Origin of the sequence: Niabella pedocola, assembly GCF_021044425.1 — a bacterium.
GTDB classification, from domain to species: domain Bacteria; phylum Bacteroidota; class Bacteroidia; order Chitinophagales; family Chitinophagaceae; genus Niabella; species Niabella pedocola.
Map to the genome: position 1 here is coordinate 2,652,520 of NZ_JAJNEC010000005.1, position 57,671 is coordinate 2,710,190.

The 57,671-nt window shown below is 47.2% G+C and carries 36 protein-coding genes and 1 tRNA gene (2 of these 37 only partly in view); 28 read left to right on the top strand and 9 right to left on the bottom strand.

Annotation, left to right across the window (positions count from 1 at the left end; translation table 11 throughout):
* The 4 genes from LQ567_RS18475 to LQ567_RS18490 all read left to right on the top strand — a co-directional run.
* A protein-coding gene (locus tag LQ567_RS18475) for a ferredoxin--NADP reductase (protein ID WP_231006984.1) crosses the window boundary here: on the top strand, positions 1 to 231 show its 3' end. The gene continues 483 nt to the left of window position 1, outside the view; only the last 231 of its 714 coding nucleotides appear in the window; its start codon lies beyond the left edge, outside the window; the stop codon is at positions 229 to 231.
* A 65-nt stretch (positions 232 to 296) separates the two neighbouring features.
* Positions 297 to 368 (top strand) — tRNA-Arg (locus LQ567_RS18480).
* Between the two features lie 494 nt (positions 369 to 862).
* Positions 863 to 1,537: a phytanoyl-CoA dioxygenase family protein gene (locus tag LQ567_RS18485; protein ID WP_231006985.1), complete on the top strand. Its 675-nt coding sequence runs from the start codon at positions 863 to 865 to the stop codon at positions 1,535 to 1,537.
* 439 nt (positions 1,538 to 1,976) lie between these two features.
* Positions 1,977 to 3,260, top strand: a complete 1,284-nt coding sequence (locus LQ567_RS18490; RefSeq protein WP_231006986.1) for a DUF285 domain-containing protein — start codon at positions 1,977 to 1,979, stop codon at positions 3,258 to 3,260.
* A 441-nt stretch (positions 3,261 to 3,701) separates the two neighbouring features.
* Here LQ567_RS18490 and LQ567_RS18495 read toward each other — a convergent pair whose 3' ends face one another.
* Positions 3,702 to 4,364, bottom strand: coding sequence for a hypothetical protein (locus LQ567_RS18495; protein ID WP_231006987.1), 663 nt, complete (start codon positions 4,362 to 4,364; stop codon positions 3,702 to 3,704).
* Between the two features lie 568 nt (positions 4,365 to 4,932).
* Here LQ567_RS18495 and LQ567_RS18500 point away from each other — a divergent pair.
* Positions 4,933 to 7,497: a hypothetical protein gene (locus LQ567_RS18500; RefSeq protein WP_231006988.1), complete on the top strand. Its 2,565-nt coding sequence runs from the start codon at positions 4,933 to 4,935 to the stop codon at positions 7,495 to 7,497.
* Between the two features lie 237 nt (positions 7,498 to 7,734).
* Here the strand turns inward: LQ567_RS18500 and LQ567_RS18505 are convergent, their stop codons facing one another.
* Positions 7,735 to 8,412: a response regulator transcription factor gene (locus LQ567_RS18505; RefSeq protein WP_231006989.1), complete on the bottom strand. Its 678-nt coding sequence runs from the start codon at positions 8,410 to 8,412 to the stop codon at positions 7,735 to 7,737.
* Between the two features lie 49 nt (positions 8,413 to 8,461).
* Positions 8,462 to 10,375 carry a sensor histidine kinase gene (locus LQ567_RS18510; protein ID WP_231006990.1) on the bottom strand — a complete coding sequence of 638 codons (1,914 nt, stop codon included), beginning with the start codon at positions 10,373 to 10,375 and terminating at the stop codon, positions 8,462 to 8,464.
* A 488-nt stretch (positions 10,376 to 10,863) separates the two neighbouring features.
* Here LQ567_RS18510 and LQ567_RS18515 point away from each other — a divergent pair, with 488 nt between their 5' ends.
* From LQ567_RS18515 to LQ567_RS18530, 4 genes are all read left to right on the top strand, one after another.
* Positions 10,864 to 11,415, top strand: coding sequence for an RNA polymerase sigma factor (locus tag LQ567_RS18515; protein ID WP_231006991.1), 552 nt, complete (start codon positions 10,864 to 10,866; stop codon positions 11,413 to 11,415).
* 1 nt (position 11,416) lies between these two features.
* Positions 11,417 to 12,253, top strand: a complete 837-nt coding sequence (locus LQ567_RS18520; protein ID WP_231006992.1) for a HEAT repeat domain-containing protein — start codon at positions 11,417 to 11,419, stop codon at positions 12,251 to 12,253.
* 18 nt (positions 12,254 to 12,271) lie between these two features.
* Positions 12,272 to 13,087, top strand: coding sequence for a DUF4097 family beta strand repeat-containing protein (locus LQ567_RS18525; RefSeq protein WP_231006993.1), 816 nt, complete (start codon positions 12,272 to 12,274; stop codon positions 13,085 to 13,087).
* Between the two features lie 67 nt (positions 13,088 to 13,154).
* Positions 13,155 to 13,880 (top strand): DUF4097 family beta strand repeat-containing protein, encoded by a 726-nt coding sequence (locus LQ567_RS18530; protein ID WP_231006994.1) that lies wholly within the window; start codon positions 13,155 to 13,157, stop codon positions 13,878 to 13,880.
* Between the two features lie 207 nt (positions 13,881 to 14,087).
* Here the strand turns inward: LQ567_RS18530 and LQ567_RS18535 are convergent, their stop codons facing one another.
* From LQ567_RS18535 to LQ567_RS18550, 4 genes are all read right to left on the bottom strand, one after another.
* A complete protein-coding gene (locus LQ567_RS18535) occupies positions 14,088 to 15,737 on the bottom strand; it encodes a DUF6377 domain-containing protein (protein ID WP_231006995.1) in 1,650 nt (549 codons plus the stop codon).
* 150 nt (positions 15,738 to 15,887) lie between these two features.
* On the bottom strand, positions 15,888 to 17,951 hold the full coding sequence (locus tag LQ567_RS18540; protein ID WP_231006996.1) for a RagB/SusD family nutrient uptake outer membrane protein: 2,064 nt from the start codon (positions 17,949 to 17,951) through the stop codon (positions 15,888 to 15,890).
* 62 nt (positions 17,952 to 18,013) lie between these two features.
* Complete coding sequence (locus LQ567_RS18545; protein WP_231006997.1) at positions 18,014 to 21,238, bottom strand: SusC/RagA family TonB-linked outer membrane protein; 3,225 nt, start codon at positions 21,236 to 21,238, stop codon at positions 18,014 to 18,016.
* A 22-nt stretch (positions 21,239 to 21,260) separates the two neighbouring features.
* Positions 21,261 to 22,682: a DUF5125 domain-containing protein gene (locus tag LQ567_RS18550; RefSeq protein ID WP_231006998.1), complete on the bottom strand. Its 1,422-nt coding sequence runs from the start codon at positions 22,680 to 22,682 to the stop codon at positions 21,261 to 21,263.
* 508 nt (positions 22,683 to 23,190) lie between these two features.
* Here LQ567_RS18550 and LQ567_RS18555 point away from each other — a divergent pair.
* The 8 genes from LQ567_RS18555 to LQ567_RS18590 all read left to right on the top strand — a co-directional run bounded on the left by LQ567_RS18555 (position 23,191) and on the right by LQ567_RS18590 (position 33,639).
* Positions 23,191 to 24,459 carry an alginate lyase family protein gene (locus LQ567_RS18555; protein WP_231006999.1) on the top strand — a complete coding sequence of 423 codons (1,269 nt, stop codon included), beginning with the start codon at positions 23,191 to 23,193 and terminating at the stop codon, positions 24,457 to 24,459.
* 127 nt (positions 24,460 to 24,586) lie between these two features.
* A complete protein-coding gene (locus tag LQ567_RS18560) occupies positions 24,587 to 25,729 on the top strand; it encodes an alginate lyase family protein (RefSeq protein WP_231007000.1) in 1,143 nt (380 codons plus the stop codon).
* Positions 25,730 to 25,911: 182 nt separating this feature from the next.
* Positions 25,912 to 27,654 (top strand): cellulase family glycosylhydrolase, encoded by a 1,743-nt coding sequence (locus LQ567_RS18565; protein WP_231007001.1) that lies wholly within the window; start codon positions 25,912 to 25,914, stop codon positions 27,652 to 27,654.
* Between the two features lie 52 nt (positions 27,655 to 27,706).
* Positions 27,707 to 29,158, top strand: a complete 1,452-nt coding sequence (locus tag LQ567_RS18570) for a glycoside hydrolase family 30 protein (protein ID WP_231007002.1) — start codon at positions 27,707 to 27,709, stop codon at positions 29,156 to 29,158.
* Entirely contained in the window at positions 29,158 to 30,936 is a 1,779-nt protein-coding gene (locus LQ567_RS18575; protein ID WP_231007003.1) for a glycoside hydrolase family 9 protein, read from the top strand. Before LQ567_RS18570 ends, LQ567_RS18575 begins: the two co-directional genes overlap by 1 nt.
* A gap of 36 nt (positions 30,937 to 30,972) precedes the next feature.
* Positions 30,973 to 31,743 carry a ThuA domain-containing protein gene (locus LQ567_RS18580; RefSeq protein WP_231007004.1) on the top strand — a complete coding sequence of 257 codons (771 nt, stop codon included), beginning with the start codon at positions 30,973 to 30,975 and terminating at the stop codon, positions 31,741 to 31,743.
* Between the two features lie 39 nt (positions 31,744 to 31,782).
* Positions 31,783 to 32,568, top strand: a complete 786-nt coding sequence (locus LQ567_RS18585; protein WP_231007005.1) for a ThuA domain-containing protein — start codon at positions 31,783 to 31,785, stop codon at positions 32,566 to 32,568.
* A gap of 51 nt (positions 32,569 to 32,619) precedes the next feature.
* Positions 32,620 to 33,639 carry a glycoside hydrolase family 18 protein gene (locus tag LQ567_RS18590; protein ID WP_231007006.1) on the top strand — a complete coding sequence of 340 codons (1,020 nt, stop codon included), beginning with the start codon at positions 32,620 to 32,622 and terminating at the stop codon, positions 33,637 to 33,639.
* Positions 33,640 to 33,698: 59 nt separating this feature from the next.
* On the opposite strand, the gene LQ567_RS18595 is transcribed toward LQ567_RS18590, so the two are convergent.
* The gene (locus tag LQ567_RS18595) at positions 33,699 to 34,700 is read right to left on the bottom strand and encodes an AraC family transcriptional regulator (protein ID WP_231007007.1); all 1,002 of its coding nucleotides are present in this window, start codon (positions 34,698 to 34,700) and stop codon (positions 33,699 to 33,701) included.
* An 85-nt stretch (positions 34,701 to 34,785) separates the two neighbouring features.
* On the opposite strand from LQ567_RS18595, the gene LQ567_RS18600 reads away from it, so the two are divergent.
* The 10 genes from LQ567_RS18600 to amaB all read left to right on the top strand — a co-directional run bounded on the left by LQ567_RS18600 (position 34,786) and on the right by amaB (position 53,591).
* The gene (locus tag LQ567_RS18600) at positions 34,786 to 35,436 is read left to right on the top strand and encodes a hypothetical protein (protein ID WP_231007008.1); all 651 of its coding nucleotides are present in this window, start codon (positions 34,786 to 34,788) and stop codon (positions 35,434 to 35,436) included.
* Between the two features lie 36 nt (positions 35,437 to 35,472).
* Positions 35,473 to 36,234 (top strand): hypothetical protein, encoded by a 762-nt coding sequence (locus tag LQ567_RS18605; protein ID WP_231007009.1) that lies wholly within the window; start codon positions 35,473 to 35,475, stop codon positions 36,232 to 36,234.
* 518 nt (positions 36,235 to 36,752) lie between these two features.
* Positions 36,753 to 38,390: a tetratricopeptide repeat protein gene (locus LQ567_RS18610; RefSeq protein ID WP_231007010.1), complete on the top strand. Its 1,638-nt coding sequence runs from the start codon at positions 36,753 to 36,755 to the stop codon at positions 38,388 to 38,390.
* 209 nt (positions 38,391 to 38,599) lie between these two features.
* Positions 38,600 to 41,716: a SusC/RagA family TonB-linked outer membrane protein gene (locus LQ567_RS18615; RefSeq protein ID WP_231007011.1), complete on the top strand. Its 3,117-nt coding sequence runs from the start codon at positions 38,600 to 38,602 to the stop codon at positions 41,714 to 41,716.
* Between the two features lie 45 nt (positions 41,717 to 41,761).
* Positions 41,762 to 43,291 carry a RagB/SusD family nutrient uptake outer membrane protein gene (locus tag LQ567_RS18620; protein ID WP_231007012.1) on the top strand — a complete coding sequence of 510 codons (1,530 nt, stop codon included), beginning with the start codon at positions 41,762 to 41,764 and terminating at the stop codon, positions 43,289 to 43,291.
* 118 nt (positions 43,292 to 43,409) lie between these two features.
* On the top strand, positions 43,410 to 46,526 hold the full coding sequence (locus LQ567_RS18625) for a glycoside hydrolase family 2 TIM barrel-domain containing protein (protein ID WP_231007331.1): 3,117 nt from the start codon (positions 43,410 to 43,412) through the stop codon (positions 46,524 to 46,526).
* Positions 46,526 to 48,568: an MGH1-like glycoside hydrolase domain-containing protein gene (locus tag LQ567_RS18630; RefSeq protein WP_231007013.1), complete on the top strand. Its 2,043-nt coding sequence runs from the start codon at positions 46,526 to 46,528 to the stop codon at positions 48,566 to 48,568. Before LQ567_RS18625 ends, LQ567_RS18630 begins: the two co-directional genes overlap by 1 nt.
* 2 nt (positions 48,569 to 48,570) lie before the next feature.
* On the top strand, positions 48,571 to 50,880 hold the full coding sequence (locus LQ567_RS18635; RefSeq protein WP_231007020.1) for an aminotransferase class III-fold pyridoxal phosphate-dependent enzyme: 2,310 nt from the start codon (positions 48,571 to 48,573) through the stop codon (positions 50,878 to 50,880).
* A gap of 74 nt (positions 50,881 to 50,954) precedes the next feature.
* Positions 50,955 to 51,842 carry a DUF1338 domain-containing protein gene (locus tag LQ567_RS18640; RefSeq protein ID WP_231007021.1) on the top strand — a complete coding sequence of 296 codons (888 nt, stop codon included), beginning with the start codon at positions 50,955 to 50,957 and terminating at the stop codon, positions 51,840 to 51,842.
* Positions 51,843 to 52,061: 219 nt separating this feature from the next.
* On the top strand, positions 52,062 to 53,591 hold the full coding sequence (gene amaB / locus LQ567_RS18645; protein WP_231007023.1) for an L-piperidine-6-carboxylate dehydrogenase: 1,530 nt from the start codon (positions 52,062 to 52,064) through the stop codon (positions 53,589 to 53,591).
* A 149-nt stretch (positions 53,592 to 53,740) separates the two neighbouring features.
* On the opposite strand, the gene LQ567_RS18650 is transcribed toward amaB, so the two are convergent.
* A complete protein-coding gene (locus LQ567_RS18650) occupies positions 53,741 to 54,466 on the bottom strand; it encodes a FadR/GntR family transcriptional regulator (RefSeq protein WP_231007030.1) in 726 nt (241 codons plus the stop codon).
* A 131-nt stretch (positions 54,467 to 54,597) separates the two neighbouring features.
* On the opposite strand from LQ567_RS18650, the gene LQ567_RS18655 reads away from it, so the two are divergent.
* A protein-coding gene (locus LQ567_RS18655; RefSeq protein ID WP_231007036.1) for a SusC/RagA family TonB-linked outer membrane protein crosses the window boundary here: on the top strand, positions 54,598 to 57,671 show its 5' portion. The gene runs 283 nt beyond the window's last position; only the first 3,074 of its 3,357 coding nucleotides appear in the window; it begins with the start codon at positions 54,598 to 54,600; its stop codon lies beyond the right edge, outside the window.

The window sequence follows — 57,671 nt, forward strand, 5'->3', positions numbered from 1 at the left end:
GAGATGAAAAACCTGGAGCTGGAAGATTTTCATTATATCCCTACCTTATCGCGTGCGGAGTGGGAAGGAAAAAAAGGATATGTGCATGCCATTTATGAAGAACATGCTGCAGGTAAAGCGGATGCGAACTTCTTCCTCTGCGGCTGGAAGAACATGATCGACGAGGCCCGCCAACGGATCGTGCAGATGGGATTTGATAAAAAAGCGGTGCATTTTGAGCTTTACGGTTAGCCCGGTACGGGAAAATGTTCGCCGGTGCTTGTTGCCCCGAATGTATTATATTTGCCACCCATTTTGGCCCGGTAGTTCAATGGATAGAATAGGAGTTTCCTAAACTCTAGATACAAGTTCGATTCTTGTCCGGGCTACATAACCGGAATTTTCAAAGATTTTTTGAAAATTCCGGTTTTTATATATCCTGAGATAACACAATTGGAATGGTATTCTAATAATGTGCCTACTGGTTAAGTTGCCGGCATCTCATAAAACACTGAGGTTTTCAAGCCTTTTAAAGGATAGCTTTTAGCAGAATTTCTAGCTCCAAATTTATTAGGAGGTTGTTCATCCCGTGCAGATGGCTGCTATTTCGCCTGTCTAATACCCGTAAAGTGACTTCGTAGGTTTCTTTATCACTTTACCCCCGCAATTTGCGATATTAACAATCGACCTATGTGAATAATTTCAAAGAGGCTACTTTTTCGCGCCCATAGACGCGCTGGTGTTCAGGGATATCCGGTCGCTTGAAGTAACGGCCGAGACCGTCGTGAAATGACACCGTTCGATCAGCAGATAAGGAGCTGCTTTTGCAGATTATCCGAATTTCCTTTAATGAATTAGGAAAGATTAGGACATTTTTGCAATTATGAACAGCATCACTAAAGAAGTGTTCGATATGGGATATACTGCAATAGATGCACTTTTCCCCAAGCGGCAAATTTCAAATCTGGAATGCGAACTATTTAACCTAAGTGTATTCGATTTTCAGTGCGCTTCGGCAAACCTCCTTTGTTATAGCAGTGTTGCCGGAATGGCTTCAGATCCTTTAGTTATGGACCTGGTAAAATCGCTATCCGGTACCGAGCTATTTCCGGTGAGAGCGCTTGTACTTGACAAAACAAAAGAGATGAACTGGCAGCTTCCCTGGCACCAGGATCTTAAAATTGCGGTGCAGCAGAAAACCAATGCCGCAGGTTATACGAATTGGTCGCTTGAAGCAGATGTATGGCATGTTCAGCCTCCGGTGCAGGTATTGGAAAGACTTATAACAATAAGAATTCATTTTGATTCCTGTACAGAAGAAAATGGCGCCATGCATATTATTCCCGGTTCGCATCGGAAAGGCATCTTATCTAGCGAACAGATATCTAAAATTACAGAAAGCGTTGAGCACAAAACCGTTTCCATGAAGTCAAATGGTATTATGTTGATGCGGCCATTATTATTGCATGATTCGCCGGCCAGTTGCAGCAACATTAGACGACGTATTCTTCAAATCGAATACGGTTTCGACCTGAATAACGGTATAAACTGGTTGTAAATAAACAGTTGTGTCTTGACGAACCGGAATATTTTATCATATCAAAATCACCTTAACGATAATTTCTAAGTAGTGCGCAGGGCTTGGGCTTGATGATTTATTTGTAGCCGGCCAGATTTAAAATGTAACTATTTTTTGCCATGTTTCTTTAAAACGGTTTGTTTAGACGCGCATCCGTGGCCTAAGTTCCAAAGCAGTGTTGGAGCTGGTGTTTCGTCGTATGCTTTTCATAGATCTGTTTGGTTGTTTGTCCTATCCTGTGGTCGTTTATCGATTAGTTAAAAGATGGCTGGTACGCTGCTCTATATTCGGTAAAGAATTACTGACTTTATTGGTAAGGTTTTGTGGAGCGTCATATTTTGTGGTCTTTTCCTGCTGATCGTAACAAAGCCAATAAAATCGAAGAAAAAAATCTATAATAAATAATAGAATCCTGACGATGAAATTTTATTTTTTGATCCTGGGTATGCTACTACCCCTGGCTTCACATACGCAGAACTTTATTACGAGGTGGGTGTTTCAGCAGCCCTCCAGCACTTTGACCTTTAATGGAGTAACCGAGGGCGAAGTAGTTTGTAGATGGACTACCTCTTCCAATCCTACGGGTGGCATCCACAGATTTAGCAACACTAATGAGAATATACCTATAATATTAGCTATACCAATACCTGCAGGAGATACCGTAACGCTAAGTATGGAACCAACCAATCTGCGGCGCTTTTTTATAAATGGAGGTTATAATAATGCAAATAGGAATGAACTCAGAGAAGTACGGCAATGGGGCAATGTTCCCTGGCAAAGCATGGAGGCTGCATTTAGCGGTTGTCCAAATTTTAATTTGATAGCTACGGATGTGCCTGACCTTTCGAGGGTTAAAAGCATGAAGCAGATGTTTTGGTTTTGTAAGGCGTTTACGCCACCGTTCAATATAGACCTCTGGGATGTGAGTGGTGTGAACGATATGGAGTCCATGTTCTCAGAAATTGCATCCTTTAACCGTGATTTAAGTGCATGGGATCTGAAAGCGTTGATCAACGCACAGGGTATGTTTAGCAACAGTGAGATAAGTTGCGAAACCTACAGCCGTATCTTAAAAGCCTGGGCTGAGAATCCTAATACGGCGGACAATGTAAACTTTGCATTCCAAAGAGGAGCCGTATATGCCAATACTGCGGCGTCCTACCGCAATGCGCTTTTTACCAAAGGCTGGCGGATTAGTATGGATAATATAGCATGGCCGGGAAACCCCTGTTATAATATGGCATTACCAGTAACTTTTGGCAATATAAGGGCTGCATTTAGAAACGGCGCCCTACAGGTGAACTGGGCGACCCTTACAGAAACCAATAACGAACATTTTGAAATAGAAGCTTCAATTGATGGTATAAATTTCACTAAAATCGGTAGCGTTCTATCTAGGGCTGCTGCCGGCAATTCATCCGTGCAATTAAATTATGAGTTCAGCAATAATATCAGCAATACAATATTGGTAACTTGGATAGGCATATTGCTGCTGTGCAGCGCCGGTTTTGGGACCAGTCATCGTAAAAAGAGCCTCTTCCCACTACTGGCATTGATAGCGATGAGTTTGTCCATTGCGGGCTGTAAGAAAATCAGTCCCTCCCCGAAAGATAATAACAGGAGCTTTTATATACGCATTAAACAAGTGGATATGGATGGAAATTTTACGCATAGCAAAGTAGTAAAGGCCGAGATTGAGTAATTGCAAGTAAGTGAACTTTTACTCGAAATGGCCGCTGAATTGCTAGTTCGTTGGCCTTTTTTTACAGGCAAGATCCATCCTCTTTTTATTATTCGAATATTTCCCTAAACGACAATAATTTTTTGCCATCATCGTTTTCTTCGGAATTTTGAGATGGTGTTTGTTTGATTGGAAAGAACGTTTATCCAAATTGTTGTCCGGACCATTGTCATTCTGAAGGTTGACAACTACTAAACTTCAAAAAATCCTCAATAATTAAGTTTGAGGATTTTCCAGTTTGCTCTACATAACCGGAATTTTCAAAATCTTTGAAAATTCCGGTTATTATTTTGTTGTATTGAATTTATTAAAAACCATTCACTTTCTTAACCCGATATCCGCTTGTAGATTTCCTGAAAAGTCGGGAGCGGAGGGTGCAATTTTAAACTGAGCCGCCGATAGTTAAAAGTTTTTCGAAATGCCTATGCTGGCAGATTTGCCAAAGCTGACAGTCAAATACGAAGGTTTATTGTCTGCATCTTTTATACCGCTTTTTTGATACTCAATACCACCGATGGATAGGTTAAGCCCGAAATTGTTTTTAACATTGACAAAGACAGCAGGAAATAATCTTAACCGTATACCTGTGGTAGACACTTCTGAAGTGATTTGTTGAGGTTGCGTACCGGGATATCCGCTTTGTAGAGCTATGTTGTTTTTCCCATTCAGATACAAACCTTCCAGCTGGCCGAATACCGAAAAAATGTCCGATAGTTGCTCCGTGTACCTGATAAAAGGCCCTACGGCCAGACTCTTGCTTTTTGACACCGATTTGGAAGTAAGTACGTCAGCGCCACCGGTGTAGTGTTCCGTAGTATTTTCCTGACTGGTAGCTAGCGTGGAAAGTGTGACTCCGGCTGTTAGCTTTTCCCCGAATTGATAACCTAAATAGGGAGAAAGATTTGTTGAGCGACTTTTGCCGTTGGTTACGGAAGTGCCATTGATAAATTGAGTATGATCGTCTTTTCGAAACTCAATGTTTCCTCCAATCAGCACTGTACGTTTCTGGGCAAGACCGGGTATGCTCACAATGAGCCCTACGGTCAGCAATAAAATTTTTTTCATAAACTGTTAATTAAGATTTGCCGGGCAAGATAACGTATTTATACTTGTTGTTTGGCTTTCTGCATCATGTTCAAATAGCGTAACGATTGACAAGCATTTTTCAACAGTATTTTTCCGGGTGCCTTTTTATTATATAAATGTATCCATATTCATCCCCGGCAACACTTACTGTATACGAAGCGACCATCTTCATAAACCTGCTTGATGCGTACCAATTTTTAAGGTGAGTTTCTGCATCCGCCGGGTTGTTTTTATTACAAGCTATTCCTGCAAGGGGGTGAAATCATTTTCAGCCCTTACTAACGGCCGTTAAATGAATGATGACTTTTCAGGATGAGACGGGTGCTGTTTTAATAAACAATGCCCCTATTGTATTTTCACTAAAGACCCATTCAAATTCTACTACTGTTTTTTTACACGTTTTTAACAACCTGTAGATTGCATCAATAACATACTGTTCTAAAGAGGAACAATTCATAATAAGCCACTAACCATCATTCAAAAATGGTTAGTAATAAATGGCCAGATATTGAATTAAAAGCCTAGCAAAACTATCAAACTAAAAAATATGAAAATTTCATTATTCAAAGCTTATCCGCTTCTTATTATTAAGAAGCATGCTACATACCTGTTGCTCCTCAGTCTCCTGGTTTCTTCTTTGATCAGTCCTGGAATTGCGAAGGCCCAGTGCGGGGGTGGTGGATTGGGTTGCCCGGGCACGAACTATGCCAATTATGGCGTGAATGCTACAGGTGCTGCCACCATCGAGTACGATAACTTTGTATCCGGGTTTCACACCTCTACTGCACGTGAAACAACCGGAGAACTGAAGATATGGGGAGCACGTTCAAAATATGACGGTAGCGGCAATTTGCTGATCCCTACGGCTATTAACAGCATTAATTTTCCGGGACTCACGGGCACGCCCCTAAAAGTTACCCTGGGAGGCAATTATACCGGTGCACCCCAAACCATATTGCTGACAACGGATGGCCTGTGGGCCTGGGGTGCTGTTGCCCAGGTTGTAAATACCGGTGTAAAAAACACGGCCGCTTTTGGAAAAGTAGCCCTGGGTCTTCCCCCGGGTGTAACCCCGCTTGATGTCAAAATGCTTTTTGGAACTTATGGAAATCTGGCTGTTACTACCTGCAGCGGGGATGTATGGGTGCTAACCAACACAGACGCAAGTATGCGTGGAGACGCCGCCGTTAGCGGATATACGACCTGGGCGAGGGTAACCAAGTCCGATGGCAGTAACCTTACAGGCGTTATAGCCACCAGAGGGGCCTATGGTGCTTTTTTTGCACTTACCAATACCGGTGCACTTTATACCTGGGGTGAGCGAACCTATCTTGGTAATGGAACTGCGGAGGCCACCAGGAACCGTGCTACTTTAATGACACCGCCGTCTGTTTCTGAAGGACCCATAAAAATGATCGGCGTTACAGCGAATTATACCACATCGGTATCCTATTATGTGCTTTACGAAAACGGTAAGCTTTTTTCCATGGGCTACAACGCGCACCGGCAACTGGGCGATTTCACTACCACTACCCGTACCTCCTGGGTACGGCCAATGTACCCCTCAACAGCCAACCCGGCCGTGGCTGGCAACCCCATGAACGATATCCTGTGGATATCACCCAACGAACACGATCCCAATTATGCGGCCATAAACGTGATCAATGCGCAAGGCCACCGGATATTTTCCTGGGGAGAGCAGAATGGTGGTATGCTCGGAAGAACGGATGGGGATCTGAACCCCGGTCAGCCCGCAGATCTGGCCACCAGCGATATCGAGGGGGTTGAAACCGGCGGGCATACCACCCTGGTGGTTAATGCCTGTCGCTCCAGCTTTGGTTACGCAGGACACAAGATAAATGGAAGCATGGGTGACGGAACTGCAGATAGTTATTATACCAATAACTACTCTTTTGAATCTAATCTTTTAAGTCTTTGCGGCCTGGCTACGCAAGCTCCTAAAATCAATATTGCCGGTTCCCCTTCCATAAATGATAATGGCGAAATTTGCGTGGGCACTTCCGTGGTCCTTAGCCCAACGCCTGCCGGGGGAACGCTTTCCATTACCAGTGGCGGCACATCTGCAACGCTTACAGATAATGTGCTTCATTTTACAGCGGCCACCCCGGCCAATACACCTGTGGTAGTAAGCTACACGGTATCAACACCCTCCTGCGGAACGGTTACGGAAAGCCGGCGCTTCCTGTCGGCTGTGTGTACCCCCACTGTTACCATACCCGGAAGCCTATGGAATGATGCAAACGGCAACGCCGTACAGGGATCCGGAGAAACGAGCCTGTCCAATGGGATGTGGGCTAACCTGGTAGGGCCGGATGGCAAGGTAATCACGTCCGTAAAAATAAACAGCGACGGTACGTTTAACTTTGTTGTCAGCAAATCGTTGTTAACGGCATCGGGTAATTATTCCTTAATTCTCACCAATACGCCCCAAACTCAGGGAACCAGTCTTACAAGCGCTGAAGCTCCGGCTAACGGGTATGGATATACCGGGGTGAACCGCGGTTCCGGTGCAACAGCCGACCCGTCTAACCGTACCGGTATTGTAAAACTGGGTGATTTAAGCGCTGCCCCAAACAATAGCACCACCAGTAGTGTTAATTTAGGAATTTCTAACGACCCTATCGTACTGCCTGTTGTATTTGGCAGCATCAGCGCAAAATGGAACGGAAATAACCTGAATGTAACCTGGACTACTGAAACGGAAAAGAATAATGACTATTTTGATATAGAAGCCTCAACAAACGGTGTTGATTTTATAAGTATAGGAACCGTTAAATCCCTGGCACCGGACGGCAACTCAGATAAAGCCATTCAGTATGAATTAACAAAGAGCCTGACCGGCAACACACTCGCGTCTATACTGGGCATTAGCCTGTTAGGGCTGGGCTCAATAGGGCTATACCGGAAACGGAGACTTCGTTTACCTTTTACGCTTGTTATTATGTGTGGGCTTACTGCCATCTTATTTGGGTGTAAAAAAGCAACATCTGATGAACTTGGCGGAGATGGCAAGGTATTTATCAGAGTAACACAGGTAGATAAAGACGGCAGCCGATCTTCTTCAAAAGTGGTTAAAGTAGTGCAGGAATAAGATTTTATAAAAAAAATCTAAAGGGCAGAGATCGATTCCAGGCTTTTTGAGGCCAGGGTTTCGGTCTCTCTTTTTTTTATTATCACGATCCGAACTTCAAGCCATTATTTCAACCGCATAGTTCATATGGCTAAGAACTGCCCAACAGCATTACCTGCGCGAAAATCAACAGTAGTTACAAAAGCGGGAACCGCGTGAAGCTGTATCTGGATGAAGAAGGCAAACTAAACCTTTCAACTAAAGTTCATCAACCATTATTACACCATTCTGAATTGCAAATTTAATAATGCCTGCCAGTGTTTTGGCATTTACTTTGCGCATAATATTGCTCCTGTATTGTTCTATGGTTCGTTCTGAAAGGTTTAAGTAGTGGCTGATTTCTTTGGTGGTTACCTGCTTACATAACAGCCGGATCAGCTCCAACTCTTTGCCGGAGAATTTAACATTCCCAATGATATGTTTAATCGCGAAGTCATCGGTGGCCGTGGAAAAACGGTTCACAATATGTGTTCTTGCCTCTTTACAGAAATAGTCGCGCCCCTGCATTAACAAATGAATGGCGTTTACAAACTCCTCGTCATCCTCCCGCTTGATTACATACCCATCTATTCCTGCTTTTAGCATTTTTATAATAATATCGGGGCTGTAAGAAAACGAATAGGCTAGTATTTTGGCTGAGGATAATTTTTCCTTTAACTGCCGTACAAGCAAATCGCCGGGCATATCGGGAAGATGAAAATCTACGATGATGAGGTCGGGAAAATTCCGGAGCGCCTGGCTCATACCCGATGCGCCGTCGTGCGCCATATAAAAAGTTTCAAACAAGCGGCCGGCTATTAGTTTTATACCATTGGCCACCATTTTGTGATCATCAATGACCAATATCGACTTATATGTTGGATTAACAGCGTTCATGAAATTTTTGCTAAGCGGGTTATCAATTTATTGGATCTTTTCTACAAAACTATCTTAATAATACAGATAGCTGTATCGAATAGCCTTTGGGGTGCTGATGCTGTATCTTATATGCTCCGTTAAGACCTTCGATTCTTTCTTCCATATTTTTCAACCCCATACCTGCGCTTTTTTTACTGCTATCCCAGCCTTTGCCGTTGTCTTTGTAGGTAAGGGCGAGCCGGTTATTATTTTGTTCAAAATCTATTTCAATTTTACTGAATTCAGCGTGTTTTATTGTATTCGTGATGCATTCGTTTAAAATTGCTTTTAGTTCAGCGTACTGATAGTGACTGATAAAACGCTTTTCATTTGATGGCTTTCCGATGGAATAAGCGAAACTGTTGTCAGTATTTAGCTTTTGTAATAGCTGTCTGATATCCTCAATCAGAGTGGCAATGGTATATTGCCGGTCCGATCTGAGATCGTGCGACAAGCTGCGGATAAGCGTCATGGTATGATCGATTTGCTTTTCCAGTTCGGTTTTTTTGCCGCTGTTATCTGTTGCCTGTGAGCGCACGAGGGCTTTGGCATACAACAGGGCGGGACTGGCTTCATCGTGTATATTCCGGGCAAGATTCATTTTGAACTTTAAAAACCGGGCCTGCTGCCTGTGACGAACAAATCTTATGGTAAAGATACCCACCAGCAATAAAAACCCGAGTGCCACACCGGTCAGCATTAATTTCCGCTCAGTTGCTTTCTGTCTTACGCTGGCTTCTTCCAGTAAAAATTGTTTTTCCTCTGCCGCTGCTTGTGCATACAGTATATTATCCACATCCCGTGCTATGAGCGAGCGGGATGAGTCGAGGATTGCTATCGCCCTTGTCAATGTATCAGCACTTTCTTTAAAAAGCCCCTGGTTATACAGTGCCTTTGCTTTGTAGTTTTGATACTCGAATAAAAGGTAGGGTTTTCCGCTATTTTCTATAACGCGCCTGTAAATATCAAGGTAGCGAGCGGTACTGTCGGGGTTACGCTGTGTAAGATAATAATCAAGTTTCCAGAAATTAAGATTGATGTCGATAAGGTTTCTTCGTTCCTGAGACGTTATGGCGCTGTTTCGTAATGCTTCCATCTGTTGTATCGCTTTCCACTGTTTCCCGGCATCTTTTATTACTGATGCTCCTTTAATGGCTGTAAGCGTTTGCACATGAGCGATCGCACTCATTAAATTGTTGTCTGTACCGTATTTTTCCTTTGTTATACTAATGATTTGCTGCATTAACCCGGCTATAGCCTGGCCATTGGTTATTTGCCCGAGATCGTAATAGGCAGCTGCGGTCAGGTTAAGAAAAATGACGGCCTGCCCCATATCCTTTCCGCTCATTGGCTCTTTTTTAGCCAGCTGCGGTATTGTAGTTATGTAGTTCTTTGATCTTTCGTAAAGTGCAATTGTTTTCTCCGGCGAATTAACTACATCGTAATACCCAGCAAGGGAAGATAAAGCAGAAAGCGATGGCCTGTTGTTGTGAGCAGCACGTTCCAGTTTGTCAATTTTTTCAGTGTAATATAACTTTTCTCCCATACGGCTGGTCATATGGGCCTGGTTGCTTAAAATAGCGTAATAGTTGCGCTTTTGCTCATAGCTGTTGTCATCATCCCATATCGTTTTCCGGTATTGACTTAGCAGCGCTATGGCTTCTTTGTTGGTAAAGTTAATGTTGGCCGACATGAATAACCCCATCGTCGTGTAAACAGAGTCGAGATACGCTTTTTTTTTGATGCGGCCGCCTGTATAAGCCTGATCGATCCTGGAGATTACTTTTCGGGCAGAATCTTTTACGTTATCGCCAAATGCAGCCGGGGAAATAAAAAGCAATGGAAAAAAAGCGATCAGTGCCTTTTTTAAAATGCGCCCATTGTAAAATGAAACCGTATCATTCTTCTTAAGCGATGGTTGCAGATTGAATAAAACATTCATTGATAAAACTATTTCAACGTTCCTGGGGTTTGGTTGGTGTGTAAAAAGAATACCTTAAATGGCTTACGGGTGCAAAGAAAAGAAATATTCGTCAAAGACTATTTAAGAACTTGAATACTAAAGTATTGCGTGGGTGTTTTATCCGTATATTTTCAATAGTTATATAGTAAAAGTACGATACCTTAAATGCCGGCGAACTGGTTGTTGCGTTCCGGCACTCTCATTTTACCGCAGGAATGTGAATTGAGGAATGCTTTTTATAGTTGGGTTCGCTGGCGGTTTCCGCAGTGGGTTAGTACCACCCGATGACCCGCTGCCACTAACGTTGCCGGATTTTTCCTTCGATTTCAAGGCTCAGCAGGCCACAAAAGGAGCATTTATAAAATAGTTCTGATTTTTTTTCTAACTTATGCAACATTTTAAAAGATCCGGCGCCTTAAATACAGAAAGCCGTAAAGCAAAACAGTTTAAGAAAACAGCGTATAAGAGTGTTGCAACTACCGAAGGACTTAGATGACCAGGAGCTGATGAAGCGGTGCCGGCAAGGCCGTGCGGACTGTTTTTCCGAGCTCTACCGGCGCTACAAAAAGGCGGTTTTCAACACCATCCTGCGTTTGGTGACTGATTTTGCCCAGGCGGAAGATCTTTTGCAGGAGGTGTTTATAGCGCTTTACCAGGAAATTATGAAAGGCCGGCAAATTGAACACTTCGGCGGCTTTTCCAGGCGGGTTGCGGCTAACAGGAGCATCAGCTTTTTACGCCAGCACAAGCGAACCCTGGTTTTTGAGGATGAGCATGAAAATATTATGGAGGCTGAAGCGGAAGACGAAGGACTTTTTGAAATGCGGGTGGAAGAGGTGAAAAAGGCGATCAGCTCTTTGCCCGAGGGATTCCGGACCATTGTGAACCTTTACGTAATGGAAGGATTGCCACAGGAAGAGATCGCTGGTTTGTTGGGTATTTCCCATGCAACCGTGCGTACACAATATCATCGCGCCAAAAAGAAAATATTATCGCTCTTACAAAAAGAGACCGTATAAGATGAAGAAAGATATTTTAAAAGAATTTGTATCCGAAAACAGGCACGATTTTGACGACCAGGAACCTGGTTCGGATGTACTCAGTAAAATCCAGTCGAGGCTGGGAATGGAACCACCGGTTGCTGCACCCCGGGCAAAAACCGTCCGGTTGCAGTATTGGTGGGCCGCCGCAGCCATCCTTGTAATCATAGCGGGTATCATGGTTCTTTCTCAACCGGAAAAAATAGCTGCCCCCCCCGTCGCAATTAAAACAGAACCGGGACCTGTAACATCCCCTGTTCATTCAGAAAAGAAAGATTCAATTACCAGCGTTCCGCCCATGATTGCAGATATTCCGGATACGAGGCAAAAAAATGCAGTTGTAAAAAGACCGCGCAGGATGGTTGAAGAAAAGGTAAACGCTCCTGTCGGTTCAGGGGAGGAAACAGTGGCTTCCCATACTGCGGCGAACGACTGGAAAAAAGAGCTGCAAAGCGAAAGTTCATCTGCGCGGTTAGCGGCGGTTCTGGCATCGGGTAAAAGCAATACGTTGTCGGGTAGCGATCTGCAACTGCTTTCCAATACCATGAACAACGACGAAAACAGCAACGTACGCCTGGCCGCCCTGGACATATTGAAGAAGCAGGATAACCAGGAGGCTGTAAAGGAGCTGATTTTGCAATCGGTAGCCAAACAGGATGATCCCGTGGTGCAAATGGAATTGCTGGCATCTCTGTCGTCGGATCAAGCTTCAAATATTAAAAAACAGCTGTTAGAGATCACTCAAAATCCAATAAATATTGACGCAGTACGCAATGAGGCCTATGCGGCACTGCTTCGATCAGAATCCAATTTTTAAAATAACAAGATACCAAGAATGAAAAAAATAGTAGTAACCATTATTTTGGCGATAGCATTCGTTTCTTTGACCCATGCCCAGGAGCGGCAATTCAAATTATCTAAAAAAACAGGTACATTGAAAGTGAATATCTCCGGTGTAAATATTGAAGGATACGACGGAAATGAAGTTGTTTTTTCTGCGCCGGAACGGAAGCGGGAAGACAAGGATGAAAGAGCCGCCGGGCTTAAATTGGTTTCGGGTTCCGGTTTAACGGACAATACCGGTTTGAATCTGAGCGTTCAGGAAAACGCAGGCGTGATTGAGGTAGACCATGTTGGCAAAACAGACCGGGAGCTTATCACCATTAAAGTGCCAAATACCATGTCTGTGAAGGTGGCAACAACCGATGTTATGAACGCCGGTAAATCTGTAAACATAAAGGATTTCAAAGGCGAATTGGAGATCAGCGTTATGTACAATGCCATTTCCCTGGAAAACGTTACAGGCCCTGTGAATGCAAAAACAATTTACGGGGAGCTGATCGCAAAATTTGCTTCTATCGTAAAAGGTCCGGTATCCCTGGTGTCCGTGTATAAATTTGTAGATGTGAGCATTCCGCCTACCCTGAAAGCCAATGTGAATCTTTCCTCGAAAAATGGAAACATCTATGCGGCCGATGGTTTGGATATAAAAAGGGAGACGCCGAAGGAGCAAAAAAGCAACGACGGAGAAGATCTTGCCGGCTTAAAGGATTGGAGCAGATCTTCAGATCTCATCGGAACCCTCAATGGCGGCGGAATTGATCTGATTTTGAAAACCAGCTATGGTAAGATTTACCTCCGAAAAAACTAAAGCCTGTAAATAGCATCACGGGCGATTCACATTTTTATCAATTATTCGCTTTTAAATTCATAATACTATGAAAAGGGTATTGCTTTGCCTGCTGTTAACGGGCATTACAGGGGTTTTGTTTGCGCAACGGGTCATTGAAAAAACCTATAAAACTTCTAAGGATCAGCCGGTATTATTACAGTTCGATTTTCCGAAGGTGAAAGTCAGCAGCTGGAACAAGGATGAAATCTACGTAAAGGCGACGGTTAATATCAATGACAATAAACAGAACGACCGGTTTGAGTTGCTGTATCAGATCAGCGGAGGGAAGCTGGTCATTAGCGACACCATTGATTTCAAACATATTGACCAGCAATATTATGTTGAGGTTGGTGGTGTAAAAAAGCATTTTGAAACCAAGACGGATTTTGAAAACTATAAGGAAGCACATCCGAATGAAAAATTTTCTTCGTATACTACAAACAACCTGGACATTCAAATTGAAGTAATCCTGCCTTTAAAGGATCATATAAATGTCAGATCTAAGTTCGGTTTGGTGGAGGTACAGGAGTATGCCGGCCCGTTGACGGTGCAAACGGAGTTTGGAAAAATTGATGCCCGGCTAAAGGAATCGCATGTTGGAAAAATTAAACTGACAAACCAGTTTGGAAAGATATACTCCGATTTTAACCTGAAGCCGGTAGAAAAGGAAGAACGCAGCTTCTACACGTCCATTACTGCTAATCCCGGCAACGGACCGATATACGAATTAACCTCCAAATTTGGAAATATCTATTTACGTAACACAAAGTAACCGCAATGATGCTTTCGTTATGATGAAGAATTTCCTGCTGAGGATTCAATCCCCGGGTCTTTTTAGCGCGTTACCCTGAAGATACAATCCCCCGGCTTGTTCCGGGGGCTGCCGGTAGTCAGATTCCGTTAGATGCTAAAATCAATTCGGCATGACCACAGTAAGGAAGGGCATCGCCTCACTGGTTCTGTTAAAAATGCTGCCAGGTTAAATAAACGCGCCGATCTTTTTTACGTTTTCTTCGAAGGACTCCCGGGCGCCTTTTGCTTTGTTTTTCATTTTTGTACGGTAGTTGTAAATGGTATTAACCGAATAGCCCAGGAAGCGGGCAATTTTAGAACTGTCTCCGATCCCGAGCCGTACCAACGCATAGATCCGCAATTCGGTATTGAGCACTTCTCCTTTTTTTAGAACGATTTGTTCTTCGTCTGCCAGCAACGCGTTAAACTGGGTTAAAAAATCGGGGAACACATTCACAAACATGGTATCGAAATTCAGGAACAACTCTTTGGACTCTTCTGCTTTCAGGGAGTTGTCTCGGGTAATATTATAAAGGTTCTCATATTGCCGGCCCTGCAGCTTTTTGTTCACCATGATGCGGTAGTTGTCTAACTTAATGATGTATTTAGCGCATTCATCCAGGAAATAGGCGATATATTCTTCTTTAATATGATCCGCTTCTGCCACCTCAAGATTCCGCTTTTTAAGCTCGTCATTCATGTCGTGGAGCTTTGCATTCAGCGATTGCAGTTCCTGGTTTATTTCTTTTAGTTTGCGGCTGAAGGCCTGGCCTTTTTTCAATTGTTTATACACGTAAACAATCGAAATGGCAAGCAAAACAGACAGGACACATACAACAATAAGTACGGCCTGCAGTTCCTGGCTTTTCTTTTTGTTCCGGCTTTGATATTCTTTGTCGATGATGTTTTGGATATTGAGGATTTCCGAACTCCGGATACGGGTATTGTAATCTTTTATATTATCAAGACAAAAGCGGATATACTGATAGGCCCGGTTGATATCTCCTTCCCGCATCAGCAGGGCTGCCAGGATGGAAATGGAGGCGTTGTCTTTTATGGCCAGCTGTACATCGGAGATAGCGGATAAGGTCAGGTATTTTTTTTCGTTCTTTACATCTCCCATTTTCCGGTAGATCAATGAACGGTGAAAGGTTACCAGGGCGTAGGGTATGGTAAAGGGTGTTGTTAATGTTAACCGCTGGTCATTGGCCCTTAAGGCCGCCGGGAAATCGTCTTTTACCCGCAATGATTTTTCTATACTTCGCAGGTGCTCTTCAGAAACGTCGGGCGTCATCTCCATTACGCGGATATCGAAATCCCGGGCTTTCTCCCAGTATGCATGCCGTTCCCGGTCATTCTGGCTATAGGAACCCAATCCCAGGTAGAGCTGCCGGTATGCCAGGTTAAAATCCAGCTGTTGCTGTAAACTTAAGGTTGCTTCTGTTACCTTTTCCAGTTGTTCCCGGGCTTCAAAATACATACCCAGACGCACAAAAAGCGTTGCCGAAGCAATGCGGACTTCATTTGTTTTGCTGATATCCTTCAGGCTGTCCGCTATATCCATGTTTTGGTTGAGATAATGTATCGCGGAATCTGATTGATAATTATTATATGCGTTGTACAACGACCTGTTGATCGCATACAGCTCGGAGCGATGATTCTTCAATTCTCTTCGCTCTGTTTTGAGTTCCTGTATCTTTTGCTCTTTCAGGCTCTCATAAACATGCGCGTTTTTTATTTTATCATCTAAAACCCTCAACAGCGAATCTACATTCTGGGCAGAAACCGCAATCTGTTTTAGTATGAGCAACCCAAAAATCAGTAAAACCTCTCTCATAGTATTTGTGAACTGATGCACAGTCTACCAAATATATGAAAATCGGGACTTGGGTAACAATATTTTGATTTCAATGCGGTAGATCCTAAAATAAAAATCCCGGCAGCCGTGATTGTCCGGTGCCGGGAATGGGTACGGAAAACGATGCGGTTATTGTGCGCTGATCACCACGGGCCACAAAGGGTTCTGTACCAGCAAATGTCCTTTGCTTTTGTTGATTTCATTTTGTGGAACAGGGTACCAGTAATATTCTTTTACCCAACGCCGGTCTTCCAGCTTTGTGCGTTTGAAGAAGGAGTCGGGATCTACCAGGGGTTTCACTGTTGTGGTTACATTGCCGTAAGTGATGGCCACGTTATCAAACCCGTTCATGTTCATGCCGCTCATACGGGTAATATCGCCATCTACACCACCTTTATCCGGTTGGTTGGTGGTTACCGGATCGCAGATCATCCATCTGCGCATATCGAACCAGCGTTGCCCTTCGCCCAACAACTCTACGTGCCGTTCCTGTACAATGGCCTTAAACTGGGCATCCTTGTTGCCGATAATACCGGTTTTAGTGCCACTTGCGCTCATTTCTGCATAGCCCGGTATTCCCGCACGGGCCCTTACCTTGTCGATATATTCAATAATTTTCGGGTCGCCCGGATTGATCTCATTCAATACCTCGGCATAATACAGGTAGAAATCTGCCAACCGGAACAGGATGGAAGGCCGCGCCCAGGAAGTATATACGGTAAACGGGCTTCCCGGTGCTCCGGGTACTGCAATGGAGGTGAGCCCCTGCGCGATGCGCCTGTTTTTGAATTTATATAACATGTATCCGGCTCTCGGCCAGTTTTCACCGCCCGCAATGCCCGATGGTTTGCCACGTCCGTACCACTGGTAGTAAACACCGTTGGCGTTATTATTTTCGTTGGCATGAATGTGCCAGCTTTTACCGTTATACCCTACGGTAGCATAAAAGCGCGGTTCCCGGTTCGCATACATATTAAATATGTTCTGATCTGCATGATTGTTGACATGCGTGGGATTGTTAACTGTGGTGAAGCCATTTTCCCGGTATCCCGATCCCTGGTCATAGATCGTCATGCCGTTGTCCATGAAGAATGCATCCACCGATTCCTGCGATACACCAATATTGGCAAAGTTGGTGGGACTGGCATAAAGATCAACCGGGTTTGAGCGGCGTTCCTGGTTGTTCGGATTGCTGTAATCATTATAAGCCGTTGCCCAGATAATTTCATCGTTGTATTTCTGGAAGACCTGGTATACTGATTCGTTGGGATTGATCTCTGTGCTATTCGGATAATATTCCACATGCAGCTTGTGCCCCAGACCATGTGCATAATCGAGGAATGCTTCCAGGTTTTTTTTCGCCGTTTGTATTTTTTCCGGGTTGTAATCGGGAAATAAACGGGTGCCATCATTGTTGGTAATGGCCAGACTTTCGGAAAAACCGCCGTTAAATAGTTTGGAAGAGGCATATACCCATAATTTGGCGCGCAAGGCGTAAGCCGCTACCAGCGTGGGGCGTACCATTTCTCCGGTGTTATACGTAATGGTGCTACCGTTCATTTGCCGGATGGTTGCAGGCAACTTTCCGCCGGCTATAATCTCCGCCAGTAAGCCGTCTATGTAATTGATCACGTCGTCCATGGGTGCCCGTGCAAAATCAAGATTCTGGTCCTCCGGATCGGCAATCTCCGTAACCAGCGGTACCGGACCATATAGTTCGAGCAGGGTAAAATAGGAATAGGCAATCAGAAACCGGGCCTCATCTTTCATACGGTCTACCTCGCTTTGCGGAAGTCCGTTGCTGCCGGAACCGGGAATGGCATGCGCTCTTTGTAAAAAGATCAGGGCCTGCCGGATATACTGGTATTGGGTGGCCCAGCGGTGATAGGCTGCATTGCCTGCCGTATAGCCGGATACCATGGTGCTCCGTGCAAAGTTGCAGACCATCTCTCCCGAAATGGCAGACCAGGGATTGCTCATAGCATCGGCGCTCGAGGCATTTTTTGAATATTCGATGATGCAATTAAAGGCATTGGCATGCCAACGTTTGGCGTATCCGGCATTTTCGAACACACCATCGATGGTCAGGTTGGCGGCCAGCTCTGAAGATACATCCAGGTATTTTTTGCAGGATGCAGTGAGCACGGTGGTTACCACCAGTGTACCGAAGAGAAGTTTATTGAATATTTTCATCTTGTATGTTTTATAATGAAACGGGAATAAGAGGCTTGGCTCCGTTTGTGTAGTAAATCCATTTAAAAAGTTACGTTCAATCCGAATGTCCAGGTAGAGCTGATCGGGTAGCGGGAACCTGAGCGGCCGGTTATTTCCGGATCCCAGAATTTTACCTTATCCCAGGTGTGCAGGTTTTCGCCCTGTACATAAAGCCGGATAGCATTTAATTGCAGCCGTTTTACAAAATCCTGCTTTAATGTATAGCCCAGTTCTATATTCTTCAGGCGTATATAAGAGGCGTCGCGATACCACCAGGTACTTGAACGGGTATTATTTCCGCTGTTTACCGTACTCAATCTCGGAAATAGTACGTCCTGGTTGTAAGGGTCGGCGTAGGTCCAGCGGTTCATTGCCTCTTCGCGCAGCGCTTCATCGGTAATGGAACGCAGGAAGGGGTAGAAGTTCTCCACTTTATTCAGCAGGTACGTAGAAAACCGGCCCGCACCCTGAAAGAACACGGCTGCACTAAACCCTTTCCAGTCTGCGGTGAGACCAAAACCATACACAATGCCCGGCACGCTGCTTGAGAAGAAGCCGTTAGCGTAGGTTTGATCATAGTTGTCGATGATGCCATCGCCGTTCAGATCGCGGTAACGGATATCACCCGGCGCCACGGCCAGTTTCGGATCCGGTAACCCGGATTTTAACTGGTAGCTTTGCGACCCGTTGGGATTGGTTGTAATGATAAAATCATCCGGTGTGTAAAGTCCTTCTGCGATATACATGATGGGCTGGCCGATGCTTTGACCGGTATATGCCTGGTATGCATATGACTGTGGTATTTCGTCATACTCTACCACCTTATTTTTGGTATAGGTGTAGTTGACGCGTGCACTAAGGGTGAGCTCATTGAATTTTTGTGTTCCCGTTACATTAAGATCGAGGCCCCGGTTATTGGTGCGGCCGAAGTTCTGCATCGGAGCCACGCGCAATCCCGCTGCGGTAGGAAGTGTATTGCGGCGCATCAATATATCATAACGTTCGTTGTAAAAGAAGTCGATGGTTGCGTCGATATGGTTATTGAATAAACCGATGTCGATACCGGCATTGAATTTATCTTCTTCTTCCCATTTTAACTGAGGGGTGGCATAGTCGCTTTCCACGATGCCGGCTCCCGGGCTACCAGATCCTTGTCCGTTATTGGCGGCTCCCGATCCTCCCGTCCAGCTATAGTTATATCCGGCATCGCCTTCATTCAGCTTTTCGCGGTAAGGAAAGCGGCCGAGGTCATTGGCCAGCACATCATTACCGGTTTTACCATAGGAAAGACGGAATTTCAGTTTATTGATGGCATTGGCCAGGGGCTCCCAGAATTTTTCATGACTTACCCACCACGCGGCGCCAACGGCAGGAAAAAATCCCCAGCGGTTGCCGGATGCAAAGTTTTCGCTGCCCGTCATGCCGGCACTGGCTTCCAGCAGGTAACGCCCGTCAAAGCCGTAGGTACCCCTTGCTACCAGGCTTTGCTTCCGATACGGCAGCATCTCCAGCCCGTTGCTCCGGTTCTGGTATTGTTTTTCCTTTTGGTTATACAGTACAAGACCTGTTACATCGTGTTTATCAAACACGCGTTTGTAGTCAAAGGCCGTTTCAATATAGGTGTTGCGTTCGCCTGAGCTGCCGGCGGATGTGGGGTTCGACAAGGCGGCCCCGCCACGGATCTGGTTAAAGATCAGGTTGCCGTTTACATCCCTGGAATTGGCGTAATAAGATACCGCCTCCTTAGTGCGGTTTACCCTTCCCTGCGATAAGTTGTCAAAGCCAACCGCTCCGCGCCAGGAGAGTCCCCGTGTAATTACATCCAGTTTTTGCGTAAGGTTCACTTTAGATTGTAAGGTTACCTCCTGGTTCTTACTGTACCCCATATTATTAAGCAGGTTGTAGGGGTTGGCCCGTTCTGCAGTGCCTACCGAACCTGCCGAATATACCGGGTGCTCTGCAAAGGTGCCGTCTGAATACACCATCGGGAAAAGATACCGGGGAGCCAGGGAAATAATGCTCCAGAGCTGATCTGCTGTGGATATCGGTGCATTTTGTTTTACAAAAATTCCGGCAAGATCCACCGACATTTTTGTGGTTTTGGTCAGATCCATATCGATATTGGAACGAAGGTTAAAACGCTCGTATTTCAGATTGGCGTTATAGTTCTCTACCGTATTGCTGTTATACAACCCGTCTTCCGTATAGTAAGCGCCGGATGTAAAAAAACGTACCCGGTCTCCGCCGCCCCTGAAATTGATGGTATAGCGGGAAACATTCGTATGTGGTTTTAAAAGATCCAGCCAGTTGGTATTGGGATACAGGTCCGGATCAGCGCCGGTAAGGTATTTTTCCAGTGTAATATCATCGTAAGTGGGAACCCAGCCGGTAAGCGGGTTGCCTTTCTCGTTCCAGGTGGCTTCATTGTACAGGCTCAGGGTCCGGTACGAATCCAGCGATTTTGGTACACGGATCGGTGTGCGTACGGCGTGCTGCAGATCGGCTGTGATGGCGGTCTTTGACGGCAGCCCCCGTTTTGTAGTTACCAATACCACACCATTGGCGCCTTCCGCACCATAAACGGCGGTTGCGGCGGCATCTTTAAGCACCGAAAATGTTTCAATATCCTCAACCGGTATATTGCTCATATCACTGGCGCTGCGGGGTACCCCATCAATAATGATCAATGGATTGGTACCTCCTGCAAATGAACTGACCCCGCGGATCCAGAAATTGGAATTGTCGTATCCCGGTTCGCCGGAAGGTTGTATGGCAATGATGCCGGGCAATTTACCGGCCAGGGAATTGGATAAACTCCGGCCTGTAACGGACAGCTCTTTGGCTGTTACAGTACTGATGGAAGATACCACACTTTCTTTTTTCTGTTGCCCGTAACCGATCACCACTACTTCATCCATATTCGGAGTGCTTACGGTGAGCCGTATATTGATCACCGGTTCATCCTGCTTCACCACACGTTCTTCCGTAGTATGGCCCACATAGCTGAAGCGTAAGATATTTCCCGGTGCCGCATGTATGCTGTACCGGCCGGTGGCATCCGTATTGGTGGTGGTGGTTTGGTCTTTTACCGATATGGTTACGCCGGCAACGGGATTGCCTTCCGCATCGGTAACCAGCCCTGTAACGGCGCTATTTTGTGCCAGCAGCCCAAAGGGCATGCCGCAAAGGAAAAGCAGCGCTAATAGTTTTACGGAAAAAGAGGTGCGATGGCCGTATGTATGATTGTTGAATAGTCTTAATTTCATGAGTGCTGGGTTTCTGTAATTTTTATTCTATATCGATGACTAAAGATGCCGGGGAAACTTTGGTGTCCAGTGTGAAGACATACGTCCTTCCGTTTCCAAGCGACCGGTTGCTGCCTGTTGCAATGATCTGGCCGATGCTGCTGGCAGTAGCTGCTTTTAATTCAAAGCGCGCAGAGCCTGCAGACGAGGAGGGCGAACCCGGGCTTCCGTAAAGGGTTTGCGTTAATACCAGGCTAAATGGATTGCTCATTGAACGGCTGTTCTGATAGAAGGAAATGCCGGCAGTGCTTCCGGATACGTTGCTGAGGAACAGGGTGCTGCCGGCCACCAGTTTGATCTGGTAAATGCCGTTGCCCAGCGGTGCCATTGCAATATTCTTTTCGGCATTCCAGAGTGTTGGATTGCTCGTCATGGACGGAACGCCCAGCCGCTCAGCCGGAGCCGAACCACCCTGATCACCAATGCCTCCGTTGATGTACACACCACCGGTTTTGGTTGCAGTGTTAAAATCCGCCAGGGCATTGCCGTTCATGGGCTCTATTTTAAAATATTTCAGGTTCTGATCGGCCTTTACACGGTATTTACCGCTGGCAGCCCGGAATTTATACGAGCCATCACTGTTCTTATCAAGAAAACTGGGATCGATCCACCAGGTGGCGATATCCGTGAAGCCATCGATAACAATGGATTGATTTTGGGTGAAATCATGTTCGATAACCGCGGCATTGGCTTCAAATGCGGGAAACTCAACATTGCCAAATGAGGGTTTCAGGAAGGGCTTCCCCTCAAAGCTGCGGGTGTCGAAGGATACGGTGTAGGTTGTACCCGGTGCACCAACAACCTGGAAAGGAATTGAATCCTGGCTGGTGGCGTTTGCAACAATGGTTTTACCGCCAAAATAAAAACGGTTTCCGTTATCGCCGTAAGCAGGTGCCTCAATCAACGCATTTAATTTGGTGGATGGAAAGGCCTGGGTAACGGCGTATTTGTAAGGTTCCCCGGCAACCGGTTCCATCCGGTAATCGCCATACGCTGTTTTTAAGGTGAGGTAAGGGAATTTTGGACGGGTGATCTGCACCGGCACTGTGACGATGGAATAGTTAAAATTCTTGTTTTTAACCATCAGCTGTATTTCAGCAGCGCCGTCTTCAATACCCTGCACAAAGGGTACCAGCAGTTTGGTATCATACGTACCTTCTTCCTTAACGGGAATAAGTGTTTCCGAAATTTTTGCATTGTCCCTGTAAAAGGATACCTTAATGCTGCTCAGCGGGAATTGGCCGTTTGCAGTTATCGCAAGCGGAATGCTGTCGCCCATATACGCCACCTCGGCCGTTTGATACGATGTGATTGCGGGCGTATCGATTTTGCTTTCATTCTTTTTGCAGGAATAGAGTAATAGGAATACCCCAATCATCGGCAGGAAAATTCTGGCTCTTTTCATCATGACATTTTAAATCGTTAAATATTTAGGATGCTGAAACTCTCCTTCGCAAGCATTCAGACAACCCATAGCGCAAGAAAAAGTGGAACCCGGCAAAACTACCGGCCCGGGAAGGGCGAAAACGGCTTGCGGGTTCAAAAATTAAGATCCGGGCACCTGGATTTTGGTTTTAAGTATTTGATTATCAATAATTAATGTTTCTATCTGCTTTGAAAAAAAGTGGACACAAGTGATATTGGAGAACGGTTTCAATACCAGCCGGTTCATTTGAACGAAAACGGCGAGTGGGATGTTATATCAAATCGTCCGTCCTCCGGTACTACTTTTTTTTAACTGGGGTTAATTTTAAAGTGTTGATAATTAGTGGTTTGAAAAATTATGACCGCATTATTATCTCACTTTCAGTCTAATCTGAAATTTTGAGCATAATTCCGGGTAATAAATTTGCCAGCCACAGCCCGGAAACACTATGTAGAGATTTGCTTTTCAAAAACCGATGCTTTGCGATATGATAAATGAAAAATTGACAGACCGTCCATTGCCCCGCACCCGCCGGATAAGGAAAACAGCGGGGAAGTACATGATTGCTTTTTGGTGTATTTTCCTGGTCATTACACCAGGACTGCATGCGCAATGGTTGTGGGATGCGGAAAAAATGCATACCATTAAAAAACAGTTGCACACATCCGCTTATGCAAAGGCCTACCGCTTGCTGCTATCGCAGGCAGACGAAGCCATCAATACCCCCGCTTATTCGGTAACTCAAAAAAAAGGCGTAGCGCCAAGTGGCAGCAAGCACGATTATGTAAGTTTGAGCCGCTACTGGTGGCCGGATCCGCATACTTCCAACGGGCTGCCCTATGTTTTTAAAGACGGGCAATCCAACCCCGAACTGAATCGTTATGACCGCAATACGCTGGGCGATATGTGTGCTGCTGTTCACACCTTGTCGCTGGCCTATTTCTACAGCGGCGCGGAAAAATATGCACAAAAGGCGGTCAGCCTGCTCCGTACCTGGTTTCTCGATGCGTCAACACGGATGAATCCCAACCTGGAATATTCGCAATTCATTCCCGGAAGAGACCGTTCCAAAGGACGCCCCGAAGGTCTGATTGACAGCTACTCTTTTGTGGGGATGCTCAGCAGCGTGGCGCTGTTAAAAGGATCGGAAGGGTATACCGCACAGATGGCACAGGGATTGAAACAGTGGTTTGGCGATTTTGCGAAATGGTTACAAACAAGCGAGCAGGGACAAAAGGAGCAGGCTGCCAAAAATAACCATGCCACCGCTTATGATGCCCAGCTCATTACTTATTTATTGTTTTCGGGAGATGAGGCGGCGGGCCGGCAACTGATCGATGCATTTCCGGGGAAAAGAATCTTCGCCCAGATTGAACCCGATGGCAAACAACCCAATGAATTATGGCGCACACTAGCCTATCACTATTCCGAATATAATCTGAGCCATATATTAGATGTATGTGCTACTGCTCAAAAACTGGGTGTCGATTTGCTGCATGCCACATCCGCCGACGGTCGGTCGATATTTAAAGCGGTGGATTACCTCGCCTCTTTTTTAGGTAAGGGAGTAGAGCGCTGGCCGTATAAGCAGATTAGCGGATGGGAGGCCAAGCAGCAAAGCGTTTGCGAGGATATGGTTCGGATACTGGCAATGGATCCTGCGCAAACCAGGTACCGTACATTGATTGGCAAATATGCCCGGCAGGATTTTTCGGACAGGAACCGTTTGTTGTATGGCGCCTACGATAACCAATAGCACCGGTAAGGCGGCTATTTACCAGGGGAGTTGCGTTCCATTTACATAGCCTGGTTTGTAAGCGCCGGCGACAGCGTATGGAAACAGCAACAAAGAAAAATAAGCACAAGGCAAAAACAAACAGAAAATGAAAAATAACATATGGATAGGACTAATGTTCCCGGTCCTTTTTGGGGGGTGCGGAAAAACAGATGACGGGAGTGGCTTTGTGCCGGAGCAAACCATTAAAAAGCCCACACCTTCTTCATCCACATCCGCGGACGGACCCTTTGTGCATCCCGGTGTGTTAAACACAACCGTGGCCCTGGATCTTATTGCCGCGCAGGTAGACCGCAGTGATCCGGTGCGGACGGCGGCGTACAAAAAAGTAACGGATTTTATCAGTTCCCACACCTACCCGGCTTCTTTTCCTGCTATCGTATATGTAGGTTCCAACGGGCATACCAGCCCCTCAAAAAGCCAGATCCGCTCTGATGCCGAACTGGTGTACGCCTATGCCTTGCGTTTTGCGAAAACCGCAGATATAGCGGACGCGAATAAAGCCATTGGTATTCTGAACGGATGGGCCTCCGGTTTTCAGAAGTACGATATTATCGACAATACGGACAATCCTAACCAGCCGGCCCTGGAAACTTCCTGGACAACTCCCAGTTTTGTAGCCGCGGCGGAAATTATCCGGTACTATAAGCCCCGGGGCGTTTCGGCCAACTGGTCGCAGGCCGACATCGATAAATTCAGCAGTTACCTCAACAATGTAACGGGTTATATCAATAAGATCCCTAACTACACTAATAACTGGAATGTGTCTGCGGGCTATGCTAAAATGGCCATCGGCGTTTTCCTGAACAATACAACTGTTTATGAAGACGGCAAAAACATACTGAATACCGTACTGCCACAGGTTATTAAAAATGATGGCACGATGCCTGAGTTATGCGACCGCTCCGATTGTGTGCATTACCAGTATTCGCTTACCGGTCTTACGTATGGCGCAGAAATAGCGGCCATGCAAGGCGACAATTCCTTGTATACGGCTTTATCCGGCCGGATCTCTTCAGGATATGATTTTATGCGTAAGGCCTATAACCAGGGCACCGGTTGCAATTTTTGCAGTGTAAGCAGTCCCCAGTTTCCCGGTGTGGAAGTGGCCCTGAACCATTATGGAACTTCTAATATGCAATCCCTCCGGGATCAGCAGGCGCCCCTGGGGGTACCCAATGATAATACGTTTCTGGGCTTTACTACGTATACACATTATAAAATTAAATAACCGGCGGTGAAACGAAGCGGAGCCCTGCCATATTAAGATAACGATTAAACAGCATCGGTATCTGCCATGAAAAAAGTACATCGGGTGCGGTAAAATAAACATAAATTGCTGGTTGATCTGCAGTGCCATTGCGGGCCCGGGCCGGCCAGCCATTTTTACCTTTAAATAACAATAGCCATACAATGAAAATAATTGCAGGTGGTATTACGCTCATTTTAGGGATTTGCTGGTCCTGTTCGTTTCATGCATTTGGACAACCGTTTTTACGGACGGATGGCAAAAAGATCGTGGATGGATCGGGAAAAGAAGTGCTGCTCAGGGGAATGGGGCTGGGGGGCTGGATGCTGCAGGAAGGATACATGTACCAGTTAGGTTTTTTAGGACAGCAATATAAGATCCGCGAAAAAATAACCACTTCCGTTGGTGCTGAAAAAGCGGCCGTCTTTTATGATCGGTGGCTGGAGAACCACACTACAAAAAAGGATATTGCTGCATTGGCCTCGTTGGGGTTTAATTCTATCCGCCTGCCCATGCATTATGCGTTGTATACGCTGCCGGTGGAGCAGGAACCGGTGGCCGGCGGAAATACCTGGCTGGAAAAGGGTTTTGCACTAACGGATAGCCTGTTGGCCTGGTGCAAGCAATACAAAATGTACCTGATCCTTGACCTTCACGCCACACCAGGCGGCCAGGGGCACGATCTGCCGATTGCAGACCGAAATCCTGCCCAACCCGCATTGTGGCAAAGTGCGGCCAACCGGAAAAAGACCGTTGCTTTATGGAAGCAACTCGCCCAACGCTACGCCGATGAGCCCTGGATCGGCGGCTACGACATCATCAATGAGCCCAATTGGGGCTTTGATGATGAAAACGATAAACGCGGTACCTCAGAGCAGCATAATATTCCGCTGAAGGCGTTGCTTAAAGAGATCACTGCTGCCATCCGCAGTGTAGATAAGCACCATATCATTATTATTGAGGGAAACGGTTTTGGAAATAACTATAACGGCATGTTTCCTTTGTGGGACTCCAATATGGTATTGAGTTTTCATAAGTATGGAAATTTCAATAATACCGCAGCCATCCAACGCTTCCTGGATCTCCGCGAAAAATACAATGTTCCGCTATGGCTGGGTGAGTCCGGCGAAAATTCCAATACCTGGTTTCGCGAAGCGATAAAGCTATGCGAAGATAACGGCATCGGCTGGGCCTGGTGGCAGCACAAAAAAATGGGGATCAATAATCCGTATGAGGTAAAGCAGCCCGGGGGCTACAAAGCATTGCTTGCCGACTGGTCGGGCAAAGGGCCAACACTGGCTGCTGCTGAAGCCTGGGGGATTTTAAACGAGTGGCTGGAAAATATAAAACTGGAGCACAACATCTTCCATGCCGATGTGGCCGATGCCCTGTTCCGGCAGGTGGCGAACAATACGGCTATTCCTTTTAAACCGCTAACGATTGCCGACGGTTTAACCATTAAAGCAACAGACTACGATATGGGCGCGCAACGAGTGGCGTATTACGACAGCGATTCGGCCAGTTATCATTACACGCCCGGTGTAAATACGGCCGGCAACAGAGGATGGACCTATAGGAATGATGGGGTAGACATTAAAAGCAGCGGTAATGAAACCTATGTGTATCATATTGAAGATGGAGAATGGCTCCAGTATACAATTACAGTAAAAAGCGGCGGCTACTACCGGATCCGTTTTAGGACCCGGTCTGAAAAAGAAGGAGTCATTACGGTATTAAACGATGATCAGCCGGTAACAAAGATAACGGTTCCGCCGGCTTCGAAGGGTGACTGGGTCGTTACAGCAAGTCAGCCGCTGAAGTTAAACAAAGGCATGCACCGGTTAAAGCTGGTTGTTGAAAAAGGAGGCTTTGAGTTTGTTGATATGACGCTAAAAAAAGAAAAATAGGCGAACAGCTATACAAGCTGGAGCTTTAGTTTTTTTGAAAAAAGAACGATTCATGATACGTAAGAAATACAGCACATTTTTATATTTATTGGTTCTGATAACGACCGGAGCCGCAGCGCAGCAGGCTACATACACTGGGGGTAGCAAAATAAATATATATACAACGGCGCAGGCAACCGGCGACCGGATCGCCAAAGCCGTTTTGGATAAAGGTTTTGAACCACTGGAGCAACCGAAGGAAACGCAGGTATGTATCTTTATAGACCCTTCAAAAACCTTTCAGGACTTTACGGGTATTGGTGGAGCCATTACGGATGCGGCCGCTGAAGTGTTTGCAACGCTTTCAAAAGAGAAACAGCGGGAGTTGTTAAATGCCTATTATGATTTAAATAAGGGGATCGGCTATTCGCTTGCAAGAACCAATATCAATAGCTGTGATTTTTCCAGCGATAGCTATACCTATATCCAGGATCAGGATGCAGCACTGAAAACGTTTGATATTGCACATGATAAACAATTTAAGATCCCGCTCATTCGGCGGGCAATGGCTGCCACAGGCGGCACACTCCGTTTATATGTAAGTCCCTGGAGCCCGCCTGCCTGGATGAAAGACAATAATAGTATGCTGAAGGGTGGTTCGCTGTTAAAGCAATATTACAAGCCCTGGGCCAATTATTTTATTAAATACATCAACGCACTTAAAAATGAGGGTATTCCCGTTTGGGGACTTTCTGTTCAAAACGAGCCCATGGCCGTACAGCGCTGGGAGAGCTGTATTTATACGGCGGCAGCAGAGGCCGACTTTATAAAAACGGCGCTGGGACCCGCTTTGCATAAGGCCGGTATGGGCGATAAAAAGCTGATCATATGGGATCATAACCGCGATTTGATTTACCAGCGCGCCAGTGTAACGTTAAAGGATCCGGCGGTGGCCAAATATGTGTGGGGCATCGGCTATCACTGGTACGAAACATGGACGGGGAGTGATATGATGTTTGATAACCTGAAACGGACGGCAGAAGCATTTCCCTCTAAAAATTTGATCTTCACCGAAGGCTGTAAAGAAAAATTTTCAATGGATAGCATCCGTAACTGGAGCCTGGGCGAGCGCTATGGTCTGTCGATGATCAACGATTTTAATGCAGGGACCGTAGGATGGACAGACTGGAATATTTTGCTGGATGAAGCAGGTGGTCCCAACCATGTGGGTAATTTTTGTTTTGCCCCGGTTCATGCCAATACACAAACCAACGAAATTATTTATACCAATGCCTATTATTACATAGGGCATTTTTCAAAATTCATTCGCCCCGGTGCGAAGCGGATTGCGGCTGCATCCAATCGTACGGATCTGCTGACAACAGCTTTTAAAAATGCGAATGGAAGTATTGCTGTAGTGGTGATGAACAAGGGCGATAATAAAATGGCGTATCATCTGTGGATACAAGGTAAAGCGGTAGCAATAAACTCACCCGGTCATTCTATTCAAACAATTATGCTGTAATGCGCAACCTGTTATTGCTGATATATTTTATTGGTGGGTATTGCCCGGTGCTTTTTGCAGGCAATGAAGAGCCGCTGGTACTTGTAAACCAGGTGGCCTATGAATGTGAAGGGTATAAGACAGCGATGTTTAAAAGCCGGCGGGAGCCTGGGCAAAATGACCGGTTTCGGCTGGAGGATGCTTTTACGGGCACTATTGTTTATTCGGGCCGGCTGCAAAAAGCCCTGCAGGTAAGGAACTGGTCGGAAGACTGGTATGCGGTGGCTGATTTTTCTTCTTTTAAAAAGACGGGTACCTATAAGATTTCGGTAGCAAGCTCCGGAGCCGTTTATCGTTCTGCCGATTTCCGGATTGCCGCAAATGCACTCGTAACAACGGGCATACCGGCCGTTCTGCATTTTTTCCAACAGCAACGCGCCCGTTCACCCGAAGAGTTAAGTGCCGATCAGCATGTGCAATTGTACGGTTCTGAAAAGCGGGTAGATCTGAGAGGCGGCTGGTGCGATGCATCGGGAGATGTAAGCAAGTATTTTTCCCATCTGGCATATACAAATTTTATGCTGCCGCAGCAAACACCCATGGTTGCCTGGTCGCTCATTCATACTGCTGAGAAAATTCCTCATATGCTTGAGGCCGCAGGTATTACTGCCGCATTTGCAGATGAGGCCTTGTATGGTGCCGATTACCTGTTACGTTCACTTTCGGAAGAAGGGTATTTTTATATGACCTTGTTTTCCTATTTTAAAAAGGATCCGGAAGCAAGACGGGTAGTGGGACTGCTGGCAAACAGTAAAACAACGGCCGATTATCAATGTGCATGGCGGGAGGGCGGAGGTATGGCCATAGCGGCGCTGGCCAGGATATCGCGCTGGAATCAAAACCGGGAGTTTACTGCAGCGCAATATCTGGCGGGAGCGGAAAGAGCGTTTGCACATTTGCAAATAAACAGTGTAACATATGCTGATGACGGCAAGGACAATATTATTGATGACTATAGTGCATTGATGGCGGCCACGGAACTTTGGCTGGCCACCGGTAAGGCCGTATATAAAACAGCAGCACGAAAAAGGGCCGCCGGTCTTTCAAAGCGGATGTCTGCTGCCGGCTATTTTATAGCAGATGATCATCAGCGCCCCTTCTGGCACGCCGCGGATGCAGGGTTGCCTGTTATAGCCCTGGTGCGTTATCTGGATGCGGAACAGGATATGGTTTATCGGGAAAACGCATTGCGCACTATCAAAGAAGCGATCGACTATAACTTAACTGTAACCCGTGAAGTGCCCAATCCTTTTGGTTATGCACGGCAGCATTTCAATTTCAGGAATGGAGTGCATAGTGGTTTTTTTATTCCTCACGAAAATGAAAGCGGCTGGTGGTGGCAGGGCGAAAATGCCCGCCTGGCGTCATTGGCTGCTGCGGTTCTGTACGGCGGCCGGCTGGTATATCCGGATAAAAATCCCTGGGGTGTAAAGAAATCGCTGTTGCAGTATGCGTTCAACCAGGTTGCATGGATCCTTGGAAAAAATCCTTACGATATATGTATGATGTACGGATACGGGAAGAAGAACGTACCCTATATGGCATCCATGTACGGGCACGGGTCCGGGAAAGGTGGTATCTCCAATGGTATCACCGGTAAAAACGGCAGCGCCGACGGCACAGGCATTGATTTTAAAGTTGAAGACAATGGCAATGAGTGGCGCTGGAGCGAACAATGGATCCCGCATACCGCCTGGTTTTTACAGGCGATAACGGCATTGGCACCGGATGGAGCATAGCGGTTAAATAAATTGTTGAATGAAACATACAGGTATATGAAAAAAATCGGGGGAATAATACTGGTTTGCTTTTTATGGGTAATTCAACTCCGGGCGGAAAGCGCACTACTACCCGCAGACTCAACCCGGGTGTTGGTGCTAACCGAAAGAGGCGGGTTGCACGAACCTTTTGTTGCTGCGGCATTGAAATGGTTAAACACCTTCGCGCAGGAGCACTGCTTACAGTTAAGGGTCATCAATCATCCCAGGGAAATAGAGCACGAAGATCTGGCCGTTTATAAACTGTTTATACAACTGAACTATCCACCATATAACTGGACTCCCAAAACAATGCAGGCGTTTGAGCGGTATATTGATAAGGGGCAGGGCAGCTGGATTGGTTTTCATCACGCTACTTTGCTGGGGGCTTTTGATGGTTACCCGATATGGAACTGGTTCTGCGATTTTATGGGCGGCATCCGGTTTAAAAATTATATTGCTAAAAAAGCAACGGCCAATGTACGTGTCGAGAAGACAAAACACCCGGTAATGGACGGATTGCCAACCGTCTTTTCAATTCCGGACGATGAGTGGTATACATTCGATAAAAATCCGCGCGTCAATGTAACCGTACTGGCAAATGTAGATGAAAGCAGCTATCAGCCCATGTCCGATATTACAATGGGCGATCACCCGGTGATCTGGAGTAATGAGAAGAAGAAAGCAAAGAATGTGTATTTTTTAATGGGGCATGGCCCCGGACTGCTGCAAACCGAAGCGTTTACTAAAATGGTGGCAAATGCCGTTTTGTGGTGTCTGAAAAAATGATCCCGGGAAATTGCCATAAATAAAATATAAAACACGCATATGAAGAAAAGAATCGTATATCTATCCGTTTTTTTATTGTATACGGTTGGTGTTAATGCACAGGCGCCGCGTTATCCGCGGTTTAAAGTACTGGCTTTTTATAGTACAAAGGTGGAGCGTGCCCATGTGGAATTTGCGAATGATGCCATCCGGTTTTTTAAGGGATTAACGATCGGTAATGGTTTCGTCTTCGATACCACCAGTTATATGCAGGATCTGAATGAGGACAAAATCAAAGATTACCAGCTGGTGATGATGATCAATGATTTTCCGCACAGTGCGGCACAACGGGCGGCATTTGAAAAATATATGGAACAGGGTGGTGGCTGGCTGGGGTTTCATGTAGCCGCGTATAACGACCGCACTACAAATTGGTCCTGGTTTGTTAATTTTTTGGGCGGTGCCGTTTTTAACCGCAATAGCTGGCCCCCGTTGCCTGCCAAACTGGTTGTAGAGGATGATACCCATCCTGTAACAAAAGCATTGCCAGGATCATTTATTGCACCCTTAAACGAGTGGTACCAGTGGAAGCCAAGCCCTCGCGAAAATAAAAAGGTAAAAGTACTGGTAAGTTTGTCGCCGGATAATTACCCGCTTGGCCTTAAGGATATTTTACCGGGTGGTGATACGCCGGTGGTTTGGACCAATACGGATTACCGGATGATTTATTTGAATATGGGACATGGAGATAACATTTTTTCAGATGCCACGCAAAATAAACTGATCATCGATGCATTTCGCTGGGTGGTTGCCAGTGATAAAAAAGGAGATGTATTTAAAAAATAAAACGCTACCGTACACTTTTAAAAAGAATTGATCAAACAAAATATAATGCTCATGATAAAGCGCAGTTTTCTTTCTGGTATCCTGTTTCTTTGTGTTGTTGCCTGTTTTGGAGACAACTACAGGAAAAATAAAAAGATCATCGTAGCGTATGTGACTTCATGGACAAAAACGCTTCCGGATCCCAGGTATGTAACGCATATAAATTATGCCTTTGGACATGTTACAGCAACTTTTGATGGGGTCCGGATCGATAACGAGCAACGGTTAAGAGAAATTGCTTCGCTCAAAACGGCCAATCCGCATTTGAAAATTCTGCTTTCAATAGGCGGCTGGGGAAGCGGAGGGTTTAGCGAAATGGCGGCCGATGCGGGCAACCGGGAAAAGTTTTCCAATGACTGCGCCCGCATTGTAAAGCAATTTGAGCTGGATGGTATCGACATCGATTGGGAGTATCCCACCAGCAAAGCCGGTGGGATTTCAGCTACACAGGAAGACACCCGGAACTTTACATTGCTGATGAAACAGATCCGTAAATCTATCGGAAGGAAAAAACTGCTGACACTGGCCTCCGTGATCAGCGGGCAGTATATTGATTTTGCGGCCATAAAAAACCTGGTAAATTTTGTTAATATCATGGCTTACGATGCCGGAAGGCCACCGAAACACCATGCAGCACTTTACCGGTCGGCAATGACCGGCTGGGCATCCGGCGAGGAAGCTGTTAACGCACATAAACTGGCTGGCATGCCATCTGCCAAACTGGTGCTGGGCATTCCCCTGTATGGAAGAGGAAATAAAACAGACATTAAAGAGTTTGTACATTACCGCGATCTGGTAAAGCTGGAAGGCTTTATCAGCAAATGGGACTCTGTAGCGCAGGTGCCTTACCTGGTGAATGCCGCCGGCGAATTTGTGTGTTCGTTTGAATCGCCCGAATCCATTGCCATAAAAGGAAGTTTTATACGGGAAAAAGGATTACTGGGTGCTATGTATTGGGAGCACGCCGGAGATACGGAGGACAATGTGTTGGGAAAGGCGATTTTCAGTTCGGTTGTAACGGGTGCGGATTAACCCCGGTCACCTGCGTTTGAAGGGCGCTGCTTTTAAACGGCCGGTGTTCCTGAAGCGTTTTATACCCTTGCCTTCCGGATGGCCTTCGGTGTTACGTTCGTCCAGGATTTAAAGGCCTTTCTAAATGCCGTAAGATCGGAGTAGCCCAGGATATCGGAAATTTCGGATAATTTGATGGCCGGGTTTTGCATCAGTTGGAAGGCGATCTCTTTTCGTATGCTTCCGGCAATAACACGGAACGTGGTTTGCTCCTCCAGCAACCTGCGTTGCAAATGGCGAACGGTCATATTTAACGCAGCGGCTGCCTCTTCAACAGTGGGGATTCTTCCCTTGAACTGCATGAATAAAACCTGTTTTAAATTTTCTGTCGTGCTGTTAGAGGCCAGCAGTGCCTGTTTATCGGCCATAATGGAATTGAACAGCTCAAACATAGATTGATCGCTGGTAAGCAGCGGTGTTGCGATTGCCTCCTTACTAAGAATAATGCGGTTGGCCTCTTTATTAAAAAGCACCTCGCAGCCAAAGAACTCCCGGTATTCGGAAATATTCCGCATTTTATAGGCCAGCTCGATGCGCAACGGCACGATCCGTTTTCCAGCCAACGCGCTACAGGTATTCGTAACTGCGGCAAATAAAAAATCATTGGCATGCCGGGCCGGTTCCGGATATTTCATCAGCCACATCTGGTGCTGTGCAATCTCCAGGGTGGCCACGTCATGAACAGTGTACCGGTATTCAACCATCGGCGAAGCCATGGGACCGTAGCGGCATAACATCCGGATACACTGGTCAATGTCTTTACAGCTTTGGATCAGAAAACCAATCATCCCATGCAGCAGTTTGTCGGTACCCATGCCTACATGCAGGCCAATCAACGGGTCTTCCGACAGCTTGAACAGCGGTACCCATATAAGCGCTGCTTTCTCCCATTCAACCATATGTTCTGAGTCGCTGATCTCTTCGGGACGGATACCCGACAGCTGGCAAAGAGTGTCAAAAGCAGCTCCGAATGAAGCAGCCGTTTGAAAAATAGTGCGAATAACCGTTCCCTGTAAGGCCATGGCGTAAAATATATCATTTCAGGCAGAAAATATCCTTTTTTCCGCCTGTGCAACGATGGTACTTTGTGGTATCAATTACAAAATTATGAAATCAGTTAAAAACAAGTTTTTAAAAAAGTGGGTAGCAGGCAATATCGCCGTTTATACCGGTGCGCTGGGGTTACTGCATCCGCTTATTGCGCACGGGCTTACCGGCGATCATGACCGGTTGTTAAGCACACCGCAGTTCATCATGCATACCCTGTCTTTATTTGTATTTGTAGCCTTTCTGGCAAGGATGCAGCGCAGCACGTTCCAGGTGGTCGGGAAACAGCAGCCGCCCGCCGGCATCTGGCCGTTTTTATTGATTGCGCCCTGGGCATTCTGGCTGGGCTATTATACCCTGTTTGTGCCCTTCGACATATTGTTTATGTTCCTGTCCATCGGAATGATCAACGCCCTGCAATTGAAACCACTGGTTAAGGCTCCGGCAAAATGGGTATGGCAATGTATGCTGGGCTATCTGCTGGCAGCAGTAGCGGGTATTGTTGTAGGCCTGGGCGGTTATCTGCTTTATTATAAACAGCTTCCGGGCATTGCGAGGGATTTGGCTACCTGGCTCTCCATCAGCATTCCTGCGGGGCTCGTAGTGGCGTATTATTTCAGGTATATATGGTCCCTCCAGCTTCTGCTTCCCGGTGAGGAAGAGCCTGGCAGGCGCCCTGATCCAAAAGTAACATGCGCAGAAATGGCGTAGGTCTCCCGGCGCCATGCACATTAAAAAACAACATCAATGAAACAAACTATATATGGAGTATTGCTGCTATTTATCTGCAGCACTGTTTTTGCCGCCTGTAGCAAAGATGATCCGGGAAAAAATATACCGGAAGTACCCGGAGCCAAAGGTGGGGTGAGCGGGGTTGTTACCGACAACCGGAACGTTCCGGTAAAAGACGCCCGCATCACCGTTGAACATACGGTATGGTATAACAGCTATTTATTGAGCAGCAGCAACAACGAAGGGAAATACCAGGTGTCGTTGCCCGATGACCCAGCGGGCGACTGGACGGCCAAGGCCCAGCTCACCAGAACGGCTTACGGACAAACTTATACGTTTGACCTGGCGCCGGATAAAACCGGAGCCTTTAATAAAACAAACGGCGCTATACGCAACTTTACATGGAAACTCAGTGGCCTGCGACCCGGTGGTACGGGTTATTATGGCGCACATGTGGACCTGTACACGTTTGGTACAGATGTGGATCTTACAAAAGTAACATTATCCTTCACCCCCTTTCCGGGTGAACCCCGGTTGATTGACGGAACCACCGCCACCGCGTTTGAACGACCGGTAGAAGACGTGGCCGGAACTTTTATGGTAAAAGATGTGCCGGTTGGAAAATATACCGTCAAGGCCGTTTACGCCGGCAAAAAACTATTACTCAATAACCGCCATACCGATGATAATAATGAAGAAAACAAGACCGTCGTTTTTGGCAAGAACGGCTACCTGGGTGAAACCGAATACAATATTGCATTTTATGTGACCGAATAGACATCGCAGCAACAGATCGTATTTGCCGCCGGTGTTGGGGCTGCCGCAACTATTCGCATATGAGGCTGTATCCACAATTTGGATTCATTTAGAAGTTCCGGGACCGAATGGCAATGAAAATGGTGGATACAGCCTCTTTTTGTTACAGGTGGGTGGCCGACATTGAATTTTGCATTGTCCTGTTTATGTTCAGCTCTCCGAAGCAGTCGAACCCGGGTGCGGCCGTTTTTTGAAACCCGGCCTGTACATAAAGCCCGGGATCGGTTTTGCTTTATTTCCTAAATTTACCGTAGCTAAAGGGTTGATTTTCCTGGTTCCGGTGACCAAAACAGCGGTTTGTGAACGGCTGGGGAGCGGGAAATTTTTAAGAAGGGCGTTCGTCAGCGGCTCCGCGAACGCGCTATTCTGTAAAATTAAATGCTTAACCAGGTTCTTTATGTATTTTTCCCGAAAATTGAAAGCGTTCAATGACGATTGTATACCTGAAGCGATGTGCTGCATACTATAAACGGGCCTGCTTGATACTACTGTTTTTGGGGTGTGGTACTCCCATGCTTTTAAGCCAGTCAAAAAAAAACAAAGCGGCCTATGACCGAATCCAGGTACTAAATCGAACCGCAAAAAAACTTAACAGCGACTCCACCGCCCAGGCGCTGATCCTGGCGCATGAAGCCTACCTGCTGGCCGTAAAGGAAAACGACCGGTTCTGGCAGGCGCAAACCATGTTAACGCTTTCCGAGGGCTATTTATATGACGACAGTTACGACATGGCCCTGCAATATGCTTATGATGCATTGGATATCTTTCAGTCATTAAAGCATGAAACAGGTATTGCAGACACATACACATTGCTGGGCTGGATCTTCTACGATACGGAAAACGCCATTTTGTCGATGGACTTTCATCAAAAAGCCGCGAAACTGATCGCTGCCGGTACCGATGAAAAAAAGAAAGCGGTCGCATTAAATGCCATCGGGCTGGTGTACCAGATGATGAACAACAGCGACTCTGCCAAGATCTATTTTCAGAAAACCATTGCGATCTCCGAGGCACACAAAATAACGATTATCCAGGGCGCAGCATTGAATAACCTGGGTATCAGCGAAAACGCACTGGGGCAATACCCGCAGGCCATTATCCATTTTGAAAAGGCCATGGAAATAGAACAGATGGAGCATCTCCATAGTAAATTACCCCTGGCTGAAGTACAAAACCAGCTGGCCTATGCATACCTCAAACTCAACAACTATGACAAGGCTGATTCGTTATTAAAAAGTGCGCGCAGTATTATTGATGCCTCCACCTCCAATACGCGGAAGGAGAAATTGTTAGACAACCTGCATACCTATGCCCTGCTACACCAGGCCACCGGCAACTACCAGCGTGCTTTTGAATGCCTGCAGCAATATATTGCCATTAATAACGAAATCGTTTCCCGTAATAAAACGGAAATGGTAGATGCCCTGCACCTGAGCCGGGAAACCCAAAACCGCGAAAAGCAGATCAATGAGCTGAGCGCCCAAAAAGAGCTGCGTTCCTTCCAGCGCAATGCACTGGCCGCCGGACTGGTGCTATTGGGGATCATCGGGTTTTTATTGTACAGCCGGCTACGCCGGAAACAGCAGCGCGATAAAGAACTGGAAGCCATGAAACGGCTGCTGATCGAAAAAGAACTGGACAACACCCTGCACGAAAAAGAAGCACTCAACGATAAACTGGGATTTAAAGACCAGAACATAAAAAAATATGCCCTGCTGCTGACCCGCAACGATGAATTGCTGAAAAACTTCATCCGGGAAACCGGCCACCTGATGACCACCGAGGAGGCTGATCTCAAAACCATGCCCAATGCTTACAGCAAGCTGGTAAAAAAATTCTTACAGGACCTGGAGCAACAGGCGAACGACAAAACACTGCATTTATCTTCGGACGATGCCCATGCCGATTTCTTCTTCAACCTGCTGCAAAAATACCCCGACCTTACCGAAAGCGAACGGAAGCTTTGCGCTCAGATCCGGCTGAATTTATCCTCAAAAGAGATTGCCGCGCTCAATAATATCTCCGTAAAATCGGTTGAAATGGCACGCTACCGGCTCAGAAAACATTTCGGATTGCAAAAAAATGAAGACCTCAATGCCTTTATAAGCTCATTTTAAAGGCATGATAACCAATTTGTTGAAATTGGTGTAGAGGCGATGTAGAGGTGCGTAGAGGGTCATGTAGATGTTAAAAATAATGGAAGGGCTTGCGTAAGCGCTAAGTTTAGCCTACGCTAAAATGCACGGATTTTTGTTGGCCATAACAAAAGCAATGCATAGCCGCGTTTTTTAAAACCATTTTTAAAAAACTATTATTTTTTATGTTTATGACAAGATTGTTTGCCCGGCACAAAAGGCCATTCGCCCTTTGTTTGCTCTGTTTTTTATGCTCCTTTTTACATACGGTTGGGTATGCCCAATCTGGTCCCGTATCGGGTGTGGTACTGGATCCTGCCGGTGCGCCGGTGGCCGGAGCCAGTATCGTTGTAAAAGATGGTTTGGGTACCGCCGTTGCCGATGAGGGCGGACACTTCACCATTCAAACCACTGCAGCCAATGCCGTACTAGTGGTTACGGCTGTGGGATATACTTCCAGGGAAGTGGCTGCCACAGGAAACCGCGCGGTTGAAATCACATTGGAGCTGGCTGCCAAGCAAATTGATGAAGTGGTGGTTATTGGTTACGGCACCCAGAAACGGGGCAACCTTACCAGTGCTGTTTCTTCTGTAAAAGGAGACGTGATCAGCAAAATGGCCACCAACAACCCCATTAACGCTTTACAGGGAAGGGTAGCCGGCTTATCCGTTACCAGCCCGGGCGGTAACCCGGGGCAGATGTCGGATGTGCGGTTAAGAGGCATCGGTACTTTTGGCGGTCATCAGCCCCTGTATATTATCGATGGGGTACCCGGTGATCCATATTATTTAAACAATAACGACATTGAGTCGATAGAAGTATTAAAAGACGGTGCTGCTGCATCCATTTATGGATCCAACAGTGCCAATGGAGTGGTGATCGTCACCACTAAAAAAGGAAAAAAAGGCGAACCGGTGATCGACTTCAGCAGTTATTACGGTCAGGTAAAACCCACGAATAAATATAAGCTGCTGGATGCCGAGGGCTATAAAAGTGTACACCGTATGATGTATGAAAATGCCGGCAATACCCAGTTACCTGCTTATATTACCACCAATACCGGGGTAAATACCAATTGGCAGGACCAGATCCAGCAAACGGGTACCGCACAAAATTATAATGTGGGTATCAGAGGCGGCGGTGAATTTATAAAATATGGGATCAGTGGTGATCTTACCGACGAAAAGGGTACGTTGATCGGCTCCAGTTTTGATAAAAAAACGATCCGTTCTACCAATGAGATCAAAAAGGGGATACTGACACTGGAAAATAACCTGCTTTTTTCCAATACCAGATCCGAAGCCTATAAGTTTGATATCCGGGATGCCTATTTTCAATCGCCCCTGCTACCGGTAACGGACCCCGGCGAACCTTACGGGTATGGATTAACGGTGAACGGGTTGCCCAAGTTTCAAAACCCGGTGGGCTATGCGCATTATGTAGACGGGTATACCAAAACGCAATACTTTGCAGATAACCTGAGGCTCCGGTTGCAATTGTTCAAAGGATTTAGCTATACCGCACAGCTGAATTATATCAGCGCCAACAGCTTTGATTATTCGCACCATCCGCCGTTCCGGGCCAATGCCAACGATCCGGCGGTATCTTATTCATATGTATACAACAGCCGCTCCAATTATAAAGAACAGCAAATGGAGCATTTGCTCAACTATGACTGGAAAAAGGGCGATCACAGCCTCAAAGTACTGGCCGGTTATTCGGCGCAGCAAAAAACAAACGAATACCTGAGCGTAACGGCCGATGGCAAAACCATTGTACGGTCGGTGGTAAACGGTTCCATCGTGGAAAAAGAAGTGGCGGGCGGTTTCTCCAACCCGGATTTTAATACCATCAATGCTGGTTTGGGCGGCACATTCGGCGCTTCCGGTTCCAATAATAAATATGTACGCCTTTCTACTTTCGGAAGGATTAACTATGACTATGCCGGTAAATACCTGGTACAGGCAAGTGTGCGGCGGGACGGTTCTTCCGTTTTTGGACAGAACAACCAGTTTGGAACCTTCCCTTCGGCCTCTGTGGGCTGGAACATGCACCAGGAATCCTTTTTAAAAAACAGCCGGTGGCTGAATGTTTTAAAGCTCAGGGCCAGTTATGGCGAGTTGGGTAACGAAGGCGCCCTGGGGTATTACGATCACCAGGCCCTGATATCCACGCTCAATACCTGGGCCGGCGGGTATGTACAGGGATCCGGAGCCACACCCTGGCCGGGATCTGCCAGCTACACCCTGCAAAACCGCGACCTGAAATGGGAAACCAGCAAATCGACCAATATCGGCGCCGACTTTGCATTTCTGAACAATAAGCTTACCGGTTCTGTAAACTATTTCAATAACAAAACCGAAGGCCTGCTGATCACCAAGGAGGTACCGCCATCTGCCGGTGTAAATGACCCCATCTTAAACGTGGGTACCATCTCCAATAAAGGTATTGAGCTGGAGCTAACCTACAATTACGCGAAAAACGACTGGAATGTGGCTGTTACCGGATCGGTAACGCGTATTAAAAATGAAGTGATCAAACTGGCGCAATCCGATCAGACCTTATACGGAACAGGGCTGAAATTCGGAACTGACCATATTCCCACACAAACCAAAGAAGGCAACGAAATAGGCGCTTTTTATCTATACACGGCTGATGGCATTTTTCAATCCGATGCAGAAGCGGCTGCTTACGTAAATAAAGATGGTGAACGATTACAGGCCGATGCAAAAGCGGGGGATGTAAAATTCCTGGATACCAATGGCGATGGCGTTATTGATGAAAAGGATAAAACCTACCAGGGATCCGGGTTTCCGAAAATGGAATATGGATTAAACCTGTCTGTTGGTTATAAGAGCTTTGATCTTACCGCCTTTTTCCAGGGCGTAAGCGGCAACAAGATCTACAACGGTTACCGTTTTGAGCTGGAAGGCATGGATGCCGGGCGTAACTTCCTTACCACTGCGTTAAATGCCTGGACGCCGCAAAACACCCATACTACGGTACCGCGTGCCGTACTGGGAGATCCTAATGGCAATAACCGCGAATCGACCCGCTTTTTGGAAAACGGGTCTTACCTGCGGATGAAGTTACTGCAGCTGGGATATTCGCTGCCCGCCACTGCGGCTCGTTTTGCCCGGTTGAACCGGTTGCGGATCTATGTAGCGGCACAAAACCTCTTTACCATTACGAAATACAGCGCCCTCGATCCGGAAGTGGGGGTGTTTAACCCGCTGAATACAGGAGTAGACCGTGCGCTGTATCCGCAAAATAAACGGTGGCTGGTAGGGCTCCAGATCGGTTTATAAAGCAGCAATCTTTTAATAGCAGAAAATCAACGTAAAAATATTCAGATGAAAAAGAACATATTCCCGGTATTGGCTTTCACGTTAGCAACAGGGCTGTTGTCCTGCAGTAAGAGCAACCTGACCCAATTGGCGCCGGACCAATTGACCACCGACAATTATTGGATATCAAAAGATAAAGCGCTGTCAGGGCTGGCTGCCGCCTATTCACAGCTGGAAAGTTTTACCGGCTGGGATAATTATGTGGAAGCAAGATCCGTACGCGAGTTTTACCGCGAGGATTATATCGCACCCGGTGAAGATGCCTATAACTACTCCTGGTGGATGGACCATTACAATTTTTCGTTCACATCGGGCAACTATGCCATCGATCTTTTATGGCGGGATAATTACAGGGGTTTAAACCTTACCAACCAGGTACTGGAAGGCATTGAAAGGATCCCGGCCGGCAGCATTGACGATGCCGGTAAAAAACAGATCATTGCCGAGGCAAAATTTTTGCGAGCCTATTATCATTTTAAATTACTGACCAATTTTGATAAAATTATCCTGCGGGATAAAGTGCCGGTATCCGAGGCCGACCTGGCCAAAGGGCTTTCCGAAAGAAAGGATGCGTATGATATGATCCTGGCCGACCTCAGCGCCGCAGTACCGGACCTGCCGTTGAAAAGCGAAAGGCCTGCTGCAGAGCAGGGCCGGATCACAAAAGGTGCGGCGCAGGCGTATATCGGTAAAGTAAACCTGTACCGGGCATCGGAAGACGCGGCCAATGCCGCTACGTATTATACCAATGCGGCCAACAGTCTGAAAACAGTGATCAATTCCAACGAGTACCAGATCGATCCGGATTTTCTTTCCATGTTCAACGGAACCACAAAAAACGGAGTGGAGTCCATTTTCGAATTGCAGCAAACCGCCGATGCTTCCAATGGCGCCTATTACCGGTCCTTCCTCTCGGATTGGGTGGCGGCTTCAGATCTGGGCGGCTATGGAGAGATCTATGGCACCCAGCGCCTGCTTACGGAAATGAAAAAAGAAGGTAAGGTAGCCACCGGTGGTCTGTACGATCCCCGGAGTTATGGTACGGTTTATTTTGAAGACAGCTATTTTAATGATGCCACCAATCCAAGGGTGTATGGCGACACCTATAACAATGTATTTGGCAACGGCAAAAACATTATCGCCTTCCGGAAGTGGATCCCTCCAACGCCGGATCGCATTGGCCGTTCCAATGCCATCAATGTACCGCTGATGCGTTACGCGGATGTGATGCTGCTTTATGCAGAGGCCCTGAACGAAAGCGGCAAACCGGCGGAGGCGGTACCCGTAATCAATAGTTTAAGAAAGCAGCGCAGCAATATGCCGGCGTTAAATATCAGCAGTAAACAGGAGGTATTCAATGCGATCGTACACGAGCGGGTGATGGAGTTTACGCTGGAGAGCAGCCGGTTTTACGATTTGAGAAGATGGGGGCTGTTAGCGAAAAATATGCAGGAAGCCGGCCGCACCTTCAGTGCAGATAAAGCGTATTACCCGCTTCCGTTAAAAGAAACATTGAATAATCCGCAAACAAAATAAAGACGCGCCTTAATCATCTTAGATTTTAAATGCCACGAATACACAATAGAAGACCCTTTTCGCAGCATTGGTGTATTCGTGGCATTGGCTTTTGTACCTTATGACAGTAAAAAAATTGATGCTCCTCCTAAGCCTTGTAGGGTTTACAGGGGTGAACTCGGCGGCGCAAACAGCCGTTAATGACTGGGAAAATCCGCTGCTGCAATCGCAACATACGGTATCGCCACATGCCTGGTTTGTGCCGTATGCAACGGAAGCCGCGGCTTTAAAGGGAGAAGGATCTCCGTTCGTGCAATCTTTAAACGGGCTTTGGTGGTTCCATATTGTAAAAACACCGGCGGAACGGCCGTTGGAATTTTATAAGAACAATTATAATGTAGACAGCTGGGAACAGATAAAGGTACCTGCCAACTGGCAAACAGAAGGAAAGGACCGGTATATTTTTACGGATGTTGAATATCCGATTCCGGTAAACCCGCCTTTTGTGCCGAAGGATTTTAACCCGGTAGGCTCCTATAAAAGAACCTTTGAGTTGCCGCAAAGCTGGAAAGAGAAAAATATTTTCATCCGGTTAGGTGCAGTGAATTCTTTTTTTTATTTATGGATCAACGGGAAGTATGCCGGCTTTAGCAAGGACAGTAAAACCCCTGCCGAATTTGATATTACGTCCTATATCGTTCCGGGTAAGAACACCGTAGCGCTGCAGGTATTCCGCTTCAGCGACGGTACCTACCTGGAGGGCCAGGATATGTGGAAACTGAGTGGTATCGAAAGGGGAATCGACCTGGTGGCCCGGCCCCGGGTTGCCGTTGAAGATTTTTTTGTAAAGGCCGGCCTGGACAGTAATTATACAAATGGGTTGCTGGATCTTCACATTGCCCTGAGCCGGGCTCCGGAGATGCCGGCGCGTCAGTCCCTGCGGATAAGACTGGTGGATGATGCTTCGGGAACGATCGTGTACAGTCGTCAGATTCCGCTTCAGAAAAAAGACCTTCAGTTTTCGGGCGTGATCCCTTCTGTAAAAAAATGGAGCGCGGAAGCGCCCAACCTCTATTCCCTCTACATTACACAGCTGGATGCTAAAGGGAATGTCATCGAATCGATCGTGCATAAAACAGGGTTCCGGACGGCGGAAATAAAACATGGTCTGTTACTTATCAACGGTAGGGCCATCAAAATAAAGGGCGTTAACCGGCATGAGCACAATATGTATACCGCCAAAGTGATTACCCCGGAACAGATGGTGGAAGAGATCCGGATCCTGAAGCAATATAATATCAATGCTGTGCGTACCAGTCATTATCCCAACAGTGAAACCTGGTACAAGTTATGCGATCGCTATGGCATTTACCTGGTAGACGAGGCCAATATTGAATGTGACGGTATGAGCATGTCGCCCTTAAAAACATTATCCGATAAGCCGGCATGGAAAGAAGCCTACCTGCACCGGACCCGGCGCATGTTTGAGCGGGATAAAAATTTTTGTAGCATTATTACCTGGTCCCTGGGTAATGAAAGTGAATTTGGAGAAAATTTTATTGCGACCTATCAGTATGTAAAATCAAAAGACGATACCCGGCCGGTGCAATATGAGCCGGCGCAACGCACACCTTATTCCGATATTGTAGCACCGATGTACCGTTCGCTGAACCTGATGCTGGAGTATGTAAAGGAATGGCGCAGTAAACCGTATATCCAATGTGAATATGGACATATGATGGGCAATAGCGGCGGTAATCTTAAAGACGACTGGGATTTGATTTATAAATATGATCAGCTGCAGGGTGGTTTTATATGGGACTTTGCCGATCAGACCTTTAAAATAAAGGACAGCAGCGGGCAGGCAATTTGGGGATATGGACGGGATATGGGCAATGTAGGCGCCACCAGCGATACCAGCTTCTGTGCCGATGGCCTGTTTGCTGCCGACCATACACCGCATCCGCAGGCATTTGAACTAAAGAAAGTATACCAGTACATTCATTTTCAGCCGGTGGATTTTAGTGCGGGGCTGGTAAAAATTACCAACCGCTACGATTTTACCAACCTGGACCAGTTTGATTTTTTCTGGACGATAAAAGCCGATGGAGCGGTGGTGGCCAGTGGCAAACTGCCTTCTATCAATTTGCTGCCCGGCAACTCGGGCAATTATCCGCTAAACATTCCTGCCGTTGCCATACAGCCGCAAACGGAATATTTCCTGGACATCGAAGCCCGGTTAAAAACGGCCGCTCCTTTATTGCCGGCGGGATACAGCGTGGCTGCGGAGCAGTTTCAATTGCCCTGGTATAAAGAAGCCCCGGTTGTGAAAGATATTGATTCCGGTACACTTGTAAAGGAAGAAACCGGTGTATCAGTTTCGTTCCATAACGGGCATTACCGGATGGTGTTTCACAAAAAGGATGGCTGGTTACACGGTTACCGTTTAAACGGAGCAGAGCTGATGCTGCAACCGCTACAGCCGCATTTCTGGCGTGCCGCCACCGATAATGATATCGGAAACAGTCAGCAGGTGCGCTGCGCCGTATGGCAACAGTCCCTGCATAACGCAAGACTCGATTCTTTTATCGTAACCCAACAGGCTCACCGGCAGTGGTGTGTTACTACCCAGCACTACCTTCCGGAAGTGGATGCTATCTACCGTGTTATATATGCCATCCGCACCAATGGTGATGTACAGGTAACCACAACAATGAGGGCCGGAGCCGGCTACCAGCCGGAGCTGCCGCGGTTTGGCATGCGCATGATCTTAAATAAAGCCTACGATAAAGTAACCTGGCTGGGGCGGGGTCCTTTTGATAATTATGCCGACCGGAAATACGCAGCCCGGGTAGATCTGTATACCCTTCCGGCCGATGCCTTGTTTCATCCCTATGCACGTGCCCAGGAAAGCGGCTACCGCACGGATATACGCTGGATCGGCCTCACCAATTCGTCCGGAGCAGGATTGATGGCCATCGGACAATCGCTCATCAGCAGCGGCGTGCTGCATTTTGATATGCACCGGCTGGATTTCGACCGGCATGCAACGCAAAACAACCATGGCGGTTCAATGTATAACGAAGACCTGATCTGGTGGAATATCGACTACGGACAGCTGGGGGTGGGCGGCGATAATGCCTGGGGCGCCAAGCCGCATGCCGGTTACCAGTTACCGTATAAAGATTATGCGTATACATTTACCTTGCGCCCCGTTATGGAAAATGATGTAATGGTAAACAAAGCGAAGCTATAATGAAGAAATTGTACAATCTGAAAAGCGGTTTAAAAATAAACTTTCTGATATGCATCCGGGCATTAAGCATAGTTAAAGCACCGCATCGCTTAAAACATGTTAATTACTTACTGGTAACGCTGCTGCTTATATCGCACTTCAAACCGGCGCTGGCACAACCCCGCGGCAATTTTGCCAATGTGTTGAAGTTAACCGGTGTGCTGCACAACGGGCAGTTTATTACGCCATCGGTATTCGGCGATATGGGAGCCTGGCATGCCTACGCGTTACCGGAAAAAGAAAGCTACGGCGGATTTACCGGTCCGCTCCTGATGGATATGAATGGCACCTGGCTGGCAAAAGACCTGGCGCAATTACAGATCATGGCCAACGGGCAAACCCTCGATCTGGGCACGGCACAGGCTTCCCTCGTTTATTTGCCGGGTATGTTGCAGCAGCAACTGGTGATAAACGGACTGGATATCGTACAGCAACTGATTTTTGCATCCAACCGGCAAGCCCTGATCCGTACAGTAATTACCAATACCGGGACAGCGGATCAAACGTTGGTGATTGGATTTAAAGGAACGCTGCTGCAAAAAAATGCCGTGATTACCGGGGATGCAGAAGCCATACAGATCCGCTTTGGCAAAAGCCGTAACCATTTTCATATCCGTTATGCGGGGCAAAAGCCGGCCATCAGCGTAACCGGTGCGGGCTATACCGCCGGTTATCAGCCGGTATCGTTAAAAAAACAGCAACGCATTACACTTACCCAGGAGCAGTCGTTTTATGCCGCCGGTGAGCCGGAGCGCAGCACTGCATTTGATTTTTCAAACGAATTAAAAAAGAACGAAGCCCGCTGGGATCAATACCTGGCCCGCTATTTTGCAAAGGCCCCGGCATTGAGCCGTGCCCAAAAACAATTGGCGGTTAAAAGTATCATAACCCTTATGACCAATTGGCGCAGTGCATTTAAGGATATTTTACACGACGGCGTTTTTCCATCGGTAAGTTATCAGGGCTTTTATGGTATCTGGAGCTGGGACAGCTGGAAACAAGCCGTAGGACTGGCTTCCTTTAATCCTGCTTTGGCACAGGAGAATATCCGCAGCATGTTCGATTACCAGGATGCGCAGGGTATGGTGGCCGATTGCATTTACGCAGATAAATCGGAAAATAACTGGCGCGACACCAAGGCCCCACTGGCCGCCTGGGCGGTATGGGAAGTATATGGCCGGTCGGCCGATAAAAAATTTATTCAAGAGCTGTACCCGAAACTGGTAGCGTACCATACATGGTGGTATCGAAACCGGGATCATGATCAGAACGGGTTGTGCGAATATGGATCTACCGATGGTACGCGCATTGCTGCCGCCTGGGAAAGCGGTATGGACAATGCCGTGCGCTTTGACAAAGCGGTGATGCAGCAGAACAATAAAGCGGCGTGGTCGCTGAACCAGGAGAGTGTAGATCTGAATGCCTACCTGTATGCCGAAAAATTATACCTTGCAAAACTGGCCATCGCTTTAGGCCGGGCGAAAGAAGCAATGGGCTGGACGAAGGAAGCTGCCCGGTTAAAAGAAAAGATCAACCAGGCATTTTATGATGCAGGCCGGGGCTATTATTACGATAAATTTGCAGGCAAAAGCGCATTAATCACCATTGAAGGGCCGGAGGGCTGGATCCCTTTGTGGGCGGGCATCGCCGGCAAGGAACAGGCGGCTGCCGTTGGCCGGATCATGGGTGATAAAGACAGGTTTAACACCTTTGTTCCGCTGCCCACGCTTGCTGCAGGCCATCCGGAGTTTAATCCCAGAAACGGGTACTGGCGCGGACCGGTATGGCTGGACCAGTTTTACTTTGGAGTAGAGGGATTAAAGCGGTACGGACAAGAAGCCCTGGCAAACCAGCTTACAGGAAAGCTGTTAAAGAACGCGCAGGGATTGTTAGCGGATCAGCCCATCCATGAAAATTATCATCCCATAACCGGGCAGCCGCTGAATGCTGCCAATTTCAGCTGGTCGGCCGCCCACCTTTTAATGTTATTACAATCAAAATAGTTATGTCACTTCATCCGGAAACCGTACAACAAATAGCAAAAAACCATTACCAGCTGGACGCCGTAGCCACCGTTTTAAACGGCTATGAGGAGCAAAATTTTTTATTGCAAACAGCCGGTGGCGGGCAGTATATTTTCAAAGCAGCCCCGGGCAATGTCAATCCGGCATTTATCCAGGCACAGGTAACGGTTTTGCAACAACTGGCCCAAACGCCCGTAAGGGACTACTTTCAGCATTGCCTGCTCAACGGGGAAGGCGCCGCCGTTACCTTTTATGCCCAGGGTGACGCAGGGTATTATGTGCGCATATTGAGTTTCCTGGAGGGGCATTTCTGGGTGGAGGAAAAGGAAAAATCGCCGGCACTTTATGAAAGCCTGGGACGCTTCCTGGGCGCAATGGATCGGGCGCTTGAAGGGCAATATTATACGGCGGCTGAGCGTACCTACGAATGGGATATCAGCCGGGCGGCCGACGCTGAAAAAAACCTGCATCATATTCATGATCCCGAAAAAAGAAGGATAGCCGCTTATTTCCTGCTGCAGTTTCAGACGGAAGTAGCACCGCAGCTTTCATCGTTAAGAAAAGCCTGCATCCATAACGATGCCAATGATTATAACGTTCTGATACAGGATGGGCGGGTAAGCGGGCTGATCGACTTTGGGGATATGGTTTGGTCGGCTCTGATCAATAACCTGGCGGTGGCCTGCACCTACGCTATGTTGCATACGGATGATCCTGTTGCCGTAGCGGCACCTATTGTAAAGGCCTATCATCGGCAGTGCCCCTTAACGCCGGCAGAAACAGATCTGATCTATTACCTGGTGGCGGCAAGGCTTTGCATCAGTGTAACACAATCGGCAGAGAAGGCATCGCACCACAGTGATAATACGCATCATTTTTTAACCGAGCAGCCCGCATGGACATTGTTATTTCAACTGCTGCAAACCAACCCCATAAAGGCTGCTGATGCGTTCCGGAACGCCTGTGGGTTTAACCCGCTGATTGATGCAAACGATGATTATGCCGCTTTATTATCCGGGCGGAAAGCCCATATAGGCCGCAACCTCAGCATCAGCTATAAAAAACCATTGAAAATTATAAAAGGTGCCTTGCAGTACCTGTATGATGACAAGGGGCATACCTTTATCGACTGCGTAAACAATGTAAGTCATGTTGGACATTGTCACCCGGTAGTGGTAAAAGCCATGCAGCGGCAGATCGCCACGCTCAATACCAATACCCGTTATCTCAATGATGCGATGATGGACTATGCAAAGGCACTTACGGCAAAACTGCCTTCCCGGCTTTCGGTTTGTTATTTTACCAATTCGGGCAGTGAGGCCAATGACCTGGCGATACGAATGGCCCGGCACTTTACCGGCAATAAGGATGTGATCGTGCTGGATCATGCCTATCATGGTACGTCGACCCTGGCTATTGAAATGAGTCCCTACAAATTTGACGGCAAGGGTGGCGGCGGACAGCAACCCTATATTCATAAAGCCGTATCACCGGATCTGTACCGCGGTGCCTGGCAATACGGGGATGCCGATGCCGGTGAAAAATATGCAGCAGCGATTCTGAAGCTGCTGCATGAACTGAAACAGGAACATAAAGGCCCTGCAGCGTTTATTTGTGAAACCTTACTGGGTGTAGGTGGACAGATTCCCCTGCCGGAGGGGTACCTGGAGAACGTATATGCGCATATCCGTGCCTTTGGAGGGCTGTGTATTGCAGATGAAGTACAGGTAGGCTTCGGGCGGGTAGGGGATGCGTTCTGGGGCTTTGAATTACAGGGGGTGGAACCCGATATGGTGGTATTGGGCAAACCGATTGGTAACGGACATCCGTTGGCCGCCGTAGTGGTAACGGAGGCCATTGCAGATGCATTTAATAACGGCATGGAGTATTTTAATACCTATGGGGGCAACCCGGTGTCGATGGTTACGGGCCAGGCGGTATTGAAAGTGATTGAGGAAGAGGCGATGCAGCAGCATGCGCAGCAGGTGGGTGCCGTGCTGTTAGAAGAACTGAAGGCCCTGATGGATAAATATGAGATCATTGGGGATGTGCGGGGGCATGGACTGTTTGTGGGGGCCGAGTTTGTAAAAAGCCGCTCTACCAGGGAGCCCGCGGTAACAGAGATCAACCACGTGGTGGAGCAAATGAAAGAGCGCGGGTTTTTGCTCAGCACCGACGGGCCTTTATACAATGTGCTAAAAATAAAACCGCCGTTGGTATTCAGCGAGCAGAACGCAAGAGACATGGTAGCAGCGCTGGATGCAGTGTTGCGGGCGGAAGCGTTTGGATAGTTCCCGCTCATCATCGCAGACCTGCGAGATCATACCTGAAATATTACACAACTATTTTTAAAACCAGTTCATAAATGTTAAACAGTATACTAAATGGATTAATGGTACGCTACAGGGAGCGCGTACCGGATGTAGGTGCCATCCTCGATGCCATGATCACTGAAGGCATCATTCAGCGCGCGGATGCTATTGAAAACGATCATATCGCCTTTCGCACCATGGGGGTTGAAAAGCTGGGTATCCAATCGCTGGAGCGGGTATTTTTACATTATGGCTATCAGAAAAAGGAACACCTGTTCTTTAAGGAGAAAAAACTGGATGCCTATTGGTATGCACCTCCGGAAGCGCATTATCCACGCATTTTTATCAGTGAACTCCGGGTGGGTGACCTCAGTGCCAATGCGCAGCGGATCATCCGCAGCTATACGGATGAGGTGAAAGCCGATCCTGTTGCGGAGCTTGATCTGAACGATGCGGTTGCCGTAGACCATTACCTGCACAGCGGGCGCTGGCGTACGCCTACACTGGAAGATTATAATGCCTTGCTTGCAGAAACGGAGTATGCGGCCTGGGTTATTTTCAATCATTATTACCTGAATCATTTTACAGTAAGTGTACACAATCTTCCGGCTGGATTCAATACCCTGGAGACGTTTAATGCATTCCTTAAACGTAGAGGATTTAAGCTGAATACGGCCGGCGGCGAGATCAAAAAGAGTCCCGACGGGAAGTTGCTGCAAAGTGCCACTGTGGCGGAAATGATTGAAGCCACTTTTGCCAATGGTGAAAAAAAGCAGATCGCCGGCTCCTATGTAGAGTTTGCCGAACGGAAAGTGCTGGATCAGTTTGCACACCTGCCTCCGGAGCAGGTGCGTCGCGAACACCGCCGCGAGGGTTTTGAAACCGGCAATGCCGACAAGATTTTTGAAAGTACGTATACCTCGCAGACGAAGGGCAGCTGAACGGTGGTTTAACCGCGGGGAACGCGGGGTTCGCAAGTTACTTATCAGGCTGCTCCATTGCGTACGTTGCGTTAAAAACTTTAAACCGCAGAAATGCAAAATTTCAGCGCTTCTGTGTCAATAGTTAACCGGGAAGATTGCAGGCGTATGTATCGCAGTGTTCTTTCCGGATTTTCATTGCAACTCTTTTTACGGTAAAACAAAAAATAATTCCAAATCATGATCAACGATATCTTAAATACATTTTCAATCAGCGAACAAAATCCCGGAGCCTCCGATGGGGTTCAATTCATCTCCACCTCCGGTGCAGGCATCAATTCCTGGTCGCCGGTGGATGGCCATAAAATAGCCGGTGTACAAACCGTAACCAAAGCGGAATATGACCAGGTGATCACTAAGGCACAAGCCGCATTCCGCTACTGGCGAACGGTTCCGGCGCCTGCACGTGGCGAGATCGTGCGCCAGATCGGCGAAGCATTACGGGTACATAAGGATGCTCTTGGAAAGCTGGTTTCCTATGAAATGGGCAAAAGCCTGCAGGAAGGCCGGGGCGAAGTACAGGAGATGATCGATATCTGCGACTTCGCCGTGGGCCTGTCGCGCCAGTTATACGGGCTCACCATGCATTCGGAGCGGCCGGCTCACCGGATGTATGAGCAATGGCATCCATTAGGTATAGTAGGCATCATTTCGGCGTTCAATTTTCCTGTAGCGGTATGGAGCTGGAATGCCATGATTGCCCTGGTTTGCGGAGATGTATGTGTATGGAAGCCGTCGGAAAAAACACCGTTATCGGCGCTGGCCTGTTTCCGGATCCTTACGGAAGTATTTAACAAAAACCAGTTGCCGGAGGGGCTTTGCAGCCTGGTACAGGGCGGTAAGGATCTGGGTGAATGGATGGCGGAAGACCCGCGCGTGGCCCTGGTTTCGGCCACCGGATCTACCCGCATGGGTAAGGCGGTGAATATTACCGTGGCGGCACGGCTGGGCAAATGCCTGCTGGAACTGGGCGGTAATAATGCCATTATTGTTTCGGGCGATGCTGATCTGGATATGACCCTGATGGGGGTGGTATTTGGTGCGGTAGGCACGGCCGGGCAACGGTGTACCACCACCCGCAGGCTGATCATTCACGAAAGTGTTTTTGGCCAGCTCACAGAGAAATTGAAAAATGCATATGCGCAACTAAGGATCGGCGATCCTTTAGATGCCAGAAATCATGTAGGGCCGTTGATTGATAAAGATGCCGTTGCGCAGTATCTGCAGGCGCTGGATGCGATCCAAAACGAAGGGGGGACTTTTATCGTGGAAGGCGGCGTCCTGGAAGGAGCGGAGTACGCTTCGGGGTGTTATGTAAAGCCCTGCATTGCAGTTGTAGAAAACCATTTTGCGATCGTGCAAACCGAAACCTTTGCCCCCATCCTGTATGTGATGCAATACCGGGATATGGAAGAGGCCATTGCAATGCAGAACGATGTGCCGCAGGGATTATCTTCCGCTATCATGACCCTGAACCTGCGGGAAGCCGAATTATTCCTTTCTGTCGCGGGTTCGGATTGTGGTATCGCCAATGTGAATATCGGTACTTCCGGTGCGGAGATCGGCGGGGCATTTGGCGGGGAAAAAGAAACCGGTGGCGGCCGCGAAAGTGGCTCCGATGCCTGGAAAGCCTATATGCGCCGTCAAACCAATACGATCAATTACGGGAAAGAGCTGCCGCTGGCACAGGGGATCGCATTCAATATCTGACAGGATCACCGAATGTCAACCTGTTCCGATGAGGCGGAATATTTCCGGAGCACTTCCTGTTTCAGGATCCGCTTCATCGTTAAACCGGGATGATGTCTTTACGGATAGGATTATAGAAAAAGGCAGGGCATTATCGCCGGCTGGCAGCACTATGCATCTTTTGCTGCTGCTGAAGGACCAGCATCCAGACTAAGCCGTATAAAGTGGTTCTCCAGGTGGTTGCGCATTCCGTTCCGGAATTCTTCCGGTGTTCCATTTTCCAGAATGCCGATCAGTTGCTTGTGGGAAACAAATTTTTTGGGATTCAGTACTGGCGCCAGTAAAGAGCTTTTTTCGACATAATCGAAGACGGGCAGCAGCAATTTCTGAAATTTCATCAGGGTTTCATTATGGCTGATCTGGTAAAGCTTTCCGTGAAAGGCGATTTCATAAGAGGCCTCAAACATCCGGTTACGGGCGGCGGCGGGCTCGTTCTTTACGATCTGCTTCAATTCTTTAATATCTTCTGCAGTAATGTGCCTGAAGAGCAGATCGGCCATCCCGATTTCCAGTACCAGCCGTATCTCAAAAATCTCCTTTAATGTATCATTACTAAGAATATAGGGGTTCATGCTTTTGGCCAGGGTTCCAAAAATATCGGGACTGGTGATCACGGCGCCCTTTTTCTTACGGCTTTCGATAAGCCCCATCAAGCGGAGCCGCATAAGGGCTTCCCGGATTACCGTGCGGCTTACGCCGAGTGCGGTGGAAAGCTCCAGCTCCTTCGGAATGCTATCCCCTACCTTCAGCTTGTGTTGATGCAATAATTCAATGAGGTTAGCTTCCACCTTGTCCACGAGGCTTCTGTTTTCTATTGCTTTGAATATACGTTCCATTGTAATAATAATGCCGTAAAGTAATTTATTTACACGGATACCAGGAAAATTTTTTAAAAAATTTGGAAATCTAAAATTTGTTCCTAATTTTATTATGTTATACATAATGCTAAAACGATAAATTGTTTGTTATGCAGCAAATCTGCTCAAAATGTGGCCTGCTTGTCCTGCTTTTTTTAATGACCCTGCCGGGACTTTCGCAGGTGAAAACATTGACCGGCCTGGTGCGCGACGAAGCGACCGGCACCGCACTGGCCGGGGCCACCATTACGATTAAGGGAAAGACCACTACCGTGGTTGCCAACGACGAAGGCGCTTTTTCTATTGCCGCCGCACCGGGTGATGTACTTTTAATATCCTATACGGGCTACGACCCCAAACAGGTTACCGTAGACAGCCAGTCGGGGATTACGGTTGCTTTATCTGCGCAGCTTAGTTCCAAAATGGATGAGGTAATTGTAGTGGGTTATGGTACGCAAAAACGAAGGGATTTTAATGGTGCCGCCTCCAAAGTAAATCCCCTGGCGCTGGAGCACAATCCCAATACCAATGTTGCCGCCGCACTGCAGGGTACGGTGCCGGGCTTACTGGTGCAGCAAACAACCGGGCAGCCGGGCACCTCGCCCAAGATCGTATTCCGGGGCGGAACGGGCTTTGACGGAACCGGTGATCCCCTGGTGGTAGTGGATGGAGTGGTGTTGCCCAGCTTGTACGGGTTAGACATGAACGACATAGAATCCATGGATGTATTAAAGGATGCTGCGTCTACTGCAATCTATGGCGCGCGTGCCGCCAACGGGGTGGTGCTCATCACCACAAAAAAAGGAAAGAAGGGAAGAACGCAGGTTCAGTACTCCATCCGGCAAACCATCAATTATCCAAGAAGTATAGCGGATGATTATTTAAGTGCTGCAGATTATATCCGTATGAACCGGCTGGGACTGCGGGCCAGGTATATCGCCGATTCGCTTACCGGCACCGGCGTTACCGGGGATAAAGGCCAGCTTACCGGTGCATGGGGCTGGGCCCTGGGCGCTACCAATACATCGCCGGTAGGGCTTTACACAACGCAGTTGGTTACCAACGCCAACAGGAAATATCTTACAGACCCCAACTGGAAATTACTGGTGGATCCCAATCCATTTTACCCGGCCGCCAGAGATAGCATCCTGTATCGCGAAATATCCACGCAGGAGCGGGAAGCCATGCTGATGCAACGGACAAATACCACCGAGCATTCACTGTCGCTTTCCGGGGCCAATGATCAGGGCGGGTTTGCATTAAACCTCAATGCCGTAAAAGATAATGGTGTAATCATCGGTTCCTGGCTTAAACGGATCAATATGAACTTTAACGGCTCATTAAATGTAGGAAAGAACCTGAAGGTGGCCTTGAATACATCCGCTTATAATATTGACCAGGGCGTACCTTACTCAGAGCCCGGTATTGCCGGCAGTACCGGCGCCACCGGTGGTCTTATGCAGCGGTTCCTGGGTGTGGCTCCTACCGTACGTTACTATAACGACACATCGGGTGTTGTACTGCCTGGCCCTAATGATGTAAGCCTGGGTAATCCGCAATACTGGGGTAATTTATATATTAACAGCACCAACCAGCAGCGGTTTATGGGAAGCCTGAACCTTGAATATACCATACTCCCATTCCTTAAGTTTGTGGCCAATGGTTCAGGATATATGCTTTATCAGAACAATAATAACTTTACAAAGGCCTATCAACAGGGCAATGGTGGCTCCATGAATACTACCCGTTCCGCCTCCTTCAGCAACTATCGCGATATTCAATATACCTATAACGGCTTCTTACAGTTTGATAAAAATATCAATGATCACAATATCAGTTTCATGGCCGGTGGAGAGTTCCTGGATTATAAGCGCTATACCTTCTCCGGTGCGGCATCCGGCGCGCCTACTGATATTATTCCCTGGCTAACAGCCGCTACGCCGCCGTCTGTGGTAAACGGGGTGATTGTGAACCCGGCCAGCGCTTCTTCCAATTTTCCTTACTGGGAGCGGTTGGCCTCAGGTATCGGCAAACTCAACTATTCCTACCGGGGTAAATATTTCCTTACCGGTATTCTCCGGCTGGATGGGTCTACCCGGCTCAATGAAACCAACTATTATGGACTATTTCCGGGGGCATCAGCCGGCTGGAACCTGCACAACGAAAACTTTTTCAAAAACAGCAAGCTGTCAACATATATCAGTACTGTTAAGCCACGCCTCAGCTACGGGGGAAATGGAAACCTGCAATATTTTGGTACCAGTTACTTCCCTACCGCACAGGTATATTCCAATGCCGGGGTGTATAATGGAATGGGGGGCACGTATGCGCCCAATTATATCAATCCCGACCTGAGATGGGAGCGGACCAATTCGCTGAACATGGGTGCAGACCTTGGCTTCTTCCAGGACCGCATCACCATCATCGGTGATTACTTTATCAGGAATGTATTTGATAAGCTGGCGAACCTGCCAATTTCAGCACAGACCGGCTTTACCAGCTATACCACTAATTTATCCCAGCTGCAGAACAGGGGCTGGGAATTGTCGATCAATGCAAAGGCGATCGCTCCTAAAAAAGAAGGAGGTTTTAGCCTGGACCTGGGAGCTACTTATTATACCGTTAAAAGCTATGCAATCAAACTTCCCTACAACGGACTGCCAGGCAACAGGCAAGGCACCATACAGGTTTGGGATCCCCAGAATCCCGAACAGTTAAAGCAGGTAAATGGTTTGATAGAAGGCGAGCGTGTGGGCTATGATGAAGTATGGGCGCCCAAATGGGCAGGTATTTATACCACACAGGAGATGCTTGCGGCTGATGCCAGTGTGTACAATGCCTTCCTGCCGTATACGGGTGATAATAAAAAATTCAAACAACTGGGCGATGCCCGGTGGCTGCAGGTAAATAAGAACGATACCATCGACTCGCGGCAATATGTTTTTGTGGGGCGTACCACGCCAAAAGGATCGGGCAGTTTCTTTTTAAATGCCGGGTTTAAAGGCGTGCGGCTGTATACGGCATTTGATTATGCGTATGGTTTTGTGATCCTGAACAATAATACACTCAGAGGGCTGAGCCAGGTGCAGGGATCTCAAAACAGTACAAAAGAAGTGTTGAACACCTGGACGCCTGATAACCCGAATGCATCACTTCCCATGTTCTATTGGGCCAACCAGGGACG

Bases quoted from the DNA above. Each gene is read 5' to 3' on its own strand.
- amaB (WP_231007023.1), top strand. From the start codon at position 52,062: ATGATCAACGATATCTTAAATACATTTTCAATCAGCGAACAAAATCCC.
- LQ567_RS18590 (WP_231007006.1), top strand. From the start codon at position 32,620: ATGATAAAGCGCAGTTTTCTTTCTGGTATCCTGTTTCTTTGTGTTGTT.
- LQ567_RS18605 (WP_231007009.1), top strand. From the start codon at position 35,473: ATGAAACAAACTATATATGGAGTATTGCTGCTATTTATCTGCAGCACT.
- LQ567_RS18550 (WP_231006998.1), bottom strand. From the start codon at position 22,682: ATGAAAAGAGCCAGAATTTTCCTGCCGATGATTGGGGTATTCCTATTA.
- LQ567_RS18640 (WP_231007021.1), top strand. From the start codon at position 50,955: ATGTTAAACAGTATACTAAATGGATTAATGGTACGCTACAGGGAGCGC.
- LQ567_RS18485 (WP_231006985.1), top strand. From the start codon at position 863: ATGAACAGCATCACTAAAGAAGTGTTCGATATGGGATATACTGCAATA.
- LQ567_RS18635 (WP_231007020.1), top strand. From the start codon at position 48,571: ATGTCACTTCATCCGGAAACCGTACAACAAATAGCAAAAAACCATTAC.
- LQ567_RS18560 (WP_231007000.1), top strand. From the start codon at position 24,587: ATGAAAAATAACATATGGATAGGACTAATGTTCCCGGTCCTTTTTGGG.
- LQ567_RS18615 (WP_231007011.1), top strand. From the start codon at position 38,600: ATGACAAGATTGTTTGCCCGGCACAAAAGGCCATTCGCCCTTTGTTTG.
- LQ567_RS18565 (WP_231007001.1), top strand. From the start codon at position 25,912: ATGAAAATAATTGCAGGTGGTATTACGCTCATTTTAGGGATTTGCTGG.
- LQ567_RS18545 (WP_231006997.1), bottom strand. From the start codon at position 21,238: ATGAAATTAAGACTATTCAACAATCATACATACGGCCATCGCACCTCT.
- LQ567_RS18500 (WP_231006988.1), top strand. From the start codon at position 4,933: ATGAAAATTTCATTATTCAAAGCTTATCCGCTTCTTATTATTAAGAAG.
- LQ567_RS18580 (WP_231007004.1), top strand. From the start codon at position 30,973: ATGAAAAAAATCGGGGGAATAATACTGGTTTGCTTTTTATGGGTAATT.
- LQ567_RS18520 (WP_231006992.1), top strand. From the start codon at position 11,417: ATGAAGAAAGATATTTTAAAAGAATTTGTATCCGAAAACAGGCACGAT.
- LQ567_RS18650 (WP_231007030.1), bottom strand. From the start codon at position 54,466: ATGGAACGTATATTCAAAGCAATAGAAAACAGAAGCCTCGTGGACAAG.
- LQ567_RS18620 (WP_231007012.1), top strand. From the start codon at position 41,762: ATGAAAAAGAACATATTCCCGGTATTGGCTTTCACGTTAGCAACAGGG.
- LQ567_RS18535 (WP_231006995.1), bottom strand. From the start codon at position 15,737: ATGAGAGAGGTTTTACTGATTTTTGGGTTGCTCATACTAAAACAGATT.
- LQ567_RS18510 (WP_231006990.1), bottom strand. From the start codon at position 10,375: ATGAATGTTTTATTCAATCTGCAACCATCGCTTAAGAAGAATGATACG.
- LQ567_RS18600 (WP_231007008.1), top strand. From the start codon at position 34,786: ATGAAATCAGTTAAAAACAAGTTTTTAAAAAAGTGGGTAGCAGGCAAT.
- LQ567_RS18570 (WP_231007002.1), top strand. From the start codon at position 27,707: ATGATACGTAAGAAATACAGCACATTTTTATATTTATTGGTTCTGATA.
- LQ567_RS18495 (WP_231006987.1), bottom strand. From the start codon at position 4,364: ATGAAAAAAATTTTATTGCTGACCGTAGGGCTCATTGTGAGCATACCC.
- LQ567_RS18530 (WP_231006994.1), top strand. From the start codon at position 13,155: ATGAAAAGGGTATTGCTTTGCCTGCTGTTAACGGGCATTACAGGGGTT.
- LQ567_RS18595 (WP_231007007.1), bottom strand. From the start codon at position 34,700: ATGGCCTTACAGGGAACGGTTATTCGCACTATTTTTCAAACGGCTGCT.
- LQ567_RS18585 (WP_231007005.1), top strand. From the start codon at position 31,783: ATGAAGAAAAGAATCGTATATCTATCCGTTTTTTTATTGTATACGGTT.
- LQ567_RS18625 (WP_231007331.1), top strand. From the start codon at position 43,410: ATGCTCCTCCTAAGCCTTGTAGGGTTTACAGGGGTGAACTCGGCGGCG.
- LQ567_RS18525 (WP_231006993.1), top strand. From the start codon at position 12,272: ATGAAAAAAATAGTAGTAACCATTATTTTGGCGATAGCATTCGTTTCT.
- LQ567_RS18540 (WP_231006996.1), bottom strand. From the start codon at position 17,951: ATGAAAATATTCAATAAACTTCTCTTCGGTACACTGGTGGTAACCACC.
- LQ567_RS18575 (WP_231007003.1), top strand. From the start codon at position 29,158: ATGCGCAACCTGTTATTGCTGATATATTTTATTGGTGGGTATTGCCCG.
- LQ567_RS18555 (WP_231006999.1), top strand. From the start codon at position 23,191: ATGATAAATGAAAAATTGACAGACCGTCCATTGCCCCGCACCCGCCGG.
- LQ567_RS18505 (WP_231006989.1), bottom strand. From the start codon at position 8,412: ATGAACGCTGTTAATCCAACATATAAGTCGATATTGGTCATTGATGAT.
- LQ567_RS18490 (WP_231006986.1), top strand. From the start codon at position 1,977: ATGAAATTTTATTTTTTGATCCTGGGTATGCTACTACCCCTGGCTTCA.
- LQ567_RS18630 (WP_231007013.1), top strand. From the start codon at position 46,526: ATGAAGAAATTGTACAATCTGAAAAGCGGTTTAAAAATAAACTTTCTG.